The organism is Metapseudomonas resinovorans DSM 21078, from assembly GCF_000423545.1.
In the GTDB taxonomy this organism is placed as follows: Bacteria; Pseudomonadota; Gammaproteobacteria; order Pseudomonadales; family Pseudomonadaceae; genus Metapseudomonas; species Metapseudomonas resinovorans.
On the sequence record NZ_AUIE01000001.1, the window covers coordinates 512202 to 564385 of the forward strand.

48 protein-coding genes and 2 pseudogenes (1 of these 50 only partly in view) are annotated in these 52184 nt (G+C 64.0%); 30 read left to right on the top strand and 20 right to left on the bottom strand.

The annotated features are described in order from the left end of the window. Positions 1 to 1044, top strand: the 3' portion of a protein-coding gene (locus G559_RS0102320) for a spinster family MFS transporter (RefSeq protein ID WP_028626699.1). 282 nt of this gene lie to the left of the window's left edge; the window shows 1044 of its 1326 coding nt (coding positions 283–1326); its start codon lies off the left edge, out of view; it ends in the stop codon at positions 1042 to 1044. Positions 1045 to 1209: 165 nt separating this feature from the next. Here G559_RS0102320 and rapA read toward each other — a convergent pair whose 3' ends face one another. Next, on the bottom strand, positions 1210 to 4059 hold the full coding sequence (gene rapA / locus G559_RS0102325) for an RNA polymerase-associated protein RapA (protein WP_028626700.1): 2850 nt from the start codon (positions 4057 to 4059) through the stop codon (positions 1210 to 1212). Between the two features lie 155 nt (positions 4060 to 4214). Between rapA and G559_RS0102330 the strand changes: the two genes are divergently transcribed. From G559_RS0102330 to G559_RS0102350, 5 genes are all read left to right on the top strand, one after another. Beyond that, entirely contained in the window at positions 4215 to 4511 is a 297-nt protein-coding gene (locus G559_RS0102330) for a hypothetical protein (RefSeq protein ID WP_028626701.1), read from the top strand. Between the two features lie 41 nt (positions 4512 to 4552). Next, positions 4553 to 5149: an alpha-ketoglutarate-dependent dioxygenase AlkB family protein gene (locus G559_RS0102335; protein WP_028626702.1), complete on the top strand. Its 597-nt coding sequence runs from the start codon at positions 4553 to 4555 to the stop codon at positions 5147 to 5149. Continuing rightward, positions 5146 to 5310 (top strand): hypothetical protein, encoded by a 165-nt coding sequence (locus G559_RS30660; RefSeq protein ID WP_169338765.1) that lies wholly within the window; start codon positions 5146 to 5148, stop codon positions 5308 to 5310. The genes G559_RS0102335 and G559_RS30660 overlap by 4 nt, the downstream gene beginning before the upstream one ends. Positions 5311 to 5587: 277 nt before the next feature. Beyond that, complete coding sequence (gene ccoM, locus G559_RS31080; RefSeq protein WP_028626703.1) at positions 5588 to 5704, top strand: cytochrome c oxidase subunit CcoM; 117 nt, start codon at positions 5588 to 5590, stop codon at positions 5702 to 5704. A gap of 103 nt (positions 5705 to 5807) precedes the next feature. Next, positions 5808 to 6935, top strand: coding sequence for a GNAT family N-acetyltransferase (locus G559_RS0102350; RefSeq protein WP_028626704.1), 1128 nt, complete (start codon positions 5808 to 5810; stop codon positions 6933 to 6935). On the opposite strand, the gene G559_RS0102355 is transcribed toward G559_RS0102350, so the two are convergent. The 5 genes from G559_RS0102355 to G559_RS0102375 all read right to left on the bottom strand — a co-directional run bounded on the left by G559_RS0102355 (position 6936) and on the right by G559_RS0102375 (position 11743). Then, on the bottom strand, positions 6936 to 7220 hold the full coding sequence (locus G559_RS0102355) for a DUF2790 domain-containing protein (protein WP_028626705.1): 285 nt from the start codon (positions 7218 to 7220) through the stop codon (positions 6936 to 6938). Positions 7221 to 7555: 335 nt separating this feature from the next. Continuing rightward, entirely contained in the window at positions 7556 to 9388 is a 1833-nt protein-coding gene (locus tag G559_RS0102360; protein ID WP_028626706.1) for an ABC transporter ATP-binding protein, read from the bottom strand. Between the two features lie 57 nt (positions 9389 to 9445). Further along, entirely contained in the window at positions 9446 to 10000 is a 555-nt protein-coding gene (locus G559_RS0102365; protein ID WP_028626707.1) for a peptidylprolyl isomerase, read from the bottom strand. Further along, positions 9994 to 10803, bottom strand: coding sequence for an alpha/beta fold hydrolase (locus G559_RS0102370; protein WP_028626708.1), 810 nt, complete (start codon positions 10801 to 10803; stop codon positions 9994 to 9996). Before G559_RS0102370 ends, G559_RS0102365 begins: the two co-directional genes overlap by 7 nt. A 13-nt stretch (positions 10804 to 10816) precedes the next feature. Beyond that, positions 10817 to 11743 (bottom strand): LysR family transcriptional regulator, encoded by a 927-nt coding sequence (locus G559_RS0102375; RefSeq protein ID WP_028626709.1) that lies wholly within the window; start codon positions 11741 to 11743, stop codon positions 10817 to 10819. Between the two features lie 109 nt (positions 11744 to 11852). On the opposite strand from G559_RS0102375, the gene G559_RS0102380 reads away from it, so the two are divergent. The 3 genes from G559_RS0102380 to rarD all read left to right on the top strand — a co-directional run bounded on the left by G559_RS0102380 (position 11853) and on the right by rarD (position 14236). Next, positions 11853 to 12167 carry a hypothetical protein gene (locus G559_RS0102380; protein WP_028626710.1) on the top strand — a complete coding sequence of 105 codons (315 nt, stop codon included), beginning with the start codon at positions 11853 to 11855 and terminating at the stop codon, positions 12165 to 12167. Between the two features lie 161 nt (positions 12168 to 12328). Next, positions 12329 to 12928: an FMN-dependent NADH-azoreductase gene (locus G559_RS0102385; RefSeq protein WP_028626711.1), complete on the top strand. Its 600-nt coding sequence runs from the start codon at positions 12329 to 12331 to the stop codon at positions 12926 to 12928. A gap of 411 nt (positions 12929 to 13339) precedes the next feature. Beyond that, on the top strand, positions 13340 to 14236 hold the full coding sequence (rarD, locus tag G559_RS0102390; RefSeq protein WP_028626712.1) for an EamA family transporter RarD: 897 nt from the start codon (positions 13340 to 13342) through the stop codon (positions 14234 to 14236). Here rarD and G559_RS0102395 read toward each other — a convergent pair. Continuing rightward, a complete protein-coding gene (locus G559_RS0102395) occupies positions 14204 to 14608 on the bottom strand; it encodes an NUDIX hydrolase (protein ID WP_036996744.1) in 405 nt (134 codons plus the stop codon). The two genes, rarD and G559_RS0102395, sit on opposite strands and share 33 nt — an antisense overlap. After that, positions 14605 to 15150 (bottom strand): dihydrofolate reductase family protein, encoded by a 546-nt coding sequence (locus G559_RS0102400; RefSeq protein WP_028626714.1) that lies wholly within the window; start codon positions 15148 to 15150, stop codon positions 14605 to 14607. The genes G559_RS0102395 and G559_RS0102400 overlap by 4 nt, the downstream gene beginning before the upstream one ends. A gap of 137 nt (positions 15151 to 15287) precedes the next feature. On the opposite strand from G559_RS0102400, the gene G559_RS0102405 reads away from it, so the two are divergent. Further along, positions 15288 to 16619, top strand: coding sequence for a DEAD/DEAH box helicase (locus tag G559_RS0102405; RefSeq protein WP_028626715.1), 1332 nt, complete (start codon positions 15288 to 15290; stop codon positions 16617 to 16619). A gap of 3 nt (positions 16620 to 16622) precedes the next feature. Then, the gene (locus G559_RS0102410; RefSeq protein WP_028626716.1) at positions 16623 to 16910 is read left to right on the top strand and encodes a DUF1294 domain-containing protein; all 288 of its coding nucleotides are present in this window, start codon (positions 16623 to 16625) and stop codon (positions 16908 to 16910) included. A 283-nt stretch (positions 16911 to 17193) separates the two neighbouring features. On the opposite strand, the gene G559_RS0102415 is transcribed toward G559_RS0102410, so the two are convergent. After that, positions 17194 to 18171, bottom strand: a complete 978-nt coding sequence (locus tag G559_RS0102415) for a zinc-dependent alcohol dehydrogenase family protein (protein ID WP_028626717.1) — start codon at positions 18169 to 18171, stop codon at positions 17194 to 17196. Between the two features lie 216 nt (positions 18172 to 18387). On the opposite strand from G559_RS0102415, the gene G559_RS0102420 reads away from it, so the two are divergent. Continuing rightward, complete coding sequence (locus G559_RS0102420) at positions 18388 to 19446, top strand: HAD family hydrolase (RefSeq protein WP_028626718.1); 1059 nt, start codon at positions 18388 to 18390, stop codon at positions 19444 to 19446. A 183-nt stretch (positions 19447 to 19629) separates the two neighbouring features. After that, a complete protein-coding gene (locus G559_RS0102425) occupies positions 19630 to 20922 on the top strand; it encodes a phospholipase (RefSeq protein WP_028626719.1) in 1293 nt (430 codons plus the stop codon). A 189-nt stretch (positions 20923 to 21111) separates the two neighbouring features. Here the strand turns inward: G559_RS0102425 and G559_RS0102435 are convergent, their stop codons facing one another. After that, the gene (locus G559_RS0102435; protein ID WP_028626720.1) at positions 21112 to 21345 is read right to left on the bottom strand and encodes a DUF2855 family protein; all 234 of its coding nucleotides are present in this window, start codon (positions 21343 to 21345) and stop codon (positions 21112 to 21114) included. An 82-nt stretch (positions 21346 to 21427) separates the two neighbouring features. On the opposite strand from G559_RS0102435, the gene G559_RS28390 reads away from it, so the two are divergent. Continuing rightward, positions 21428 to 22108 (top strand): TetR/AcrR family transcriptional regulator, encoded by a 681-nt coding sequence (locus tag G559_RS28390; RefSeq protein ID WP_051246342.1) that lies wholly within the window; start codon positions 21428 to 21430, stop codon positions 22106 to 22108. 87 nt (positions 22109 to 22195) lie between these two features. Here the strand turns inward: G559_RS28390 and G559_RS0102445 are convergent, their stop codons facing one another. Beyond that, entirely contained in the window at positions 22196 to 24526 is a 2331-nt protein-coding gene (locus tag G559_RS0102445) for an LTA synthase family protein (RefSeq protein ID WP_028626721.1), read from the bottom strand. Positions 24527 to 24799: 273 nt separating this feature from the next. Between G559_RS0102445 and G559_RS0102450 the strand changes: the two genes are divergently transcribed. Beyond that, positions 24800 to 25636: a CvfB family protein gene (locus G559_RS0102450; protein WP_028626722.1), complete on the top strand. Its 837-nt coding sequence runs from the start codon at positions 24800 to 24802 to the stop codon at positions 25634 to 25636. A 265-nt stretch (positions 25637 to 25901) separates the two neighbouring features. Then, the gene (locus G559_RS0102455) at positions 25902 to 26162 is read left to right on the top strand and encodes a DUF3509 domain-containing protein (RefSeq protein ID WP_028626723.1); all 261 of its coding nucleotides are present in this window, start codon (positions 25902 to 25904) and stop codon (positions 26160 to 26162) included. 46 nt (positions 26163 to 26208) lie between these two features. Here G559_RS0102455 and G559_RS0102460 read toward each other — a convergent pair whose 3' ends face one another. Next, positions 26209 to 26535 (bottom strand): hypothetical protein, encoded by a 327-nt coding sequence (locus tag G559_RS0102460; protein ID WP_028626724.1) that lies wholly within the window; start codon positions 26533 to 26535, stop codon positions 26209 to 26211. A 285-nt stretch (positions 26536 to 26820) separates the two neighbouring features. Between G559_RS0102460 and G559_RS0102465 the strand changes: the two genes are divergently transcribed. Continuing rightward, positions 26821 to 27735 carry a c-type cytochrome domain-containing protein gene (locus G559_RS0102465; protein WP_036996747.1) on the top strand — a complete coding sequence of 305 codons (915 nt, stop codon included), beginning with the start codon at positions 26821 to 26823 and terminating at the stop codon, positions 27733 to 27735. A gap of 203 nt (positions 27736 to 27938) precedes the next feature. Here G559_RS0102465 and G559_RS0102470 read toward each other — a convergent pair whose 3' ends face one another. Continuing rightward, positions 27939 to 28874 carry a DMT family transporter gene (locus G559_RS0102470; RefSeq protein ID WP_028626726.1) on the bottom strand — a complete coding sequence of 312 codons (936 nt, stop codon included), beginning with the start codon at positions 28872 to 28874 and terminating at the stop codon, positions 27939 to 27941. A gap of 128 nt (positions 28875 to 29002) precedes the next feature. On the opposite strand from G559_RS0102470, the gene G559_RS0102475 reads away from it, so the two are divergent. Continuing rightward, the gene (locus G559_RS0102475) at positions 29003 to 29941 is read left to right on the top strand and encodes a LysR substrate-binding domain-containing protein (RefSeq protein WP_028626727.1); all 939 of its coding nucleotides are present in this window, start codon (positions 29003 to 29005) and stop codon (positions 29939 to 29941) included. 46 nt (positions 29942 to 29987) lie between these two features. Here G559_RS0102475 and G559_RS0102480 read toward each other — a convergent pair whose 3' ends face one another. The 4 genes from G559_RS0102480 to G559_RS0102495 all read right to left on the bottom strand — a co-directional run bounded on the left by G559_RS0102480 (position 29988) and on the right by G559_RS0102495 (position 31998). Continuing rightward, the gene (locus G559_RS0102480; RefSeq protein WP_028626728.1) at positions 29988 to 30542 is read right to left on the bottom strand and encodes a hypothetical protein; all 555 of its coding nucleotides are present in this window, start codon (positions 30540 to 30542) and stop codon (positions 29988 to 29990) included. Between the two features lie 189 nt (positions 30543 to 30731). Continuing rightward, positions 30732 to 30911 carry a hypothetical protein gene (locus tag G559_RS0102485; protein WP_028626729.1) on the bottom strand — a complete coding sequence of 60 codons (180 nt, stop codon included), beginning with the start codon at positions 30909 to 30911 and terminating at the stop codon, positions 30732 to 30734. A 93-nt stretch (positions 30912 to 31004) separates the two neighbouring features. Then, positions 31005 to 31214, bottom strand: a complete 210-nt coding sequence (locus tag G559_RS0102490) for a cold-shock protein (RefSeq protein WP_028626730.1) — start codon at positions 31212 to 31214, stop codon at positions 31005 to 31007. Positions 31215 to 31491: 277 nt separating this feature from the next. After that, positions 31492 to 31998, bottom strand: a complete 507-nt coding sequence (locus tag G559_RS0102495) for a hypothetical protein (RefSeq protein WP_051246361.1) — start codon at positions 31996 to 31998, stop codon at positions 31492 to 31494. Between the two features lie 204 nt (positions 31999 to 32202). Here G559_RS0102495 and wecB point away from each other — a divergent pair, with 204 nt between their 5' ends. From wecB to G559_RS0102520, 5 genes are all read left to right on the top strand, one after another. Continuing rightward, the gene (wecB, locus tag G559_RS0102500) at positions 32203 to 33357 is read left to right on the top strand and encodes a non-hydrolyzing UDP-N-acetylglucosamine 2-epimerase (RefSeq protein WP_028626732.1); all 1155 of its coding nucleotides are present in this window, start codon (positions 32203 to 32205) and stop codon (positions 33355 to 33357) included. After that, entirely contained in the window at positions 33354 to 35528 is a 2175-nt protein-coding gene (nfrB, locus tag G559_RS0102505) for a cyclic di-3',5'-guanylate-activated glycosyltransferase NfrB (RefSeq protein ID WP_028626733.1), read from the top strand. Before wecB ends, nfrB begins: the two co-directional genes overlap by 4 nt. Next, positions 35525 to 38689 carry an NfrA family protein gene (locus tag G559_RS0102510; protein WP_028626734.1) on the top strand — a complete coding sequence of 1055 codons (3165 nt, stop codon included), beginning with the start codon at positions 35525 to 35527 and terminating at the stop codon, positions 38687 to 38689. The genes nfrB and G559_RS0102510 overlap by 4 nt, the downstream gene beginning before the upstream one ends. Next, a complete protein-coding gene (locus G559_RS0102515) occupies positions 38689 to 39519 on the top strand; it encodes a DUF4434 family protein (RefSeq protein ID WP_028626735.1) in 831 nt (276 codons plus the stop codon). The genes G559_RS0102510 and G559_RS0102515 overlap by 1 nt, the downstream gene beginning before the upstream one ends. A 104-nt stretch (positions 39520 to 39623) precedes the next feature. Then, a complete protein-coding gene (locus G559_RS0102520; protein WP_028626736.1) occupies positions 39624 to 40697 on the top strand; it encodes a GGDEF domain-containing protein in 1074 nt (357 codons plus the stop codon). A 9-nt stretch (positions 40698 to 40706) separates the two neighbouring features. Here the strand turns inward: G559_RS0102520 and G559_RS0102525 are convergent, their stop codons facing one another. Beyond that, entirely contained in the window at positions 40707 to 41837 is a 1131-nt protein-coding gene (locus tag G559_RS0102525) for a PilT/PilU family type 4a pilus ATPase (protein WP_028626737.1), read from the bottom strand. Between the two features lie 185 nt (positions 41838 to 42022). After that, a pseudogene (locus G559_RS29695) lies at positions 42023 to 42133 on the bottom strand (helix-turn-helix domain-containing protein); the annotation flags it as partial. Positions 42134 to 42261: 128 nt separating this feature from the next. Here G559_RS29695 and G559_RS0102535 point away from each other — a divergent pair. Beyond that, positions 42262 to 43020, top strand: coding sequence for an SDR family NAD(P)-dependent oxidoreductase (locus tag G559_RS0102535; RefSeq protein WP_028626739.1), 759 nt, complete (start codon positions 42262 to 42264; stop codon positions 43018 to 43020). A gap of 167 nt (positions 43021 to 43187) precedes the next feature. Here the strand turns inward: G559_RS0102535 and speB are convergent, their stop codons facing one another. After that, positions 43188 to 44162 carry an agmatinase gene (speB, locus tag G559_RS0102540; RefSeq protein ID WP_028626740.1) on the bottom strand — a complete coding sequence of 325 codons (975 nt, stop codon included), beginning with the start codon at positions 44160 to 44162 and terminating at the stop codon, positions 43188 to 43190. Between the two features lie 158 nt (positions 44163 to 44320). Here speB and G559_RS0102545 point away from each other — a divergent pair, with 158 nt between their 5' ends. From G559_RS0102545 to gcvT, 6 genes and pseudogenes are all read left to right on the top strand, one after another. Then, a complete protein-coding gene (locus tag G559_RS0102545; protein ID WP_028626741.1) occupies positions 44321 to 45256 on the top strand; it encodes a LysR family transcriptional regulator in 936 nt (311 codons plus the stop codon). Then, positions 45256 to 46782, top strand: a complete 1527-nt coding sequence (locus G559_RS0102550; protein ID WP_028626742.1) for a sigma-54-dependent transcriptional regulator — start codon at positions 45256 to 45258, stop codon at positions 46780 to 46782. Before G559_RS0102545 ends, G559_RS0102550 begins: the two co-directional genes overlap by 1 nt. A 316-nt stretch (positions 46783 to 47098) precedes the next feature. Next, positions 47099 to 47476, top strand: a complete 378-nt coding sequence (gene gcvH / locus G559_RS0102555; protein WP_028626743.1) for a glycine cleavage system protein GcvH — start codon at positions 47099 to 47101, stop codon at positions 47474 to 47476. Positions 47477 to 47488: 12 nt separating this feature from the next. Continuing rightward, a complete protein-coding gene (gene gcvP, locus G559_RS0102560; protein ID WP_028626744.1) occupies positions 47489 to 50353 on the top strand; it encodes an aminomethyl-transferring glycine dehydrogenase in 2865 nt (954 codons plus the stop codon). Between the two features lie 185 nt (positions 50354 to 50538). After that, positions 50539 to 51915 (top strand): L-serine ammonia-lyase, encoded by a 1377-nt coding sequence (locus tag G559_RS0102565; RefSeq protein WP_028626745.1) that lies wholly within the window; start codon positions 50539 to 50541, stop codon positions 51913 to 51915. Positions 51916 to 51996: 81 nt separating this feature from the next. After that, positions 51997 to 52184 (top strand): annotated as a pseudogene (gene gcvT, locus G559_RS0102570) (glycine cleavage system aminomethyltransferase GcvT); the annotation flags it as partial.

Consider the following 52184-nt stretch of genomic DNA (forward strand, 5'->3'; position numbering starts at 1 on the left):
GGCCTGGCCTGGAACTTCTGGAGCTTCCTGCTGGTGCGCATGGGGGTCGGCATTGGTGAAGCCAGCTACGCGCCAGCGGCCAACTCGCTGATTGGCGATCTTTTCCCCGCCCACAAGCGCGCCCGCGCCATGGGCATCTTCATGCTCGGTCTGCCACTCGGCCTGGTGCTGGCCTTCTTCACTATCGGCGCCATGGTCAAGGCCTTCGACAGCTGGCGTGCACCCTTCTTCATCGCCGCCGTGCCGGGGCTGATCCTGGCGCTGTTCATGTTCTTCATCAAGGAGCCTGCCCGCGGCGCCGCCGAAGCCGTGAAGGTGTCCTCGGCAACGCCGGTAGACAAACCGCTGCGCCGAGTGCTGGCGATCCGCACCTTCTGGTGGCTGACCCTCGCAGGTCTCACTTACAACTTCGCCACCTATGCCACCAACTCCTTCATGGTGCCGATGCTGCAACGCTACTTCCTGATGCCGCTGGAGCAGGCGGCCATTGCCACGGGCATTATCACTGGCCTCACCGGCCTGGTGGGGCTGACGCTAGGTGGCTGGGTGGCGGACAAGGTGCACCAGAAGTCCGAGCGCGGCCGCCTTCTGCTGGCGGCTTTCAGCATGCTCGTAGCGGCGGTCTGCACCGGCTATGCGCTGCTGGCCGGGCGTATCGAGATCGGCCTGTTCGTTGCCATCTTCAGTCTGGGTTGGCTGTTCGCCTACAACTTCTACACCTGCGTCTACACCGCCATCCAGGATGTGGTGGAGCCGCGTCTGCGGGCGACCGCCATGGCGCTGTTCTTCGCCGGTCTCTACCTGCTGGGCGGGGGTCTTGGCCCGGTGGTCGTGGGGCTTCTGTCGGACCACTACTCCCAGGCGGCGATGCTGGCGGCTGGCGCGAGCGAGATGAACGAGACGTTCAAGGCCGTGGGCCTGCACAACGCCATGTTCCTGGTGCCGGTAGCGCTGACCCTGACCATGCTGGCTTTGTTCCAGGCGGCGCGTTGCTTCGTGCGCGATGCGGCGAACATGCGTGAAGGGCTGGCGGCTGCAGCCTGATCGACGCCCGAATGCAAAACGGCCCGCAATTGCGGGCCGTTTTTTTGAGGTGCGTTAATCGCCAGGGTGCCCGGCAGGACGGGTTGAGCGATACCCATCAATTCCTGCTGATGGGTATCCCTTCGTTCAAGCGGAGCGCCGCCCGCCACATCCTGCGAACCACCCTTAGCCTGCGACGAGGATTCGGATCGATTCCAGGCGCAGGGCCGCCTTGTCCAGCAGTTGAAGCCCCTCGTCACGCTGGTGGCGAACGGCTTCCAGTTCGCTGTCGCGTACGCTCGGGTTCACTGCCTGGAGCGCGGTGAGGCGCGCGAGCTCCTCGTCCAGTTCGGCCTTCAGGCGGCGCTGGGCTTCGGCTACGCGTTCGGCATGGCGCGGGGCGATCTTGGCTTCGCCGGCGTTTATCTGTGCCGCGAGCACGTCGCGCTGGGCCTGGACGAACTTGTTGGCACTGCCGCGCGGCACGCTTTCCAGTTGGTCGTTAAGGGTGTCGAAAGACACTTTGGCGGCCAGGTCGTTGCCATTGGCGTCCAGCAGGCAACGCAGGGCCTTGGGCGGCAGGAAGCGGCTGAGCTGCAGGGCGCGCGGGGCCACCGCTTCGCTGACATAGATCAGCTCCAACAGCACGGTGCCGGGCTTGAGTGCCTTGTTCTTGATCAGCGCCACGGCGGTGTTGCCCATGGAGCCGGAGAGCACCAGGTCCATGCCGCCCTGCACCATCGGATGTTCCCAGGTGAGGAACTGCATGTCCTCGCGGGACAGGGCCTGGTTGCGATCATAGGTGACGGTCACGCCTTCGTCGTCGCCGAGGGGGAAGCCCGCGTCGAGCATCTTCTCGCCGGGCTTGAGTACCAGGGCGTTCTCGGAGTGGTCTTCGCTGTCGATACCGAAGGCTTCGAAGAGCGACTCCATATAGATAGGCAGGGCGAACTGGTCGTCCTGTTCGAGAATGTCCTCTACCAGTTGCTCACCCTCACCGGCACCGCCGGAGTTGAGTTCCAGCAGACGGTCGCGGCCGTTGTGCATTTCACCTTCGAGGCGCTTGCGCTCGGTTTCGGCTTCGTTCACCAGGGCGTTCCAGGCATCGTCGTCGCCGCCTTCGAGCATCGGTAGCAGGCGCGGGCCGAACTGATGCTGGATGGCATTGCCGGTGGGGCAGGTGGCGAGGAAGGCGTTCAATGCCTGGTGGTACCACTGGAACAGGCGTTCCTGCGGGCTGGTTTCCAGGTAGGGCACGTGAAGCTGGATGGTGTGCTTCTGGCCGATCCGGTCGAGACGGCCGATACGCTGTTCCAGCAGGTCCGGGTGGGCCGGCAGGTCGAACAGCACGAGGTGATGGGCGAACTGGAAGTTGCGGCCCTCGGAACCGATCTCCGAGCAGATAAGCACCTGGGCGCCGAATTCTTCGTCGGCGAAGTAGGCGGCGGCACGGTCGCGCTCGAGGATGCTCATGCCTTCGTGGAACACGGTGGCCGGGATGCCGGAGCGCACACGCAGGGCGTCTTCCAGGTCCAGGGCGGTTTCCGCGTGGGCGCAGATCACCAGCACCTTGAACTTCTTCAGCATCTTCAGGGTGTCGATCAGCCACTCGACGCGCGGGTCGAAGCGCCACCAACGTTCGGCGTCATCGCCGCTGTCCTGCTGGGACTGGAAGCTGACTTCCGGGTAGAGGTCCGGGTGGTCGCCGATCGGCAACTCCATGTACTCGACCGGGTTGGGCAGCGGATAGGGGTGCAGGTTGCGCTCGGGAAAGCCCTGGACGGCGGCGCGGGTGTTGCGGAACAGCACGCGGCCGGTGCCGTGGCGGTCGAGCAGTTCGCGCACCAGGCGTGGAGCGGCTTCCTCGTCGCCAGCGGCCAGGGCTTTGAGCAGGCCTTCGCCTTCTTCGCCGAGGAAGCCCTTGATGGTCGCTTCGGCCTTGGCGCTCAGGCGGCCCTGGTCCAGCAGTTCCTGGACGGCTTCTGCCACTGGGCGGTAGTTGGCGCTTTCGGCGCGGAAGGCTTCCAGGTCGTGGAAGCGGTTCGGGTCCAGCAGGCGCAGACGTGCGAAGTGGCTTTCCTGGCCCAGCTGTTCCGGGGTGGCAGTGAGCAACAGCACGCCAGGGATGGTTTCGGCCAGTTGCTCCACCAGGCGGTATTCGGGGCTGGCCTGTTCCGGGTGCCAGACCAGGTGGTGGGCTTCGTCGACCACCAGCAGGTCCCAGCCGGCAGCGAAGGCGGCATCCTGGGCGCGCTCGCTGCTTTTCAGCCACTCCAGGGAAACCAGGGCCAACTGGCTGTCCTCGAAGGGGTTGCTGGCGTCGCTTTCGGCGAAGCGTTCGGCGTCGAACAGGGCGACCTGCAGGTTGAAGCGACGGCGCATTTCCACCAGCCACTGGTGCTGGAGGTTCTCCGGTACCAGGATCAACACCCGGCTGGCGCGACCGGAGATGAGCTGGCGGTGGATGACCAGGCCGGCTTCGATGGTCTTGCCCAGGCCCACTTCGTCGGCCAGCAGGACGCGCGGTGCCACACGGTCGGCCACTTCACGGGCTATGTGCAGTTGGTGAGCGATGGGCTGGGCGCGGGTGCCGCCCAGGCCCCAGAGGGAGGATTGCAGCAGGCGCGAGCGGTGTTCCAGGGTGTGGTAGCGCAGGGCGAACCACTTGTGCGGGTCGATCTGGCCGGCGAACAGGCGGTCATTGGCCAGGCGGAACTGGATGAAGTTGTTCAGCTGGGTTTCCGGCAGGATGCGGGGCTCGTTCTGAGCGGTGATGCCGTGGTAGATCAGCAGGCCGTCGATATCCTCGACTTCCTGGACGTTGAGCTTCCAGCCGTCGAAGTGGGTGATTTCGTCGCCCGGAGCGAAGCGCACGCGGGTCAGCGGCGCATTGCGCAGCGCGTACTGGCGGGTCTCGCCAGTGGCCGGGTAGAGCACGGTGAGCAGGCGGCCATCCGATGTCAGGATGGTCCCGAGCCCAAGCTCTGCTTCGCTGTCACTGATCCAGCGTTGCCCCGGTTGATACTGCTGCGCCATGCGTGTCTCCCTGAGATGAAAAAAGCCGCGTATGTTAACGGAACCGAGGGCGCAGGGCGACGCCGGATGCGGCCCGTATATCCGCAAAAGTGTAGCGAGCGCCGGTAAAGAAGCGCCAAAGACGGCCGACAGACTGACCAAAGGAGGGCTTCAACATGTTGCCACCCATTCCGCAAGGCCTGGTCCCTGTTACCGCCCAGCAGGATGTAGTCAAGCCGCGCCCCGACATTCCGCCGGTCACGCCCGTGCAGGAGAGCGCGCAAGAGAGTGCCGTCAGCCTGGACAAGCGCCATCCCCAGGAGGCCGAGGAACTGCTGCGCGAGGAGCAGCGGCGGCGCCAACGGCGAGGGTACACGCCCCAGGAACTGGCCACGGGGGAAGTGGCTGAAGCAGACCAGGCCGTGCTGGACGAGTTGCCGCGTCAGGGGTTGTGGGTGGATGTGGAGGTTTGAGCCGAGCACAATGGGCCTGATTCTTCCTTGAGCCGACACCGGTGGACCTGTTCGACGATATCCCTCTCCAGTTGCCCGACGCCGAATTGCGCTTTGAGCCGCACTTCCTTCCTTCGGCGCAGGCGAACGATTGGCTGGCCCGGCTGGTGGCTGAAACGCCCTGGGAACAGCCCGAAGTTCGTCTCCATGGCCGCGACTATCCCGTGCCACGGCTAGTCGCGTGGTACGGCGACCCCGAGGCCAGCTACCGCTATTCCGGCCTGACCCACCAGCCGTTGCCCTGGACGCCACTGCTGGCGGAGATCCGCACACGGGTTGCAGAGGCAGTGGGGCAGCCTCTCAATGGCGTTCTGCTCAACTATTACCGGGACGGCCAGGACTCCATGGGCTGGCACAGCGACGACGAACCCGAGCTCGGGCGCAATCCGCTGGTTGCCTCGCTCAATCTGGGTGGCACCCGCCGATTCGACCTGCGCCGCAAGGGCGCGAGCCGCATCGAGCATTCCCTGGAGCTGGGCCATGGCGCGCTACTGGTCATGAGCGGGCCAACGCAGCATCATTGGCAGCATCAAGTGGCGAAGACCCGTATCCCTTGCGCCCCCCGGCTCAATCTCACCTTCCGTTGGATCCGCTTATGAGCAACGACGAAAATCTGATCGACTTCGGCGCCGAGCGCGACAAGCGCATCCATGACGTCCACGAAAAACGCCTGAACGATATGCGCAAGGCATTCGAGCAGGCCATGCCCCTGTCTCAGCCCAAGGGCAAGAAGGGCGGCAAGAAGCCGAAGAAGCGCTGAGATCTCCCGGCCTTCCCCACACTCCGATCGGCGATCCACCGAGATTCTGTTCACTGCTTTGCGGGAGCGAATTCATTTGCGAATGAATTGGCTCCCGTAAAGCGGCTGTTCCAACCCTTCCCGCTGTCTCACACCCTCCGAAAATTGACCTGGATCAGTATCCCGACCGCCTTTCCGCGGGCCCTTGGAAGCTATTGATCCAAATCAATTTTCGCGTCCTGCTGCGCGGGTACCTTGAACCCATCGAAGCAACAACGCCACACGCAGGAGGCAGATCATGTTCGTCGATACAGTGGTTCTCGCCGGTATAGGCACCGTCGGTCTCATGGTCGCTTTCTTCGCCGGGGTTGGTTACTTCATCTGGAAGGACTCGCAAAAACGCAAACCGCGTTGAGTCACTCCGGGTTTACAGGCACGCAAGGCACCTCGGGCGACTTCGGTCGCCCATTTTTTTGTTCCCGCTTTTCTTCCATCGCGGCCCGCGCCAGACTGGCGCCATGCCGATCCAGACCCTTTCCCGCCTTTCTGAAATCGATCCGCAGCACTGGAATGCCTTGCTGCCGGACGACCAGCCATTCCTGCAGCATGCCTTTCTCTGCGCCCTGGAAGAAAGCGGCAGCGTGGGCGGCCGCAGCGGCTGGCACCCGGCCCATTATCTTTTACGCGGGGCGAACGGCGAGCTGAAGGCTGCTCTGCCGGCCTATCTCAAGAGCCATTCCTACGGCGAGTACGTCTTCGACTGGGCCTGGGCCGATGCCTGCCAGCGCGCTGGTATCCCGTACTATCCCAAGTTGCTGGCGGCGGTACCCTTCACTCCGGTAGGTGGTGCGCGGTTGCTGGCGGTGGATGACGCGGCGGCCGGCGAACTGCTCGATGCAGTGGTGGCCGATGTCGCCGCTGACGATCTATCGGGGCTGCACATCAACTTCACCGATGCCTTTGCCGACCATCACCTGCGTGGCCGTGAAGGCTGGCTGGAACGCCTGGGCTGCCAGTTCCACTGGCGCAACCACGGCTATCGGGACTTCCAGGATTTTCTCGACGCCCTGAGTTCGCGCAAGCGCAAGCAGATCCGCAAGGAGCGTGAGCAGGTGGCGGGGCAGGGGATCGAGTTCCAGTGGCGCCGCAGCCAGGAACTGGAGGAATCGGACTGGGATTTCATCTACGCCTGTTATGCCAACACCTATCGGGTGCGGGGCCAGGCGCCCTACCTGACGCGTGCCTTCTTCAGCCTGCTGGCCGAACGGATGCCGGAGGCCATTCGCGTGGTGCTGGCGCTGCAATCGCACCGACCGGTTGCCATGGCGTTTTCGCTACAGGGGGGCGACACCCTTTACGGGCGCTACTGGGGGTGTCTGGCAGAGTTCGACAGGCTGCATTTCGAAACCTGCTTCTACCAGGGAATCGACCAGGCCATTGCCACAGGGCTCCAGCGCTTTGATGCCGGGGCCCAGGGTGAGCACAAGTTGATTCGAGGATTCGAGCCGGTGATCACCCGCTCCTGGCACTGGCTGGCCCATCCTGGCTTGCGTGCCGCGGTGGACGATTTCCTGGTGCAGGAGCGGGGTGGGGTGCTGGCCTACGCGGAAGAGGCGCGTGGCCTGCTGCCCTATCGGCGAGACTGATCAGCCGATCTGGGGGGTGTCGGGGGTGATGGTGCTGCCGCCCCACTCGAGGAAGCGGATCTTGCGGACTTCACCTTCGCTGTCTTCGTAGACGAGGGTGACCGGCACGACGCCGATTTTCTGGGAGGTATCGGTGCGGTGCAGCACTTTCTGGACGTCGATCTCCATCCCGTAGTGGTAGTCCACTGGCGCCACTCCGGCACCTTGATTCTGAAGGCCATCCTGGGCGAATACGCTGGGCGCGAGGCTGGAGAGCAGGGCGCTGACAACTGAGGCCATTTTCATAAGGCTTGTATTCCTCTGTTGGGTTTCGCTTACAAGGGACTTTATCTGACCCATCGAGAACGGTTAGTTCAGTGACCCCCTTCGATGATCCTGCTTTGAGCGTTTTTTGATCACCCGGAATTGCCCGAACTAGAGGCGCTGCGACCGTTTGTCGCACTTCTGGAAATTTTCCCTTTCCTGGTCTAGCGGAGCGTTCACGGTCCCGATCAATTCATTTGAAATTGGGAAGCCACGTCCTTAGGGCGTGGTCATGAATCATCGGCTGTGCCAGTGACGATCGAAATGCCTGATTTACAGGATGAAGTCGGATTGTCAGTAGTGCGGCGCGGCGGGGCTCATTCCACGCCGACGAAGCCGCCGGTCTGGTGCTGCCAGAGGCGTGCGTACAGGCCCCCGTGCTCCAGCAGTTCCGTGTGGCTGCCGCTCTCGACCACGCGACCCTTGTCCAGCACCACCAGGCGATCCATGCGGGCGATGGTGGAAAGGCGGTGGGCGATGGCGATCACCGTCTTGCCGCGCATCAGGGTTTCCAGGCTTTCCTGAATGGCGGCCTCCACTTCTGAGTCGAGTGCCGAGGTGGCCTCGTCGAGGATCAGGATGGGCGCGTCCTTGAGCAATACGCGCGCGATGGCGATGCGCTGGCGCTGGCCGCCGGACAGCTTCACGCCACGCTCGCCGACATGGGCGTCGAAGCCGCAGCGCCCACTGACATCCGAGAGCAGCGGCACGAATTCATCGGCTCGGGCTTTGCGAATGGCATCCTGCAGTTCGGCGTCGCTGGCTCCTGGGCGGCCGTAGAGCAAGTTGTCGCGGATGGAGCGGTGCAGCAGCGAGGTGTCCTGGGTGACCATGCCGATCTGCGCCCGCAGGCTTTCCTGGGTAACCAGGGCGATGTCCTGATCGTCGATGAGGATGCGCCCGCCCTCCAGGTCGTAGAGCCTCAGCAGCAGGTTGACCAGGGTCGATTTGCCGGCGCCCGAGGGCCCGACCAGGCCGATCTTCTCGCCGGGGCGCACTCGCAGATCGAGGTTCTCGATCACACCGCTGCCTTTGCCGTAGTGGAAAGCGACATCCTCGAAGCGCACTTCGCCACGCCTGACTTCGAGCGGTTTGGCGCTCCTGCTGTCGGTCACCTGGCGCGGCACCGCGATGGTCTGCATACCGTCCTGGACCTGGCCGATGTTGTCGAAGATGCCGGTGACGACCCACATGATCCAGCCGGACATGCTGTTGATACGCATCACCAGACCGGCCGCCAGGGCGATGGCGCCGACGCTGATCAGTCCCTGGTTCCACAGCCACAGGGCCAGGCCGCAGGTGGTGACGATGAGTGCGCCGCCCATGCCGGTGATGGTGGCGTCCATGGCCGTAATCACCCGTGCGGTCATCTGCGTCTTGCGAGTCTGTTCGTCGATGGCCTCGCGGGCGTAGTCCTCTTCCTTGCGGGTGTGGGCGAAGAGCTTGAGGGTGGTGATGTTGGTGTAGCCGTCGACAATACGCCCCATCAGTTTGGAACGTGCGTCAGAGGACTCCACCGAGCGCTGTTTGACCTTGGGGACGAAGTAGGCGATGGCGGCGATGTAGCCGGCGATCCAGATCGCCAGCGGCAGCATCAGGCGCCAGTCGGCCTCGGCAAACAACACCAGGGAACTGACGGCGTAGATGAGGACGTGCCAGAGAGCATCTACCGCCTGCACCGCCGAGTCGCGCAGGGCGTTGCCCGTCTGCATGATGCGTTGGGCGATACGTCCGGCGAAGTCGTTCTGGAAGAAGCCCAGGCTTTGCTTGAGCACGTAGCGGTGGTTCTGCCAGCGGATCAGGTTGGTCAGGCTGGGGGTGATCGCCTGGTGGACCAGCAGGTCGTGCAAGCTGTTGAACAGCGGGCGCAGCAGCAGGACCACCAGGGCCATCCAGGCCAGTTCATGGCCGTGCAGAGCGAAGAACTGCCCGCTGGGTGTGCTTTGTGCCAGGTCGACGACGCGACCCAGGAAGCTGAACAGCGCGACCTCGATCAGGGCAACGATCAGCCCGACCAGCAACAGGGCGCTGAAGATCGGCCAGACCTGGCGCAGGTAATGGACATAGAAGCGCAGCACACTGCGCGGGGGCATCTCGTCTGGCGCCTGGCGGAACGTGTCGATCAGGCGCTCGAAGCGTTGGAAGAGCATGGCGAGTCCATCCGAGGAAGAGCGGTTGGCCCGGGCGTCCTGCCCGGGCCAAGAGGATCAGAGCCGTTTGGCGGAGAGGATCACCACCGGTTGCATTGGGACGTTCTGGAACATGCCACGGTTTCCGGTGGGCACGTTGGCGATCTGGTCGACCACGTCCATGCCGCGCACCACTTTGCCGAACACGGCGTAACCGAAGTCGCGACTGCCATGGTCGAGGAAGGCGTTGTCGTTGTGGTTGATGAAGAACTGGCTGGTGGCGGAGTTCACTGCCTGGGTGCGGGCCATGGCCAGGGTGCCGCGCAGGTTGCGCAGGCCATTGTCCGCCTCGTTCTTGATCGGGTCGCGGGTGTCCTTCTGGCTCATGTCGGTGTCGAAACCACCACCCTGGATCATGAACCCGGGGATCACGCGGTGGAACACGGTGCCGTTGTAGAAGCCGGCGTCCACGTAGTCGAGGAAGTTCTTCACGCTGACCGGGGCCTTATCGGCCTCCAGTTCCACTTCGATTTCCCCAGCACTGGTGGTCAACAGCACATGGGGCTTGTCGGCGGCCATAACGGTGAGGGAGACGAGCAGGGCGCAGGCGCCCAGGACGAGTTTCTTCAGCATGGGTTTTGTTCCTTGTTGCGCTCCACTTCGGCCAGGAAGTCGAGCAGGGTGGTGTTGAAGCGGTCGGGTTGGTCCAGCGGCGTGGCGTGACGGGAGTTCTCGATGACCACCAGGCGAGCGTTGGGCATCTCCTTTACGTAGGCCTCTTTCTGCGAAACCGGGGTGTAGTCGCGGTCGGCGGTGATCACCAGGGTAGGACACTGGATGCGTCGCAGGCGATCCCGTACGCCCCAGCCGATGATGGCGTTCAAGGCCGAGAGGTAGGCGCGTTTGTCGTTCTGTGGCCAGCGTTCCTCGATCTTGCGGCGCAGGTCGGCCTGCTCGGGCAGTGGGAACAACAGGCTGCCCAGGGCCTTGGCAATGCGGTCGAGGCTGAGCAGGTGCGAGAAGATCCAGCGCTTGGCGATTTCCAGGTAGTCCTTCGGCGAGTGGGGCTTCACCTCGGGTCCGCTGTTGACGATGGTCAGGCTGCGCAGCAATTCGGGATGATCGACGCCGAGCTGGAAACCGATCATGCCGCCCATGCTGATGCCCACCAGATGGACGTCGATCAGCCCGAGGTGCTCGATCAGTGCCGTCACGTCATCGGAGAAAACAGCGATGCTGTAACGCTCGCGCGGCTTGTCGGAGCGGCCGTGGCCACGCACATCGAGGACGATCACCCGGTAGTGGGCGGCCAGGGCTGGGACCTGGTACTCCCAATCTCGGGTGCTCGAACCCAGCCCGTGGACCAGCACTACCGGCATGCCGTGGCCGTAATCCTCGTAGTGAAGCTGACAACCATCATTCTCGAAGTAGGACATGCATGACCTCCTGTCAGATGCTGGAAACCGGTGCCGCGAAGGCAACGTCGAGTGGCGCGGAGTCGAAGGTCTTGATCAGTTCGACCAGGATCTGCGAGGCCGGCCCAAGAGCCTTGTCCTTGTTGGCGTAGAGATAGAAGGAGGGATGGCGGCTGCCGCCTTGCTCCATGGGCAAGGGCCTGAGCTGGCCTTCCTGGAGTTCCCGTTCGATCAGGTGGCGTGGCAGCCAGGCGAAACCGAGGCCGCTGCTGACAAAGTTGGCGGCGGTTGACAGGCTGCCCACCGTCCAGCGTTGTTCGGCGCCCAGCCAGCCGACGTTGCGTGGCTGGGTGCGCCCGGTGTCGCGGATCACGACTTGCAGTTGGCTCTCCAGGTCCTGGAAGTTGATCTGGCGTTGCAGTCGGTGCAGGGGATGGTCGGGATGGGCGACCGCGATGAACTCCACCGAACCGAGGCCGGCACCCAGGTAGCCCTGGATGTCCAGGGTGGTGATTGCCAGGTCCGCGGAGCCCTCCAGCAGCACCTCCTCGACACCGGACAGCACTTCCTCACGCAGGCGCACTCGGCAACCGCGGCTCTGCGGCATGAAGGCGGACAGTGCCCGCACCAGGCGGGCGTTGGGGTAGGCCGCGTCGACGACCAGGCGTACTTCGGCCTCCCAGCCCTGCTCCATGTGGTGGGCGAGTTCTTCAAGTTGGCTGGCCTGCTTGACCAACTGCCGCGAACGACGCAACAGCACTTCGCCTGCTTCGGTCAGCACCGCCTTGCGCCCTTCGATGCGCAACAGGGGGACGCCCAGTTGTTCCTGCATGCGCGCGACCGTATAGCTGACCGAGGATTGCGAACGGTGCGTAGCCTCGGCAGCCTGGGCGAAGCCGCCATGGTCCACCACGGCCTGGAGGGTGCGCCACTGGTCCAGGGTAACGCGCGGGGCTTTCATGCTGTCCTGCTCCTCTAGCTACTTATGCCGGCAAATTGCGCGCGCCCATGGCGCTGATGTCGCTTGCGGCGCTCTGTTAAGCTCGCGTTCTCTGCACTGGAGATCGCCCATGAAAAAACTGTGTTGTGCCTTGTTCGCCCTGCTGCCAACCCTGGCCTTCGCCTACCCCATCGAGGTGGAGAAGCAGTACAACGGCGCGGAGATCGTCTACGACACCACCGACATCGACAACAACCTGGCCGCCATCAATATCCAGAACCTGGGCGGGACCACGGCCGAGTGCAAGGCAGTGTTCGTCAACGGCCCGGAGACTCCCAGGGTGCGCAAGGCGCTCATCGAGAGCGGCAAGAGCGCCTACCTGACCGCCAATTTCACTCGCGCGGTGATCAAGCTGCGGATCAAGCTGACTTGCAATCCGAGGTAGCCGGGACGCGGATTCGGGCACAGGAACCAGCCTAGTGCCCCTCCTGCTACAAATCAACTTTCTTGATATGTTGTAGCGGATATTTACGCTTTTTTATCGATTTGTGACGACATAATCTGCGCCCCATCGACGCAATCAACCCCGCGATGGAGGTAGCCCAAATGTCCCGTGTACTCGTCATCGAAAGCAGCGCCCGCCAGCAAGGTTCCGTTTCCCGCCAGCTCACCCAGGACTTCATCGCCAAGTGGCAAGCTGCTCACCCAGCCGATGAAATCACCGTTCGCGACCTCGCGGTGGACCAGGTACCGCACCTGGACGCCGACCTGCTGGGTGGCTGGATGAAACCCGCCGACCAGCAGAGCGAAAGCGAGAAGGCTGCCCTGCAGCGCTCCAACCTGCTGACCGAAGAGCTGCTGGCTGCCGACGTACTGGTGATGGCGGCCCCCATGTACAACTTCGCCATCCCCAGCACCCTGAAATCCTGGCTGGACCATGTGCTGCGTGCCGGCGTCACCTTCAAGTACACCGAAACCGGCCCGAAAGGCCTGCTCACCGGCAAGCGCGCGATCGTCCTGACCGCTCGCGGCGGCATCTACTCCGGTAGCCCGATGGACCACCAGGAACCCTACCTGCGCCAGGCCATGAGCTTCATCGGTATCCATGACGTGACCTTTATCCACGCCGAAGGCCTGAACTTGGGCGGTGAGTTCCAGGAAAAAGGCCTGGCTTTGGCCAGGGCTCAGTTGGCCCAGGTGGCTTGATCCGTTAGCTCCCCAGCTCCGCCAGGTGCTCCACCGCTCCGTGGACGCCTGCTGACTGCCCGGCCTGATTCAGGTCGGGCTTTTTTATTTGAGGAATGGAGAGATTAAGGCCGGCGACCTGCTTTCGCGAATGAGCGGGTTCACACCAGCATGCCTGCCTGGCTTGGCGGTAAGTCATGGCACGCCGAGCCTATTCTCGCTGGGAGCGGTTTGGGGAGGAGGGGGCCTGTGCCCGGTTTGGATTCCCACGCCATGCCGTTTTCAACAATGCCGACGACGGGTCTGCCCGGTTGGTCAACTTTGCCCCTTGTTAAGCTTCCGCTCGCGGCAAGGAAGGCGTATGTTCGCCGGCTGCTTTGTGAGGCCCCAGATGAGTTCGCTTCATTCCCTTTCCTACGTGTCGAGGCGGTCATGAGGCTGTCGGGCCGTGGTGTCGCGCTGTCGCTGACGGCGTCGGTCCTGTTTGCCCTGATGCCGGGTTACGTGGGTGAGCTCGCGCCCCTGGATGGCGTGCAGATTTTCGCCCAACGGGTGCTCTGGTCGATTCCGGCGGTGCTCTTTCTATTGATGCTGACCCGACAGTGGTCGACGTTCATCTCGGTACTTGGTCGGCTGCGGCGCGAACCCTTGTTGCTGGCAGCCCTGCCGTTGGCGGCGGCGCTGATTGGCCTGCAATGGGGGCTGTTCCTTTGGGCGCCGTTGCAGGGGCGAATGCTGGAAGTGTCACTTGGCTATTTCCTGCTGCCCCTGGCAATGGTGGTGGCTGGCCGGGTGTTCTACGCCGAGCATCTGCGACCACTGCAACTGCTGGCGGTGCTCTGTGCGCTGGCAGGTGTGCTCCATGAGCTCTGGCTGACCCGTGCCTTTTCCTGGCTTACCCTGGCTACCGCCCTGGGGTACCCGCCTTACTTCATGCTGCGTCGTTGGATGAGACTGGATGCGCTGTCCGGTTTCATCCTGGAGATGGCGGTGCTGGCGCCCCTGGCCATCTGGCTGATCGCGAGCTATTCGCCACCTGGGGCGTTCAGCCAGGCGCCGCAGCTTTGGTGGCTGATTCCTGGGCTGGGGCTGCTGGGCACTCTCGCTTTCGCCGCCATGATGGCGTCCAGCCGGCTATTGCCCCTGGGGCTTTTCGGGATTCTCAGCTATGTGGAACCGGTGCTGCTGTTCGCGGTGGCGGTAGCTTTCCTGGGCGAGCCTTTCAACCCTGCCCAGCTCTGGACCTACCTGCCAATCTGGCTGGCCGTGCTGCTGATCGGCTGGGACAGCGCCCACCTACTTCGCAAGCAGGCCCGGAAGGGCCTGTAGCACGTGGTCCCGCAGCAGCGGGGCCAAATTCTCCGGATGGGGTTCCCCGGGCTCCAGCCAGGCCAGTTCCTCCAACTCGGCTGCAGCCTCCACGGCGTGGGGCAGGCGGGCGACGAAGATTTCGGCATCCACCCAGGTATCCGTCTCGTTGGCGGCAGGCGCGCGAAAGCGGCCCAGGGGTTTCAGGGCCGATGCGTCCAGGCGCAGCTGGAGTTCTTCCCAGAGTTCACGTTGCAGGGCTTGGAGCGGGCTTTCGTCCGCCTCGCGTTTGCCGCCGGGCAGCATCAGTGCGTGGGTGCCACGCTTGCGTACCAGCAGTAAGCGGTCGTGCGGGTCCAGCAGGCAGGCAGCGGCGATATTCAGGGTGGTCATGGTAATTCGGCTTCGGGCAGGAGTTGGTAGTGCAGCTGCACCACGCCGGTGGGGAAGCTGCGCTGCTCGCGGAGCTGGAGTCGGCGTTCCAGGCCGGTGGCGAACATCGGGATACCGGCGCCCAGCAGGTGGGGGATGAAACTGACCACGAGTTCATCGAGCAGGCCGGCAGAGTAGCAGGTCCCCGCCAGCGATCCACCTCCCACCAGCCAGATGCGTTTGCAGCCGGCGGCAGTCATTTGCTCGATGGCCTGGGTCGGCGTGTCATGGCAGATCCGAACATCTGAAGCGGCTTGCGGCAGGTCGCCGCGGGTCAGTACGGTGCAGGGCTTGCCGGGATAGGGCCAGTCACCGCCGAAGGCCAGGACGGTCTCGTAGGTCACCCGTCCCATCAACAGACCGTCGATGCTGTCGTAGAAAGCCTGGTAGCCGTGGTCGTCGCCTGCTTCTTCAATGGGCTTCAGCCAGTCGACGCGACCATCGGGGCGGGCAATGTAGCCATCGAGGCTGGCGGCGACGTAGTAGATCAGGGCTGCGCGCATGGTCGGGCTCCGGGATCGGGTGGAGTGAGCGTATACCGGCGAGGTATTTCCGTCGCTGCGTCGCTCGGAATTCGGGCGTTTGCTCGCGACTCCGGGTAACCTATGCAGCTATTTACGCTTTCGATCGAGGTAGCCCTGTGTTTTCCCAATTCGCCCTGCACGAACGTCTGCTCAAGGCCGTTGCCGAACTCAAATTCGTCGAGCCGACCCCGGTGCAGGCGGCGGCCATTCCGCCGGCCCTGGAAGGGCGCGACCTGCGGGTGACCGCCCAGACCGGCAGTGGCAAGACCGCCGCCTTCGTCCTGCCGCTGCTCAACCGCCTGATCGGCGAGGCCAAGCCGCGCGAGCGCATCCGTTCGCTGATCCTGTTGCCGACCCGTGAGCTGGCGCAGCAGACCCTGAAGGAAGTGGAGCGCTTCTCCCAGTTCACCTTCATCAAGTCCGGCATCGTTACCGGCGGTGAGGACTTCAAGGTGCAAGCGGCAATGCTGCGCAAGTTGCCGGACGTCCTGGTGGGAACCCCGGGGCGCCTTATCGAGCACCTCAATGCCGGTACTCTCGACCTCAAGGAGGTGGAAGTGCTGGTGCTGGACGAAGCCGACCGCATGCTCGACATGGGTTTCGCCGAGGACATGCAACGCCTGACCAACGAGTGCGCCAGCCGCCAGCAAACCCTGCTGTTCTCCGCCACCACCGGTGGCGCCGCGTTGCGCGATGTGTCTGCCAGCGTGCTGCGCGACCCCCTGCACCTGCGCCTGAACAGCGTCGACCAGCTCAACGAAAGCACCCGCCAGCAGATCATCACGGCCGATCATCCTGAACATAAGGAACAGCTGGCGCGCTGGCTGCTGGCCAATGAGACCTACCAGAAGGCGATCATCTTCACCAACACCCGCGTCCAAGCCGATCGTCTCTATGGGCACCTGGTGGCGGGTGGCTACAAGGCGTTCGTACTCCACGGCGACAAGGACCAGAAGGACCGCAGGCTGGCCATCGAACGGGTGAAGCAGGGCGGCACCAAAGTGCTGGTGGCTACTGACATCGCCGCCCGTGGCCTGGATATCGAAGGCCTGGACCTGGTGATCAACTTCGACATGCCGCGCTCCGGCGACGAGTATGTGCACCGTGTCGGCCGGACCGGTCGTGCCGGTGGCGAGGGCCTGGCCATCTCGCTGATCTGCCACAACGACTGGAACCTGATGTCCAGCATCGAACGCTACCTCAAGCAGACGTTCGAGCGCCGGGTCATCAAGGAGCTGAAGGGCACTTACACCGGCCCGAAGAAGGTCAAGGCATCTGGCAAGGCCGCTGGCACCAAGAAGAAAAAGACCGACAAGAAAGGCGACAAGAAAGCCCCCGCCAAGTCTGCTGCGCCCAAGCGCAAGCCAAGCAAGCCGCGAGAGGAATCCCGCGTGGTGAGCGGTGACGGCCTGGCGCCGCTCAAGCGCAAGAAGCCGGCAGCGGAGTAACGCGTGCCAATCGAGCTCGCCTGGCCCGCCCAGGCGTTGCTGTTCATCTACCCGGCAATGAGCCTGGTCTGCTTCGTTGCCTATTGGCGCGACAAGCGCTTCGCCGTGGCCGGAGCACAACGTACTCCCGAGTCCCGCCTCCACCTGTACGAACTACTGGGCGGCTGGCCGGGCGGCCTGCTGGCACAGAGGCTGATCCGCCACAAGAACCGCAAGGTCGCCTACCAGGTGAAATTCTGGCTGATAGTGGCCATGCACCTGGGCTTGCTGGGGTTCTGGGTATTGCATTGAGGCGAGCGCGGCTGACCTGCGGCCCGCTTGGCGAATGAATTGGCTGTGTCTGCATTACGTGTTGCAAGCACCTGCATCGCCCGTAGGAGCTGGCTTGCCAGCGAATCGCGGCGTTTCGCTGGCAAGCCAGCTCCTACAAGGCTCTTGGCCCGATGGTCAATCTCTCGCAATAGCTAACGCAGACAGAGCGAATAAATTCGCCCCTTCTGGAAAGCGTCGAAGTTCGGATAGGCCACGCGCTGCGCCCTCTCCCGCTTGCGGGAGAGGGCTGGGGTGAGGGCGCTTATGGCACCAGGACGATCTTCCCCTCGCGCTCGCCACTGGCTGCGGCGGCGACGGCTTCCTTGATCTGGCTGATGTCATAGGTGGCGGCGATGCGTGCCTTGAGCTTGCCGCTGGCGATCAGCTGGATCAGCTCACCGAACAGCTGCATCTGCTGCTGCGGGGTGGCCTGGCGGAACCAGCGGGCCAACCAGAAACCCTTCAGGGTCACGTCGCGGAACACGAAGGAACCGGGGTTGACCTGGCAGGGCTCGCCGCTCATGCGGCCGTAGTTCACCAGCACACCTCCTTCTGCGAGGCTGGCTGCCAGGTGGTCGGTGGAGGCGCCGCCCACGGCGTCGATGCCCAGCTTCACCGGCGAGCCACCGGTGACCTCGCGCACACGCTTGGGCAGGTCTGGGCCGTCTACCAGCACCACGTCACCGCCTTCGGCCTGTACGCTGGCCACCGCCGAGTCGCGGCGCACCACGTTGATGGTCTTCAGTCCGCGAATCTTCGCCAGCTGTATGAGGTAGCTGCCGACCCCCGAGTTGGCGGCGTTCTGAATCACCCAATCACCTGCTTGCAGCTCGACGAAGTCGCGCAGCATCAGGTAGGCGGTGGGCGGGTTGACGGTGAGCATCGCCAGTTGCTTCGGGTCGGCGCTGGGCAGCGGGATCAGCTGCTTGGCGTCAGCGATCAGGTGGGTGCGCCAGGTGCCGCAGCCCACCGGCAGCAGCACGGTCTGGCCGGGCTTGAGGTTGGTCACATCGGCGGCCACTTCCACGACTTCTCCCACGCCTTCGTTACCGCCAATGGCGGGCAGCGGCGGCAGCATGCCGTACTCGCCGGTGAGCGTGAGTACATCTGAAGGATTGATCGGCGCCGCCAGCACTTTCACCAGCGCTTGGCCAGCACCCACCGGCGGCAGCTCGAACTCCACGGCTTCGATCACGTCCTGGGGCACTGGGCCACGGGTCTGGTATTCGGCTTTGAGCATGACGCTTCTCCTGGCGGCTCTGAGGGGCCTTGAGTCTAGCCGCTGGCGGGCGAGAGGCGCTGAATCCCCCGGCATTTGCATCAGTGATGCGGTGGCGCGATGAGGACGGCGGAGGTCGCTCTGGAACTGGAGTCGGGCGGGGCCTTTGCTAGGTTCGGCGGCGAAGCCGGAGTAGGGCTTCCGTACGCTCACGCAACCCATCAAAGGGATAAGAAGATGAAGATCGCCAAGACATTGATGTCCGCCGTGCTGTGCCTCGGACTGGCCGGCGCCGCCCAGGCCGCCACCGAGCTGAAGCACTGGCCGGAGCCCGCCGCCAAGCAGTTGGATGCGCTAATCGCCAAGCACGCCAATCAGGGCAACTTCGCTGTGTTCGACATGGATAACACCAGTTACCGCTACGACCTGGAGGAGTCCCTGCTGCCGTTCCTGGAGATGAAGGGCGTACTCACCCGCGAAAAGCTGGACCCTTCGCTCAAGCTGATTCCTTTCAAGGACGTGAAAGGCCACAAGGAAAGCCTGAACAGCTACTACTACCGCCTTTGCGAAGCGGACGACCTGATTTGCTACCCCTGGGTCGCCCAGGTGTTTTCCGGTTTTACCCTGCGTGAGCTGAAGGGCTACGTCGACGAGCTGATGGCCTATGGCAAGCCGATTCCCGCCACCTATTACGACGGGGACGAGGTGAAGACCATCGAGATCAACCCACCGAAGATCTTCACCGGCCAGAAGGAACTGATGAACAAGCTCAGCGAGAACGGTATCGAGGTGTACATCATTACCGCCGCCCTGGAAGAGTTGGTGCGCATGGTCGCGTCCGACCCGCGGTACGGCTACAACGTGAAACCTGAGAACGTCATCGGCGTTACCACGTTGTTGAAGGACCGCAAGACGGGGGCCGTGACCACCAGCCGCAAGCAGATCACCGATGGCAAGTACGACGAAAAGGCTAACCTCGACCTGGAGCTGACCCCGTACCTCTGGACTCCGGCCACCTGGATGTCCGGTAAGTACGCGGCAATCCTGACCTACATCGACGAGTGGAAGAAGCCGATCCTGGCCGCCGGCGACACGCCCATCAGTGACGGCTACATGATGTTCCACGGCACCGATGTCGCTAAAGGCGGTATCAACCTGTGGGTCAACCGCAAGGCCAAGTACATGGATCAGATCACTGCCATGCAGAAGCGCAATGCCGAAGCCCAGGCCAGGCAGGGGCTGCCGGTGACGGCCGACAAGAACTGGGTGGTGGTGATCCCCGAAGATATTCAGTGAAATCCTGAACTGGCTCTACGGAAGCGGCCGCCCTTGGGCGGCCGCTTCGCTTGCGCGCTTTGCACTGAAGTCGTTCCTGTCGGCTTGATCGGTGAGTCTGGCTGTCCTGGCTGGACAGTGAAGCTGCCCGCCGTGGCTGGTACCCTGCCGGGCCTTGCTCGAACCCCTGTCATGGAGTGATCGATGAAGCACCTGGCGCTCGCCCTCAGCCTGAGCCTTGCCGGCCTGCCATCCGCAGCGCTGGCCTGGTCCAACCATGCCCTGGGGACCACCCTGGCGCTGGCCGGCCTGCCGCAGATCAAGGACGCGCCGCCGGTGCAGGTGGAAAGCCTGGAGTCCTTCCTGGAAGAGGAGGGCGTGGCTCTGGAGCAGTTGCTGGACGAGCAAGAAGAATTCTTCCGCGACAACCTGTCGGGTTACCCAGCCCGGCCCGACGACCTGCGCTGGATCCCTCTCCACGGTGGTGACCGTCGCAAGGCGTTCCTGATGGCGCTGCGAGTGAATCCGGAGATCAAGCTGGCCTACTTCGTCCAGGCCCTGCCAGGCATGGATTGGAGCGGGCGGGCGCCGCTGGATGCCTCCGACGTGCTGGTCTTCCGCAAGCTCAGCCTGTGGCGCGAATGGCGCTTCTACCAGGTGCATCCCGGCGAGATGCTGCCGGCCTTGGCAGTGGTGGCCAGCGCCGCCGATGAGCCGGATTACGGTCACGACATCAACCTGTTCAGCGACAATCCGGGTGAAGTGGGTGCCCGCTACAACTTCGGCAAGCAGCCTTTCGGTGATGCCCGCTTCGAATACTCGTCCCAGGCGCCGTTCCATATCGGCTACTACCACGAGGACGAGATCATTTACCACGCTGCACCCTACCTGGCGCGAACCTATCCCGAGGTGCGGGTCTACCAGTATCTGGGCCTGGCGCGCTTCGCCTTCGAGAGTGGCCACCCTTACTGGGGCTATCGCTTCCTCGGCTGGGGCCTGCATTACATCCAGGACCTGACCCAGCCCTACCACGCCAAGGCCCTGCCGGGGCACGGCACGCCGCGGCTGATCTGGGTCGCGCTGAAGGCCGCCGTGAGTCTGGACAGCGACAAGCTGGCGGCTATCGAACAGGTGGCTAACCGGCACACCGAGGTGGAGCAGTACCAGGCCGACTGGCTGCGCAAGCTGCTGCGGGAAGGCAGCAACGACAGCCCGCTGTTGCGCGCCTACGCCGACAACCGCACGGACGGTGACTATCCACCCTTTGATGGCGAGTCCCTGCTAAGGGTGGTGTCACAGGAGTCCTACGATGCCGCGGACGACTTCGACGCTCGCATCGGCCACTGGCTGGCTGGGGGGCAGGCGCAAAGTGGCTTCAGCCAGGGCAACCAGCTCGCACCGTTGCCCGAGGACGTCCAGCTCAACCAGGCGCTGGTGCGGCTGATCCGCCATTTTGGCGCTCACAGCCGCAACGCCACGCGGGCCACTTTGCCCTGAACCTCTCAGAGACGGATCACATGACCTTCGTCTGCGGCCACCCGGCCGTGGAAAAGGTCGGCGATCAGGGCCTGCGCCGCTTCGTAACCCTGGCCTTCCACCACGCTTAGCCAGGGGCGGTCGGCTGACTTGCTGGTAGAAATCCAGCAGCCCTTCGCTAATGTGCCGGCTGACCTGTTCCGGGCCCCACTACACCGGAATGTGGCCCCAGCCTTCCTCGCCGGTGGGGAAGAATTGCCAGTACTGCATGGAGTCGCCGAAGACGGCGTAGGTGATGTTGTTGGTGGTCAGGGAGAAGAGGTCCAGGCGCAGGACAATCTTGCCCTCGGCGGCTTCAAGGCTCGTTTCCTGGCACACCAGACGGGTCTGATGGAGGGCGTCCTTACGGGTGAAAAGACGTGATACTGTGCTGCGGTTTGGCATTTCCGGCTCCGGCTGTGGAAGAGGTCGGAACAGGCTAACAAGGGCTCCCGCACCGCGGGTTCGGAAACCGGCAGAGGTCCCCATGCAACCTGCAAAGCCCCGCAACAAACCGCTCAAGCGCCCCACCCAGGCACGTGCCCGTTTCACGGTGGAAGCCATCTTCGACGCCTTTGTTCGGATTCTCCGCCAGCGCGGCTGGAGTGGCGTGACCACCCGTGCAGTGGCCCTGGAAACGGGCGTCGCGGTGGGTACCCTCTATGACTACTTTCCCAGCAAGGAAGCCTTGCTCTCCGGCTACATTCGCCATCAGGTCGAGCTCTTGATGCAGCGTCTGGAGCGCGAGGTGGTTCTGGCCACCGGACTCGACTGGCAAACCCGAGTACGACGTCTGGTGCGATTGTCCTGCGGGCAGCTGGATGAACAGGCGCGGCCTTTCTTCGATGCCGAACTCCTGGAACTGGAGCGTGCCATCGCCGAGCCCTGGCACCACCAGCGGGTGTATCAGGAACTGGCCGGCAAGTGGCGCGAGGCGGTGGCCGCGTGCGCCGACCTGCCGCGCCAGCCGCGTCCGGAGAGCATCGATGCGCTTTTTATCGCCGTCTGGGGCGGACGCCGCTACGGACTGACCGCCCAGTTATCCGGCCAACAGGTCGAGGCCTGGTTGCTGGAGATGGAGGAACTATGCTGCGCACGCATCCTCATGGAGCTTGCACGCGCAGCGGACGCCCTGAAGTCACCGCCCTCCTTGAACCTTAAGGGTTAGACCCCCGCTCAATCGCCGGTCCGCAGGAGCGATGGGGCGGCGTGGCCGCCCATCGCGATCGATTTCGTTCCTGGGAATCAGCAGGGCTCAGTGATACTGCTGCAGCTTCAACTCGGTGTTTTCCGGCAGCACAGCACGCTCTTCGCCCGGATTCTCCAGGTCGCCCTCCACGGCGTCCTGTTGGCGGGCCAGCAGGCCAAAGAGGGTGGTGATGGGGTGCAGCGGGCGCTTCTGCGCCACCTGACCGCTGTCGGCGGCCACGGCAGGGGGCGGTAGCGGTTCAGTGGTGACTCGGAAATCGCTGATTTCGATCACACCACGGCCTTCGGCGAGCAGGTGGAAGGAGAAGGCCTTGCGCGCTTCGGGGTTGTCAAAGGCGAAGTTGACCTTCAGCGGCTTGCCTTGTTTCAGCAGTGGCATCTCCGGAATCGGCAGGGCCACGTCGCGCTCGAACTCCTTGGCCTTCAGCCGCAGCTGGGCACCTTGCTTGTCCATGCGCAGCACCTTGATGGTCATCTGCACACTGGTGCGGCTGTGCTTCGGCAGTTCCATGTACTGTGCGCCGATCAGATTGTCAGCCCAGTCATCCTTGGCTTTTTCCTTCAGGCGGATGCGTTCACGCGTGGCGAACTGGTACTCCTGACCCAGGGTGCCGCCCTGCAGTGACTGGTCCAGGAGCATGGCGCGCTGGGCAACCAGTCGGGCCTTCTTGCCGCTGTCGCTGCCCAGGTAGCGCGCTTCGTCGGCAATGAAACCTTCGCTTTGGTAACGCCGGCAGACCTGGCGGAAGTCGCATTCGGTGAACGTGTCCTTGCCGTCGTGGTAGCGCAGCTTGCCGTTGGTATAGGACATCATCTCGCGGCCGCTGGCGTAGTCGCGGAACAGCGAGCGGCCAGACAGGTTCTGCGGTACCCGGTAGCCGAAGTAGTCGAGGATCGAGGTGGTCAGGTCGACGTGGCCATAGACGCCGCTCTTGATGGGTGGCAGCGAGGCCTGCTCGGGGGCCAGCACCAGGTTGAAGCCCCAGGCTGAGGCGAGGCGGACATTCTCGATGCCGTGGGATTCATCAGAAGTGACGATCACCAGGGTGTTTTTCAGTACGCCCTGTTTTTCAAGGCCGATGAGGAAGGTATCTACTGCGTCATCCAGGTAGGCGATGGCAGCCTTCTTGGCGTCCGGATAGCGCATCAGGTACTCGGTCGGAGCGGAGTAGGGCTGGTGGGTGCCGACTGTGAGCAAGGTGAGCATCCAGGGCTTCTTCTGCTGGCGCAGCTGCTTCACGTAGGTCTGCGCACCTTCGAAGAAGGCCTTGTCGTCCATGCCCCAGGGAAATTCCAGGTAGGCCTTGTTGGGGAACCAGTCACGCCCGCGGGTCTTGTCGAATCCCATCTGCGGCATGATTTTGTCTTTCGCCATGAAGCGCAGTCCGGCGCCCTGAAGGAAATGGGTGCTGAAGCCTTGCTGATGCATCTGCGAGGGCAGGCAGGCCTTGGAGCGGGCCGGGTTGTGCAGCAGTTCCAGTCCCTTGGGCGTGCCCGAGTCCAGCTTGCTGTAGTCGCCGCAGAGCATGGCGTACAGGCCACGGATGGTCTGGTGGCTGTGCAGCACGTAATCGGGCGTGGTCATGGCGCGTTCGGCCCAGGCACTGAGCTTGGGCATCAGCGAGTCCTGGTAGCTGCTGTTGATTGCCGCCCGGTTGGCGGCGATGTAGGCGCCGGGGATGCCTTCCAGGGCAATCACCAGCACATTGCGTGCGCGGCCGGGGCCTTGGAGCAGGGGCATGCCGTCGAGGTCCAGGCGTGCCAGGCCGGCGATGTCCGGTGGCGTATCGGGCTGGTCGCCATCGAGCCAGTCTTCGACCGCCAGTTGGCCGCTGTTCACGGCGCTGGCCATCAGCTTGTGGGGCAGGTTGAACTGTTGCCATTGGTCGGCGTCGCTGGGCTGCACGGACTGCAGGGTGACGTGCCCCATCAACAGGGCGGCCGGCGCGGCGAACCATTTCCAGTTCAGCGGGCGATGCCGGCGGCGCCACCACAGCAGGCAGGCCAGCACGCTGGCGCCAAGGGCGATGCCCAGGTAGGGGTGGGCAATGCCGCCGCCCTGGGTGGAGTGACTGACGAACTGCGGGTCGAGCAGGTACTTGAGATCACCCGGTTCCGGCATCCGGCCAACTGCGCCGACCAGTTCGGCATTGCCCAGGATCATCACGCACCAGAGCAGCATCAGTGGCAGCGCCAGCCAGAGCGAACGGCCATAGAGCAATGCGAGCAGGAAACTGCCAAAAGCGAGGTCGGACAGGTAGCCGAAGGGATTTGACCAACCCAGCCAGTAGCGGCTGGCGAGGGGAATCACCAGGAAGAGCACGCCAAGCGTTGCGAGCGATAGGGACTGCGACAGCCATTGGCTGAATGGGCGCACAGGAACTCCTGAGATGTGACAGTGAGAATCCGTCGAGTGATGCCGGAATACATGGAGGTCGCACTTGCGACGACACGATTCTGAAACATCGTTGTGCTAGCGGCCAGTAGACAGTTTTGCAGAATGAAAATTCAGGCGCCTTTTTGTGCCTCAATCGCCGATGAAAGGTGCGTTTGCCTGGCTTCACGGAGCGCCGCCGCAATCTACGGATGCTCGTGGTTCGCCAACCGGCCAGCAGGTAGAATGCCGCCTCGACATACAGAGGTAGCGAAGATGGCACTTATCGGGCGGTTCAATTCACTTCAGGTGGTCAAGCACACCGACTTCGGCCTGTACCTGGACGGCGGTCCGGATGGTGAGATCCTGCTGCCCAATCGATATGTGCCAAAGGATGAGCCCAGCGAAGTCGGGGACTGGCTGAACGTCTTCCTTTATCTGGACAGCGAAGATCGTCCGCTGGCTACCACCCTCAAACCCAAGGTGCAGGTCGGCGGCTTTGCCAGCCTCAAAGTGGTGGAAATCAACCGCGTTGGCCTGTTCCTCGACTGGGGCCTGCCCAAGGACCTGTTGCTGCCGCACTCGGAAGAGAAGCGCCCGCTGCAGGTAGGCGACTACTGCGTGGTGCATGTCTACCTCGACAAGCGCACCCGGCGCATCACCGCCACCGCTCGCCTGGACCGCTACCTGGACACCACTCCACCGCGATACAAGACGGGCCAGGAGGTGGACCTGCTGGTGGTGGAGAAGACCGACCTGGGCTTCAAGGCCATCATCAACGGCCAGCACTGGGGCCTGATTCACAAGAACGAAGTCTTCAAGTTCCTGCGTAATGGCATGCGCGAGAAGGGCTACATCAAGGAAATTCGTCCCGACGGCAAGATCAGCCTGAGCCTGCAACCGCAGGGCGCAGAGGCAGTGAGTGGCGTGGGGGAGCAGATCCTTGCCGCGCTGCGTGCGGAAGGCGGCGTACTCAACCTGTCCGACAAGAGTCCGCCGGAGGTCATCAGCCAGCGTTTCGGGGTCAGCAAGGGCAACTTCAAGAAGGCCATTGGCGGCCTTTTCAAGCAGGGATTGATCCGCATCGAAGACGACCGCATCGAGCTCGTCTGAGCCGCCACTGAAATCCCCTCAGGCCACGTCCCGCGCGGCCTTGAATACAAAGCCCCCGATTCTGGAGTTGCTCCAGACGGGGGCTTTGCATTGTGTTGGCCTTGCAAATTGCACGCTGGCGAATGGCCGAATCGTGCGCAATGCATGGAAAAACTTGTTAAAAAAAATGTAACAGACTGATTTATTTGGGATTTCAGTTGTCTTAGGTCCGGCATGCACGCTGCAAGTGGGGTGCAGGAGCAATCATTTTTCTAGGAGAGAAGACATGGATCTGGATTTCGACAAGCTGATCAGCGCCTTTCCGGAATACGAACTCAGTACCAAACCTCGGCCCGATGGTGGTTTCGTCTTGACGCTGGAACGCGAGGGAAAACTCTTTCAGCGCGTGGTGGCGGCGACGGTACAGCTGGATTGGCTGGTCAGTACGCTCAAGCGCGACCTGGCGCTGGAGCAGGGTGAAGTGCCGCCGGTGGAGTCGCTGAAGGTGTTGCATCGGAAGCCTTTGCCGCGCTATCTGCGCGCCTGAGGCGGGTTGGCCGCGACTGGGACGTCGCGGCCGGAGACTTGAACGATCAGGTTTCGATTCCGGAAGGTGGCAGCATGGCGTCCCCTTCCTTTTCCCCTTCCTTGTTCGATGGCGTACGCGGTGGCTCATCGCGCGCCTCGTCTTTCTGCTGTTGTTCTCCCAGCAGTTCCTTGGCCGAAGCCTGGGCTTCGTCCACTTTCTTGTTCAGCTCGTTGACCGCTTCGCCGATGGCTTCCCGGGCGATCTCCTGGGCGGCTGACTCGGCTTTCTCCGCCAGCTTGTTGGCCGACTCCTCGGCCAGGTCGCAGCCCGCGAGGCTGGCCAACAGGCCGGCACTAAGCAGCAGGGCGGTGAGGCGGGGGACAGGTTTCATGCAGTGATTCTCCAGTTGCGACACGCGGCGGCCATCATTGCTTACAGCAGGCGCCGAGGAAACACGCCCGCGCGGCGATTCTGTGTGCGGACGTTTCTGACGTTGCGCGCATAAGAAAGCCCCGGGGCCCACAGCGGCGACTGTAAGGAACCCGGGGCCTGGGGTCGGCATCCGCCGGCCTCGAATAGACTGACCGGCGGATTGCAGAGGGGTTCCGCAAGACTACGCAGATTGAGTTGTTTCACTAGGCTTAGCGAGGCAACCCACACTGGAGGCAGAGTCGAAATGGGCAAAGTCCTGGCGCGGGTCAAACTGTGCTCGCTGCTCCTGGTACCAGCGCTGGGCATGGCGCAGGACGTGAGCTTCGACGATATCCGGCCGATCCTTCAGGCACGCTGCGTGATGTGCCACGCCGGCGAAGCGGCACCGCTTGGCTTGCGCTTGACCAGTCTCGATGAACTGCTCAAAGGCAGTATCCGCCGCCAGGTGGTAGCGCGCGGCGACCCGTCGGGCAGCGAGTTGATCCGGCGCCTCAAAGGGCAGAGTCAGCCGCGTATGCCCATGACCGGGCCGCCCTTTCTCAGTGACGCCGAGATCGCGCTGTTCGAGCGCTGGATCGCGGGTGGCCTGCAGGCCGGTAGCCAGCCTGCCGACGCCACCCTCTCGGCGTTGCCGCTGCAACGCCCGCCAGCGGGACAGCCGGTGACCTATGAACATGTTGCGCCGATCTTTGCCAGTCGCTGCGTGAAGTGCCATTCCCCTTACGGTCTGATGGGCTCGGCTCCAGAGGGCCTGTTGCTGAACGCGTATTCCGCCATCCTCGACCGCGACGAACGTGTGCGGGTGGTACCGGGTGCCGCGGGTGCCAGTGAGCTGGTGCGCCGCATCCGTGGCCAGTCGCGGCCGCAGATGCCTTACGACGGTCCGCCCTTTCTCAGCGAAGAGGAAATCCAGCTGATCGTGGACTGGATCGATCAGGGAGCTCGCGACGCCAACGGTCAGCCGTCGCCCAGCCCGGTTGGCGCGCGGGTGCGGTTGCAGGGGGTGTTGGGAGAGGGCTGGACCCTTGACTCGTTGCAGCTGGTGGTCGGTCCCGGCACGCGCATCGACAAGTCGCCCGATGTGGGGGACTACGTGGAAGTGCGTGGGCGCTGGGGGGCGGACGGCAGGGTGCTGGTGGAACGAATCCGCCGGCGTTGATCGGGGGGGAGCCGCTTTCCCATTGTTAAGCGTTACGGCAACCGCTCTTCCTGCGACGGCCTTAGGGCTGAGGAGCTGGTCGTACCATCCAGGCGACAGACCTGTGCCGTCGCCGTCAATGGCAGCAGGCGCAATCCCGGGAATAGCGCTCTCAACGTGCTTCCCTCACTTAGCGGGAGAAGCGCGAGGCTAGAAGAGCCCGATCAGGCCTCGGAAGGGGCGAGCACCTTGCGTTGCTGGCGGCCACGCAGCAGCTCGGCGCCGCTGACCAGGACGATGCCTCCCAGCACCAGGGTGGCGCCGATGGCGAAGGACGTGTCGATTGTCTCCCCCAGCACCAGCACACCGAAGGTGACACCGAACAACGGGGTCATGAAGGACAGCACCGACAGGCGCGTAGCCAGGTAGCGACGCAGCAGCCAGAACCAGGCGAGGTAGCTCACCAGGGCGATCACCACCACCTGGAAGGCGAGGCTGATCACGGCCCTTTGAGTCAGCTGCATGTCGGTCTTGCCGGTGCTGAAGGCCACCACCGTCAGCAGCAGGACTGCGCCGAACAGCTGATAGAACAGGGTCTTCACCGGGTTGGCCTCGGAGAGCGATGAGCCGCGGATCACCAGCGTAGTGGCACCCCAGGCCAGGGCGCCGCACAGGGCATAGGCGTCGCCCAGCAGCACATTGCCGGGTGCGCCGGCGGGTTGGCCGAGGAAGGCGGTGGCGATACCACCGAACGCCACCAGCACCCCCAGCCACTGGACGGGCGAGAGACGTTCCTCGGGCAACATAAGGTGCAGTCCGAGGGCGGCGAACATGGGCGCGGTGTAGAGGAACACCGACAGGTGCGAGGCGCTGGTGTGGTTCAGGCCTTCACCGATGAACAGGAATTCCAGGGCGAACAACGTGCCGACGGCGATGCCCGGCAGCAGGGTGCCGTCGGTGAAAGCGCCGCGGCCCTCTTTCCACAGCACCAGGGCGCCCAGCACCAGGGCCGCACCGCCGGAGCGGATGGCCAGCTGCAGGATGGACGGCACGTCATCCAGGGTCAGCTTGATCGCCACCTGCTGGAAACCCCAGCAGATGCAGAGGACGAACATCAGTCCACAGGCGAACCAGTCCAGGGGAAGGCGGGAGGGTTTCATCGTTCGACTCGCAAGGCAGCGGGGCGCGGCAGAGGCCGCTAATGGGTGGCAGGATCGGTCCTCGACCGCCTTGCATTCAAACGATGATTTGTCATCATGCTTTGACTTGAACTCAAAGCGAACCTGCCATGCGTCTCCCGTCACTCGTCGCCCTGCGCACCTTCGAGGTCGCCGCCCGCAGCCGTAACTTCACCGAAGCCGCCCAGGAACTATCCGTGACCCCGGGAGCCGTGAGCCGACAGATCCGCCTGCTGGAAGGCGAGCTGGGCGTGAGTCTGTTCGACCGCACGCGCAACACCGTCACGCTCAATGACAATGGTCGTCGCCTGGCGGCCACCGTCACCCAGGCCTTCGAGTTGCTCACCCGTGGCGCCGACGAACTGCGTGGCCAGGACGAAGGCCCCATCCACATCACCTGCGCACCTTCCATTGCCAGCCACTGGCTGATGCGTCGGCTCAATCAGTTCGCCGCAATCAACCCGGACATCACCCTCAGCCTGGAAGCCACCGAGCAACTGGTGGACCTGGAGCGCGGCGAGGCGACACTGGCCATTCGCTTCACCGCCACCGATGCGCCCATGCCGGCCAGCGAGCTGCTGTTTCTCGAGGAGTTCTTCCCGGTGTGCAGCCCGAGTTATCTGGAACAGTTCGGCGCGGTACGCGAACCACGGGACATGCTGGGCGCGCGACTGATCCACACCCACTGGAAGAACAGCGCCAACCTCCACCTGCCGAGCTGGGAGGACTGGTTCGCCACCTACGTGGGCGAGCCGGGACCGACGAAAGGCGGGATGCGTTTCGGCCTGATCGGCCACGCCATCCAGGGCGCAGTCAGCGGCCAGGGCTTCGCCCTCGGATCAACCGCACTGGCCTGTGACGACATCGCCAACGGTCGGCTGGTGCTGCCTTTCGGCGAACGCTGCCGCCTGTCGACCCCCTGGGCCTATCGTCTTGCGTGGAGCCGCAGGTCGCCTCCGGCGGAGAAGGTGCGCCGTCTCATCGACTGGCTGATGGCCGAAGCCCGCGCCAGCACTGTGCCGGGGCAGGGCAGTGTGGGGAGGAGTTGAAGCGGCGGATGACGCCAGGCGTTGCATCCGCCGCCGCCAGGCGGGGTTACATCATCTTGCGCCACTGATGCAGCCGGTGTTGCAGGCCCTCGGCCCAATCCGGTGTGGCCTGGCCGGTGCCTGCGGTCCGGAGCATCGGGTGATGACTGACGACGCGGGCGAGGATGGGCTCCTGCGTCGGCTTCACGTCGACGAAGAACACATGCTTGCCTTCGTCCAGCGTGGGCTTGAAGCGTTTCACCACGGCGTTCGGCGTCTGTATGCCGAACAGGCTGCCTTCCCAGACGCTGAAGCCGAACAATGCGATGGCCAGGAAGATGAAGGGAATCCAGCCCGCTGCCGTGCCGGTCCAGCCGCTGAGCCAGGCTACCAGCATCACAAGGGCTGCCAGGGCCAGGCCGATGCCGACACCGATCAGCCCGGAATGCACCATGTCGCGCTTCATCACGGAGGAAACATCATGAAGATGGTAATGCTCGACGTCGGCGTCGCGTTCGCTGAGCACATGGATCTGCTCGTGGTCGATGCCCAGGGCCTCGAGCTCGTCTTCGACCCTTTCCAGGTCTTTCAGGTTGTCGCTGATGTAGTAGTGCCGCTGCATGGGACACCTCCCATCTGGCTGGCGCCGGGCCCCCTCCGGCTATTACCCCCAGTTCCGGCCGCTGTCGGCCTGCGTGGGAGTTTAGTCCGGTGAGTCTTTCAGCACGTGGCATCCGCCCATTGGCAGGACGGAGCGATGGCGCCGGGCGGCAGGTCTTGCACCTGTCCGCCCAGGGGCGCCAGGAGGGTCTTACTTGTTACCGATGCGGATATGGCGGCTCGGTGCAACCTGGGCGCTCACGCCTTTGGCGATTTCCTGGATCTCGCCACCCTTGTTCAGGAAGGCAGCAATCTGAGCTTCCAGGGCTTCGCTGCTAGTGGTGGCTGCCGGCGGCTTGGGGGTGCTGCTGTGGGAGGTCTTGATGCGCATTTCACTTTCTCTGTACGTAGTGGCCCGGAAGAGGCCATCTGAAACCACTGAAAAAAAAACCGGCCCGAAGGCCGGTTCTTTTTCGGCTCGTGCTTACAGCACTTGCACTTCGTCGGCTTGCATGCCTTTTTGGCCCTGCACAGCTACGAAGGAGACCTTCTGGCCTTCCTTCAGGCTTTTGAAGCCGGCGCTTTGGATAGAACGGTAGTGAACGAACAGATCGGGACCGTTATCGGTGGTAATGAAGCCGTAGCCCTTTTCATCGTTGAACCACTTGACGGTGCCGGTTTGGCGCTCGGACATTGGAATGTCTCCTAGAAACTGAGTTATTGCTGGGCTGGATCGTTCCAGCCTGTCACTGAGTGCAGAGAGTCGGCAACCGATGAAGAGGGGACCGCTAAAGTACAGACCGTTTCCCGGTGACACATGCATCACAGCGCTCGACACAATACCTGTGCTTTCGAGGAATGCCTAACCTTTTATTCGCCGGCCGTCCGATCAGGTCGCCGAAGGTCAAGCGCGAGCCACGGCACGGTGGCTCGCCGACGAACGGATTCGCACTGGCACAGGATGCGCTTCGTCACTTCACGCCTGGAAATACCGCATAGGGCATCTGCGGCGTCTTGTCCGGTGGCAGGTAGGCTGGTGCCATTTCACCCGCTGCGCCGAGGTGGCGGACATAGCGATAGATGGCGATGAGGTCGTCATCTTCCATCTTGCGCAGGTTGAACCAGGGCATCGGCGGCCGCCATTCCCGGCGGGCGTGCTCCAGCCATTGCGGCTCTGTCAGGTTGTGCGCCACCAGCCGCAGGTTCGAGGCATAGGTGGTACCCCAGGGGCCTCGCCAGCCCAACGGGCTGCCCGTCAACCAGCGATCCTCCGGCACCTGGCCGGCCGACTCCATCCATCCTGCCGTATGGCAGTCGTTGCAGCCGGAAATCTGAATCAGATAACGCCCGCGCGCCACATCGTCGCTCTCGGCCAGGGCGGGAGTGGCCAGCAGCAAAAGCAGGGCGGGGAGGAGGGTGAAACAACGCGCATCCAATGCGCCTGGAGCGTCCTGTGGGGTGGCGGATTTCGGGGTCATGGTGGCATCCACAGGGAAGATGGCGACCAGGAAAACCATAGTCCATAAGACGGCCGGTCGAGCCATGGGCCAGCGGATTGATGCGCGTCAACGCGTCGGCTACCTCGGCTGGACAGCCCCGAGTTAACGGACTTTTCTAGAAGGGCGAGCCACTCAAGGACAGCTTCAATCGGTCAGCGGGACGACCTGCTCAAGGAGAGCGCCATGCCTTTCAACGTCACCATGGTATTCGGCACCCGTCCCGAAGCCATCAAGATGGCACCCCTCGCCCGGGTGCTTCGCCAACGAGACGACATTGAGCTACACATTTGCTCCACTGGCCAGCATCACGAAATGCTCCGGCAAGTACTGGCATCCTTCGAACTCCAGGTGGACGAAGACCTCGATGTCATGACCCAGGGCCAGACCCTCAACGGCCTGGCCGAGCAGTTGCTGAACAAGCTCGATCAGAGCTACGAACGCAAACGACCGGACATCGTCCTGGTCCACGGTGACACCACCACCAGCTTCATCGCCGCCCTGGCCGCCTTCAACCGGCAGATTCCCATTGCCCATGTCGAAGCCGGCCTGCGCACCGGTGACCTCAAGGCTCCCTGGCCGGAAGAGGCCAACCGCAGCCTGACCGCAGTCATCGCCGACCTGCACTTCCCACCGACGAAAAAGTCCCGCGACAACCTGCTGCGCGAGAACATCTCCATCGACAAGATCGAAGTCACCGGCAACACCGTGATCGATGCCCTGTTGTGGATGCGCAAGCACCTGCATGAAGCCAACTGGCGTCCCGCAGCCGATTCGCCGCTGGCGGCCCTGGATTCCGACAAACGCCTGGTGCTGATCACCGGTCATCGTCGGGAGAATTTCGGCAAGGGCTTCGAACGCATCTGCTTGGCACTGGCGGAGTTGGCGGAGCGCTATCCCGAGGTGCAGTTCGTCTACCCGGTGCATCTCAACCCGCAGGTACAGAACGCTGTCTACGGCGTGCTCGCCGGCCGCACCAATATCCACCTCATCGCACCCCAGGATTACCAGCACTTCGTCTGGCTGATGGATCGCGCCTACCTGATCCTCACGGACTCCGGCGGCATCCAGGAAGAGGCCCCGGCCCTCGGCAAGCCGCTGCTGGTGCTGCGCAAGGTCACCGAACGGCCCTCCGTGCTGGAAGGCGGGACCGTGTTGCTGGTAGGCACCGTGCAGCAGCGCATCGTTGACGAGACCAGCCGGCTGCTGGATGACCCCGAGGCCTACCAGTCCATGAGCAAGGTTTTTAGCCCGTATGGCGATGGCCACGCCAGCGAGCGTATCGCCGAACGCCTCGTGCGGTGGCTCGTCGAGCACCAGCAGGGTGGCGTCGCTGAATGAGTCTGGAACTGATCGATCTTCTTGCTTACGTCCTCTTCGGCCTCAAGTACCTGGCGATCATCCTGGCCGCGCTGATGCTCGTGCTTGGCCTGGATGACCTGTTCATCGACCTGGTCTACTGGTCGCGCAAGCTGATTCGCCGCTTCCGTGTCTATGGCAGCCACGAGCGTGCCGATGAGCAACTGCTCTACTCGGTGCCCGAGAAGCCCCTGGCGATCATGGTGCCGGCCTGGCAAGAGGTTGGCGTGGTGGGTGAGATGGCGCGCCTGGCGGCCTCGACGCTGGATTACGAGAACTACCAGATATTCGTTGGTACCTACCCCAACGACCCGGACACCCAGTCCGACGTCGACGCCGTTTGTCGCCACTTCCCCAACGTGCACAAGGTGGTTTGCGCACGCCCCGGCCCTACCAGCAAGGCCGACTGCCTGAACAACGTGATCGACGCCATCCTGCGCTTCGAGGCCGACGCCAAGATCGAGTTCTCCGGCTTCATCCTCCACGATGCCGAAGACGTCATCTCGCCTCTGGAACTGCGCCTGTTCAACTATCTGCTGCCGAACAAGGATCTGATCCAGATCCCCGTCTACCCCTATGCGCCTGAGTGGTGGGGCTTCACCGCAGGTCACTATGTCGACGAGTTCTCCGAGAACCATGGCAAGGACGTGGTGGTGCGCGAGGCCTTGAGCGGGCAGGTGCCCAGCGCTGGCGTCGGCACCTGCTTCAGCCGTCGCGCCATTGCCTCCCTGCTGGAAGATGGCGACGGCATCGCCTTTGACGTGCAGAGCCTCACCGAGGACTACGACATCGGCTTCCGCCTCAAGCAGAAGGGCATGAAGTGTATCTTCGCGCGCTACCCGGTGAGCGACCCGGAACTGGCCCTGGCCAAGGACTGGATAGTCGGCATGAACCGCCACTTCACCCAGGTCATCTGCGTGCGCGAACACTTCCCGCGAACCTGGCAGCACGCCATCCGGCAGAAGTCGCGGTGGATCACCGGTATCGTCTTCCAGGGCACCACCAACCTGGGCTGGAGCCCACGCGCCGTCATGAACTACTTCCTCTGGCGTGACCGCCGGGGCCTTTTTGCGTACCTGCTGAGCTTTCTGGTCAACCTGCTGTTCCTGGTGCTGTTGACCATGTGGCTGATCACCCTGGTCAACCCGGAGGCCTGGCGCTTCCAGTCCATCCTCGCCGATAGCCGACTGCTCAGCGCGCTGCTCTGGATCAACGGCCTGATGCTGCTCAATCGCCTGTTCCAGCGCGCCTGGTTCGTCACCCGCTTCTACGGCATCTTCCAGGGCGTGTTGTCGGCGCCGCGAATGATGTGGAGCAACTTCGTCAACTTCTTCGCCAACCTGCGGGCGCTGCGCCAGGTCCTGGAAATGGGAGACTCGCGCCGCGTCGCCTGGGACAAGACCACCCATGAGTTCCCGGCGCTCGGGCAGCCCCAGGGCAAACCTCTGGGGCAGCGCCTGGTGGAGCGTGGCGTGCTCAGCGAAGCGGATTTGCAGGCCGCCCTCACCAGCCCGATCCGCCGCAGCCTCGGCCGTGAACTGCTGCTTCGGGGCCTCGTCGACAGCACCCAACTGGTCAAGGTATTGGCCGAGCAGCAGGACATGGACTGGGCGCCGCTCAACCCCTTCCACATCGATCCGCCGCTGATCGAAGCATTGCCCAAGCGCATCGCCCTACGCTATGCGGTGCTGCCGGTGGCGGAGGAGGACGGCACCCTGGTATTGGCTAGCGAGCGCGCTGTCAGCCAGGTGTCGCTTGGCGCCATCAGCCGTCAGCTGGGGCAGCCGGTGCGTTGCTGCCTGGCCCCTCAAGGCCGGGTCACCCTTGGCTTGCGCCATTGGTATGTCGGCCGCCAGCGCAACCCCGAAACGCGGCGGATGATGGAGAAGCTCGCCCGCCACGCCGACGACGAAGCGCTGCTGGAACGGGTCTGTCAGCACCAGGTGCTGTTCGGACGGCTATTGCAGGTGCGCGGCATGGTGCCGCCGTCGCTGTTCAATCAGGCCCTGATCGACTTCGATCCCGAGCGCGAGTCCCTCGGTGAGCACCTGATGGCGCGCGGCATCATCACAAAGGACGTTCTTGATCATGCCCTGGAGGAGCAGGCCGACGAACAGCGCGAAGCCTATCGCCTGGTGGAGGAGGCCACATGAAGCCGACCCTGACCACCGGCCTGGCGGCCATGTTGCTGGCAGGTGCCCTCGTCGCACCTTTGCATGCCGCCGACACCATGACCGACTTCCAGCGTTTTCGCAGCTACCCCTTCATCGACCGGGCCTACCGCGAGGCCGGGCGGCAGAACTGGGGCGAAGTGGAGCGCCTGATGCGTCACCTGCTGGGTAGGGTTCCAAACAACGTTGAGGCCCGCCAGTTACTGGTGGAAGCCCTGGCCAAACAGCATCGCTATGCCGAGGCCGAGGTGGCTGCCGAGCCTTTGGGGAACTCGCAGGAAGGCCAGGACAGTAGGGAAGAACTGCGACTGGCCTGGATCGAACAGGACCCGCCCAAGGCCGAACAGGTGGAACGCTGGTTGACGCAGACCGATGGCGACCGGCGTGTGCGCCTGTGGCAGGCCTACAGCCTCAACCTTGCCAGGACACACGGCGCGCGAAGCGCACTCGACTGGCTCAACCAGATCCCGATTCGCGGTGATGGCACGGTGTTGCGACTGGCGCGTGCGAACTGGTCTGAACAGCTGCGCGATTGGTCCACTACTGTCGATCAGTTGCAGCCCCTGGCCGACAGCGGCCAATTGCCGGCGCAAGACTGGCGGCGCCTGTCGAACGCCCAGGTGCAGCTGCTCGATGAACCGGGCCTTGAGCGTCTGTTGCAGCAGGCTCCTTCCGCCGAAGCGGAACGCGAGGTTCGCCTGGCCATGCTTGATCGGGCTGTCGCATTGGGGCGACTGGACATGGCCAGGCGCTGGCTGCACTCCTTGCCCCAGCAGGACCAGAACGACCCTGCCCAGCGTGCCCGTCTTTGGGAGCTGGCCCGGCAGGAGAACGACAGCCCGCTGGTGCGTGAGCTGGGCAACCAGCTCGACCGGCCTTGCCTGGAAACCGCCGAGTGGTTGTCCCGCCACGACCCCGCAGCGGCGCGCGAGCAACTGATCGACTGCCGCGCCGAGGATGATCCGCAAACCTGGCTGGTCCTGGCCCAGCGCCTGGGCGCCAGCGACCTGATGGAGCGCCAGACCCTGCCCGAGCCCTGGGATCGAGTCCGTCGTGACAGCCTCCTCGCCCTGTGGCAGGAACAGGGTCAGACCGACCTCGCCCTGGCCTGGCTCGCCCGCCAGCCGCAAACGCCGGATGTGCTCCGCCAGCGCGCCACGTTAATCCAGGCGCGAGGCCAGGATGCTGCAGCTGAGCGGCTATGGCTGGACTACTACCGCCGTACCGGCGATCTCAAGGCCCTCGACCAGGCCAGCTACCTCAGTCTCAAGGCCGGCCGCGAGGCTGAAACCCGGCAGATGCTCGAACAGGCCTTCGACCGCCATCGAGGTCGCCTGCCTGCGCCGCTGTTGCAGCGGCTGGCCAGCCTCTACGCGAAAAGTGATAGCCCAGTGGACCTCGCACGCGTCGAGGTGCTGGCCGCGCAGGTCGACCCAGCCACGCGCGGCCAACTGCTCGGCCGTCTGGCTGAAGCCGGCCAATGCGATGTGGTGCGGCGCCTGGTGGGCGAGGCTCAGGATGCTGGCTCGCTGCGCGCCCTCGGGCGTTGCGCGATGTCCCAGCATCCCGGCGCGGCGGTGGTCTACTACCAGGCCGCACTCGACCTGGGTGACCGCTCCAGCCGCCAGCCACTGGCCTATGCGCTGGACGCTGCGGGCGACCCGGCCGGCGCCTGGCGCATCTGGCGGGATATCCCGCTGAACGAACTGGACAGCACGGCGCGCCTTACCGCCGCCCGCAGTGCCCTGGCCGCCGGGGATGTCGAGGCCGCCGAGCATTACTGGCAGCAGGCCAACGCGGCCAAGGCTGACGACTTCGCCCTGGGCGCCGCCATCGCCCAGGCCGCCGGCCAGCAGCGACTAGCCCTCGATCGTCAACGTCAGGCCCTGACCCACGAGCCGCGCGCCGAGCACTACTACGCCGCTGCTGGCACCGCCCAGGCGTCAGGGGAAAGGGAACAGAGCATTGCCTGGCTGGCCGATGCAGTACGTCTCGATCCGGATAATCCGCGTTTTGGTGCCGACTACGGCATGCGCCTCGCCGCGGCTGATACACCGGAAGTTCGGCGCCGGTCCATTCCCTACCTGGAGCGCGCCACCCGCGCCTATCCAGAAGCCTATCGCATCGGCGAAACCCTGGCCTGGCGCTACGACGAGATTGAGGACAGCGCCAGTGCCCGACGTGAACTGCGCCGGGTAATCGATCTGGAGCAGGACCCGGTTGCCGGTGACGACGAGTACGGCAGTCTGGAGGCTCGCCGCTATCGCCAGCGCCGCGCCCATGACGTCTTGTCGCGACGTGACAACCTTACCCTCGCCAGCACCTGGTCGCCGGCAGGCACGGCCACCAACGATAGTTTCCGCCAGGATGGCAGCGTCGACGAGCGTCGCCGTTCCCAATCGCAGAACGTGCAACTGGCCATGTGGGACCGCGCTCTGGGAGACGAGCCGATCCACGCCGGGAAGAGTCTGTCGGTCTATGGACGTGCGCTGATGGGCGGCGACGGTCGCAATCGCTACGGGCGCTCCCTGGGCGCTGGCCTTGGCCTGCGCTTCAAGCCCATCGGCTCCCAGAATCTCAACCTTTACAGCGAGATCTACACCCAAAGCGAGCTTCGTGAGGAGGACTTCAGCGGCTTCAGCCTCGGCCAGTGGCTGAACCCAGGCGAAGTCTCGGATGCCCTCGACGATCATGTGCGCGATGGCCGCACCACCACTGATTTGCTGCTGCGTGCTACGGCGTCGTTCTTCGACCAGAACGAGTACCGCAACGACTGGAGGGTGGACGAATCCTCGTGGAACGAGCGCTCTCTCTACCTGGATGCCGCCTGGTGGACCCGCGCCGGTGACCATCAGTGGCTGTCCCGCCTCCAGCAGGGCAAGGCCTACAAACTGCCGGTGGACAGCCCGCAAACCCTGATGCCCTATGGCTTCCTCGAGTTCTCTGCGCAGGACCCGAGCAACGACTGGCGGCAAGACTGGCGCACCGGCGTCGGCCTGCGTTGGCAGTACTGGTACGGCGATGATCGCTACAACGCCTACCGCGCCCATGTCACGGTGCGCACCGAGTACCAGTGGGCGCTGGGTGGCAATCTGTACGAGCAAGCTAACGGTGTACTGGTAGGCGTGGAGGTGAACTTCTGATGCGTGGCCTGCTGCTTGCTCTTTGCCTCCTCCTCGGTGCCCAGCTCCAGGCCGAGGAGCGGCTGTTCTACCAGCCGCTCAACGCCGACAGCCGCATTGCGCTGGACACCTGGCGTGACCTTTGGCGGGCCAGCGCCCGCAACGGCGTGAAAACCCTCATCGTGCAGTGGACGGCCTACGGTGATTCCGACTTCGGCGGCGCCAACGGCTGGCTCGCCCAGGCCTTGCGTGCCGCCCATGAGCAAGGGCTGCACCTGGTGCTCGGCTTGTACATGGACCCGGCCTATTACCAGCGCCAGCGCGAACTGGATAACCCCGGCCTGGCCGCCTACTGGCAGTATCAATTGGGCCGCTCCCTGGCCCAGCAGCGCGCGCTGCGCGAACAGTGGCTACTGCCGGCGTCCGGCTGGTACCTGCCCCTGGAGCTGGAAGACCAGCAATTCCAGGCGCCTGAACGCCGTGAAGCGTTGCGGCGCCAGTTGCAGGACTTCCACACCCGCCTGGGTGGGCCGCTGCACCTCAGCGCCTTCAGTGCCGGCAAGCTGGCGCCCAGTACCTACGCTGGCTGGTTGGGTGAGTTGAATGGTCTGGGCATCCAGGTCTGGTGGCAGGACGGCGAAGGCACGGTCGCCCTCCCGAGTCGTGTGCGCCGCGCCTATGCCGTCGCCTTGCCCTGTTCCATCGGCATCGTGCGCGAAGCCTTTCGCCAGACCAGCAAGCCTGATCAACCCTTCCACGCCGTCAGCGCCGACCCGGCCCGTGTCAGCACCTGCCACCCAGACGCCGTCTTCTCCCTGCGCTACCGCCCCTGGGGTAAAGCCTTGCGGTAGGCGGCGCGGCAGATTGCGGCCGAGCCGCGCAAAGCCCGACGCCAGCTTTCTCGATACCCTCTCTCCGGTGGGCTAGGCTGCTTGAGTCGCCATCGGAGGGCCCCATGTTCCGTACTGTCGAATCCCAGCTTTCCCATCAGGCTGTCACCGCCGAACTCAAGGCAGAGTTCCTGCAGTACGACTTCGAGCAATTGCGCACCTTCTGTGTGCTGGTGCTTGGCGTCAGCATCGCGCTCTGGTTTCTCTTCGACCTGGTGGTGAGTTTCGAAGGCGGCCAGGGGTTCACCTTCAAGTCCATCTTCCTGCTGGCACTGCTCTGCGGGCTTGTTGCGTGCGTCCCGCTGATTCGCAAGGCCCAGCATTTCTATGTGCTCAACCTGATCTATGTATCGGTCTATTGCCTGAGCGCGCGGCTGGTGATTGACGGAGTTCCCGTGGACCTGCAGCCACTCTGGCTGACCCTCACCGCGTCCAGCGTCGTTTTCCTGGCCTCGGTGCTGCCGCACAACAACTACAGCTACTTTTCCGTGCAGGCGCTGACCTGGGGGCTGCTCAATCCTTTCGTTGGCGGCATTCCGGTGCTCGAACTAAAAGGCACCCTGATTCTGTTCTACGTGCTGTTCCTCGGCGCGATAACTGCCTACACCTTCGTGCGCTTGAGCGACGGCAAGCTGCACAACTACCTGATGGCCAAGCTTCTCATCGAACAGGCCTATGTCGATACGCTGACCCAGATCCCCAATCGACGCGCCTTCATGACCCGAACCACCGCACGGCTGGAGACGGCGGTCCCCGGACAGCGGCGCTACCTGGCCATGGTGGATATCGACTACTTCAAGAAGATCAACGACAGCTTCGGCCACGACATTGGCGACGTGGTGTTGCAACGGGTCGCTGCCAACATCGGCGCGGAGGTGAGCGAGTTCGAGTTCGCCCGGCTGGGCGGCGAGGAGTTCGGCATCTACCTCTGGGACATGACACCTGACGATGCACAGCAACGTATGGAGAAGCTGCTACGCACCGTACGTGAAACCCCCACGGACCATCCAGCCACCATCAGTATCGGCCTGGCCAGGCTGGACGACGGCGCTACGCTCAACCAGGCGCTGATCAAGGCCGACCAGGCGCTCTACGATTCCAAGCACGATGGCCGCAATCGCTGCACCTACGTCGAATGACGCATTCGTCTAGCTGTCACGCAGTACTTTCAGGTCGGAGTCCGCGGCGCTGAATCCGCGCTCGAGCTTGATGCGCAGCCCGAGGTCGGTACGCGAGTCGGCGAACTTGAGTGCGTCGGTCAGGGTGATGCGACCCGCCTCGAACAGGGCGAAGAGGTGCTGGTCGAACGTCTGCATGCCTTGTTCCAGGGCTCGCTCAGTAGCCGACTTCAGATCGTCCAGTTGATCCCGCAGGATCAGGTCCTTGATGTAAGGCGTACCCAGCATCAACTCCACGGCGGCTACGCGCTTCTGGGCAAGGCCCGGAACCAGGCGCTGGCCGATCATCGCCAGCAGGTTCTGCGACAGGTCGGCCAGCACTTGTCGCCGTGCCTCGTCGGGGAAGAAGCGGGAGATGCGTTCAATCGCATGACTGCTGCTCGTGCCGTGGAGGGTGGCCAGGCAGAGATGCCCGGTCTCGGCGTAATGCAGGGCATGCTGCATGGTTTCCAGGTCGCGTATTTCCCCGAGCATGATCACATCGGGCGCTTCTCGCAGCACATTGCGCAAGGCGTCGGAAAAGCTGTGAGTGTCCAGGCCGACTTCCCGCTGGTCGATGATCGAGCGCTGATGCGAATGAAGGAACTCGATCGGGTCTTCGATGCAGACGATGTGGCCATCGCGATGGCGATTTCGATAATCCAGCATCGCCGCCAAGGTGGTCGACTTGCCGGAGCCGGCGGCCCCGATAACCAGGATCAGGCCGCGATCCTGCACCACCAACTTCTCCAGAAGGGCGGGCAGGCCCAATGCTTCGATGCCGGGAATCTCGCTTTTGATCAACCGTACTACCATCGAAACCTCTCCGCGCTGGTAGTACACGTTGATGCGGAAGCGCCCGTTGTTCTGGATGCTGACCGCGAAGTTCATTTCAAGCTCGCGCTCGAACTCGGCAACTTGCTTCTGGGTCATCAGTTGATAGGCCATCATTTGCACTTCGCCAGATTTCAGCGGCTGGTCACCGACCGGCATGCTGCGTCCTTCCACCTTGAGATGAGGCATGGCACCCACGCTCAGGAACAGGTCGGAACCGCCCCGGTCGTGCAAAAGTTGGAGCAGGGGAAACACATCACGGTCAGGGTGGACGGTCGAGTTGTTCATCGTGGCTCCTCGTTGGCGATGGAAAGCCTAGCAGCGGCGGCCGGCGACTGACCTGATGCCCATCAATCGTTTTTGTGGTCGTGCCGCACCTCCAGGTCGATCAGTCCCTCCAGCCAATCCATGAAGGCGCGCACCCGTTGTGGCAGGCGGCGGTGGGCATAGAGCAGGGGGACCGCCAGGGGCAGCACCTGGTCGGATACGGTGGAGCGGGGCAGGCCGAGGCTGTCGGCGGCCTGGGTGAAACTTGACAGTTCGCTGACCCGTACGAAGGTTCTCAGTAGCTCCAGCTTGTTCATCCGTGCGGTGCCTCTTTCCGGATTGTTCGAATGTGCCGATCAGTGCTTCCGAGATCAGCCTCTTTATCGCACTTAATCCGGACAATAAGCGCCTCACCACTTCCCCACCTGTCACCAGGAGCACAGCTATGACCCGCAAGATCGCACTCATCACCGGCGCCAGCCGCGGCCTTGGCAAGAGCATGGCGCAGCACCTGGCTGCCCAGGGCATCGACATCATCGGCACCTATCACAGCAAGCTGGAGGACGCCGAATCCCTCAGCCGGGAAATCCTGGACCTCGGTGGCCACGCTGCGATGCTGCAGCTGGACGTGAGCAAGAGCGGCACTTTCGACGACTTCGTCACCAGTCTGGGCCGCTTGCTGAAGAACGAATTTGGCCGCGACAGCTTCGACTTCCTGGTGAACAACGCTGGTATCGGCATCCGCGCCAGCTTCGCCGAAACCACTGAAGAGCAGTTCGACCACCTGGTGAACGTCCAGCTCAAGGGCCCGTTCTTCCTCACCCAGAAGCTGTTGCCGCTGATTGCCGACGGCGGGCGCATCCTCAATATCTCTACCGGCCTCGCGCGCTTCGCCCTGCCGGGCTACGCCGCCTACGCGGCAATGAAGGGCGGAATGGAGGTGCTGACCCGCTACCAGGCCAAGGAGCTGGGCGCCCGTGGTATCTCAGTGAATGTGCTGGCCCCCGGCGCCATCGAGACCGATTTCGGCGGTGGCGTGGTGCGCGACAACTCCGAGGTGAATGCCTTCATTGCCAGCAACACCGCCCTGGGGCGCGTCGGCTTGCCGGAAGACATCGGTGCCGCGGTGGCCATGCTGCTCTCCGACGCCGGCCGCTGGATCAACGGCCAGCGGGTGGAGGCGTCGGGCGGCATGTTCCTGTAGCGGCTAACGCATTCCGTAGACGGCGATTGCATCTGTAGGGGCGATTTCAATCGCCAAGCAGGACGCAGTCCTGCCCACGGAAGTCCGTGAAGCGCAGTATCCCTCGCGCCCAGCCCCCTCCCGATGGGAGAGGAGGGGACTCGTGGCGCATTGCACCTTGTTCCGCTTCACCCCTTGGCTTGCTTCCGGGCATGGAAGACGAAGCCGATGCTGTTCATCAGCAGCTGCGCCGCCAGGATCGAGGTCATGCCGGTCGGATCGTAGGCGGGGGCTACTTCCACCAGGTCCATGCCGACAATGCGTCCCTGGCTGCGGTTGGCCAGGCCCTGGATGATTTCCAGCACCTCGTAGTACTGGAAGCCGCCATGGCTCGGCGTGCCGGTGCCCGGCGCGATGGAGGGGTCGAAGCCGTCGATGTCGATGGTGATGTAGTAGGACTCGCACTCGGGAATCAGGTCCAGCACGCCGTCGCGGCCGAGCTTGCGCACGTCGCGCACCGAGAGAATCTTCGAGCCGGCTTCGCGAGCGGCGTTGTAGTCGCTGCGGTTGGAGGAGGACACGTTGCGGATACCCATCTGGGTCATGCCGACGATGTGATCCATCTCCGACGCGCGGCGCAGCGGGTTGCCGTGGCCGAATCGTACGCCGTGGCGTTCGTCGACGAAGTCCAGGTGGGCGTCGAAGTGAATGATATGGATGGGGCCACGACCCTCGAAGGCCTTCATCACCGGCGCGTGCACCGAGTGGTCGCCGCCCAGCACCACCGGCATGGCGCCGGCTTCCAGCAGCTTGCGCACGGCAAACTCGATGTTGGCGTTGCTGGTATTCATATCGGTATGAACGATGTCGGCGTCACCCACGTCGACGATCCGCACATCCTCCTGCTGGAGGTACATCACGTCGTCCTCGAAGTCGTAGGCGCCGCTGTGGCCGAAGGAGAACAGGGTGGATGCCTCGCGAATGCCGCGCGGTCCGAAACGCGCGCCGGAGCGCCATTGGGTCCCCATGTCGTTGGGCGCGCCAAGCACGGCAACGTCCGCGTTCAGGGCGTCCCAGTCGGTGCAGACGGGCGACTTGGCGAAGGTGCAATGGCCGACGAAGGGCAGATTCAGGCGACCGTTTTCATAGCTGTTGCTGGACATGTTCAGGCGACTCCACGTTGTTCTTGTAGGGTGACCGGCAGGGTGCTCGCACCTCGACCATGGCCTTATCCTGGGCTTTACCTGCGCCTTGAAAAATGACGATGATGCGATGCGCAAATCGCCATAACCGATGTAATCCCTTGCCTGTGAGGTGCAGGATGATTCAATTGCACGATGTGGACCTGAAGCTGCTCAGGGTCTTCAACACCATCGTCAAGTGCGGGGGATTCTCGGCTGCCCAGGCCGCCCTCAACGTTGCCCAATCCACCATCAGTGAGCAGATGGCGCACCTGGAGACGCGGCTCGGGGTCAAGCTCTGCGAACGTGGGCGCAGCGGCTTCCGCCTGACCGAGCAGGGCCAGGCGATACACGAGGCCACCCTGCGCCTGCTGGGCGCGGTGGAGGACTTCTGCGTGGATGCCGATGTGCTCAAGCGTCAGGTCAGCGGCACCCTCAACCTCGGGGTGATCGACACCACCATCACCGACCCGGCCTGCCCACTGAAAGCGACCACCCAGCGTTTCGTCCAGCGCGGCCACGACGTTCACCTGCACGTTTACATCGGCACTCCGGCCGAGCTGGAAGAACGGGTGCTGGATGGTCGCTTGCACCTGGCGGTGGGGCATTTCCCGTTTCGCGTGCCGGGGTTGTCCTATTCGCCGCTGTACCAGGAAAGCCATGGCTTCTACTGCGGCCGCAACCACGCGCTGTTCGGCATCACTGCGCCCAAGGTGGATCTACTGGAGCGCATCGCCGCCAGCCGCGTGGTGGCGCGTGGTTACCTGCAGCAGCGCGACCTTCAGGCCTTGGGCGTGGAAAAGGCCGCTGCCACGGTCGACAACGTCGAGGCCCAGGCCATGCTGATTCTCTCGGGGGCCTATGCCGGCTTCCTGCCCGAGCACTACGCGCGGCAATGGGTGGAGGCGGGCGACCTGGAACACCTGGGGCCTGGCCGTCTGCAACTGCTCTCCGCCTTCGAGACGATCACCCGACGCGGGGTGGTGGCGCCCATGATCTTGCGCGCCTTCCTCGATGAACTGCTGAATGGCGCCCGCACCCTCGCGGCGCAGAACAAGATCGACCGGGGCCAGTAATGCGAATCCACGTCACCTTCATCGACCGCGTCGGCATTACCCAGGAAGTCCTGGCGTTGCTGGGCGCGCGCAACCTCAACCTGGACGCGGTGGAGATGATCCCGCCCAACGTCTACATCGACGCACCGGCCTTGTCACAGGCCGTGCTGGACGAACTCTACGACGCCCTGTTGCGAGTGGATGGCGTGCGGGCCGTGGAGCTTGTCGACATCCTCCCCGGCCAGCGCCGGCATTTGCAGCTGGATGCCTTGCTTGCCGCGGTGAGCGACCCGGTGCTGGCGGTGGACCCCGGCGGCCATGTGCTGCTGGCCAATCCGGCCCTGGTCGGGCTCTATGGTCGCGAGCCGGCCGGGGAACCGTTGTCCAGCCTGTTCGCCGAGGCGAACCTGGCGCAGACCCTGATCGACAAGGGCTTCCGCCTGCCCATGTGCGAGGTGAGCTTCCAGGGCCAGGCCCTGTTGCTGGATGCCACGCCCATCAGCGGCGGAACGGATGCCCTGGTGGGCGGCCTGCTGACCCTCTACCCGCCGAGCCGGATCGGCGAGCGCTTGGCGTCTCTGCACCACGACCATGCCGAGGGGCTGGACGCGCTGCTGGGCAAGTCGGCCGAGCTGAAAGCGCTCAAGGCGCGGCTGCGCAAGGTGGCCAGTCTGGACGCGCCGCTGCTTATCCAGGGCGAAACCGGCACCGGCAAGGAATTGGTGGCCCGCGCCTGTCACGCCATGAGCGCCCGCCGCGACGCCCCCTTCCTCGCGCTCAACTGCGCAGCACTGCCGGAAAGCCTGGCCGAGAGCGAGCTGTTCGGTTATTCGGCCGGCGCCTTCACCGGCGCCCAGCGCGGCGGCAAGCCGGGGTTGCTGGAACTGGCCGACAGCGGCACGGTGTTTCTCGATGAAGTGGGGGAGATGTCGCCTTACCTGCAGGCCAAGCTGTTGCGCTTTCTCAGCGACGGCTGCTTCCGCCGTGTCGGTGGCGACCGCGAGGTACAGGTGAACGTGCGCGTGCTCTGCGCCACTCACCGCAACCTGGAGCGCATGGTGGCGGAGGGCAGCTTCCGCGAAGACCTCTACTACCGCCTCAATGTGCTCAACCTGATGGTGCCGCCCCTGCGCGAGCGCGGGCAGGACATCCTCCTGCTGGCCGAGCACTTCCTGCGCCAGGCCTGCGCGCAGATCCAGCGCCCGCCTTGCCGCCTGGCCCCGGCCACCTACCCGGTGCTGCTGGGCAATCGCTGGTCGGGCAACGTGCGCCAGCTGCAGAACGTGATCTTCCGCGCCGCAGCCATCAGCGAAGGCGAGCTGATCGACTGCGACAGCCTGGAACTGGCCGGCACCGCCCTCAATCCCCAGCAGGGCGACCCGCTGGACGTGACCAGCCTGGAGGAGGCTGTCCAGGGCTTCGAGAAGAACCTGCTGCAGCGCCTTTATGCGGCCTATCCCTCCACGCGGCAGCTGGCTGTACGGCTGAATACCTCCCACACAGCCATCGGCCAACGGCTGCGCAAGTACGGTATCTCGCGTGGCTGAGTGGTTCTCTGTGAGGCGCGAATGACCTGGCGGCTCCGTGCCGGCAGGGGCCGCGGTTCGATTACGTTCCGCTGGAGCGATTTCGCTCCATTTGCTTCAAGGCCCTGATTCTCGGGGCTTTGCGCCATCCAGGCCGATCGATGCTCCATAAGAAAGTGGAGCGATATCGTTCCGATGTGGCGAAGGCATGCCATGAATAATAATTTAAGTATTTGATTTGTAAGTGTTTTTATAAACTGGCATCGCCCTTGCTCTTGTTCAGTCAGCCGAGCCCACACAGCGCTCGGGCCCCCACCTGATAACAAGAGGACGATCCATGAGCACGCTGCGTTTTACTCCCGAGCACGAATGGCTGCGCGTTGAAGCCTCCGGTGAACTGACCGTCGGCATTACCAGCTTCGCCCAGGAGGCCCTGGGGGATGTGGTGTTCGTGCAGCTGCCGGATGTCGGTCGCTACGACGAGGGGCAGGAAGTTGCAGTGCTGGAGTCGGTGAAGGCTGCCAGCAATATCACCATGCCGCTGACCGGCGAGGTGATCGAGGTGAACCAGGCCCTGGCCGACAACCCCGAGCTGGTCAACGAGGCGCCCATGGACGACGGCTGGTTCTTCCGCATCCGCCCGGACAATCCCGAAGCGTTCGCCGGGCTGATGGACCAGGCCGCCTATGACCGTTTTCTCGCCGACAACGCCTGAGCCGGGGCCGCCATGACCAGATCACATCTTTCCTTGGGCACCGACAACGAGTTCGTTGCCCGCCATATCGGTCCGCGTGACGCGGATATCACCACCATGCTGGCGCTGACCGGCCATGCCTCGCTGGACGCGCTGATCGCCAGCGTCATTCCTGACAGCATCAAGGGCACCAGCGTGCTCGACCTGCCGGCCGGGCAGGGCGAGGCCGAGGCGCTTGCGGCGATCAAGGCTATCGCCGCGAAGAACCAGATTTTCCGCAACCACATCGGCCAGGGTTACTACCCCTGCCACACGCCGACGCCGATCCTGCGCAACCTGCTGGAAAACCCGGCCTGGTACACCGCCTATACCCCGTACCAACCAGAAATTTCCCAGGGCCGCCTGGAAGCCCTGCTGAACTTCCAGACCCTGGTCAGCGACCTCACCGGCATGGAGATCGCCAACGCCTCCCTGCTGGATGAGGCCACCGCTGCCGCCGAGGCCATGACCTTCTGCAAGCGCCTGGCCAAGAACAAGGCACCGGCGTTCTTCGCCTCCAGCCATTGCCATCCGCAGACCCTCGACGTGCTGCGCACCCGCGCCGAGCCGCTGGGCATCGAGGTGGTCATTGGTGACGAGGCCGGGCTGGATGACCTGTCCGGCTACTTCGGCCTGCTGCTGCAATACCCCGCCAGCACAGGCCATGTGCCGGACCATCGTGCCCTGGTGCAACGCGCCCATGGCGCCGGTGCGCTGGTGGCCGTAGCCGCCGACCTGTTGGCCCTGACCCTGCTCACCCCGCCCGGCGAGTTCGGCGCCGACCTGGTGCTGGGCAGCGCCCAGCGCTTCGGCGTGCCGCTGGGCTTCGGCGGTCCGCACGCGGCCTACTTCGCCACCCGCGACACCTTCAAGCGCGACATGCCCGGCCGCCTGGTCGGCGTGTCCATCGACCGCCACGGCAAGCCGGCCCTGCGCCTGGCCATGCAGACCCGCGAGCAGCACATCCGCCGCGAGAAGGCCACCAGCAACATCTGCACCGCCCAGGTGCTGCTGGCCAACATCGCCAGCATGTACGCCGTCTACCACGGCCCGCAGGGCCTGGCCGGCATCGCCCGGCGTGTGCACCGTCTCACCGCCATCCTGGCCCAGGGCCTGGTGCAACTGGGCCAGAAGGTCGAGCAGCATCACTTTTTCGACACCCTCAGCGTCGTCACCGCCCGCCCGGTGGGCGAGGTGCAGGGGGCCGCCCAAGCCGCGCGGATCAACCTGCGGGTTGTGGATGAGCTTCGCGTGGGCATCTCCCTGGATGAAACCTGCGACCAGGCCAGCATTGAGGCGCTCTGGGGAGTATTCGCCAGCCAAGGCCAGGACCTGCCGGACTTCGCCGAACTGGCGGCCCGCACGGGCGACTGCCTGCCGCTGGATCTGCTGCGCGAATCGCCCTTCCTCGAACATGAGGTGTTCAACCGCTACCACTCCGAAACCGAGCTGATGCGCTACCTGCGCAAGTTGGCCGACAAGGACCTGGCCCTGGACCGGACCATGATCCCGCTGGGTTCCTGCACCATGAAACTGAACGCTGCCAGCGAGATGATTCCGGTGACCTGGGCCGAGTTCGGCGCCCTGCACCCCTTCGCGCCGGCCGAGCAGTCCCAGGGCTACCTGGAGCTGACCACCGAGCTCGAAGCCATGCTGTGCAAGGCCACCGGCTATGACGCCGTGTCCCTGCAGCCCAACGCCGGCTCCCAGGGCGAGTACGCCGGCCTGCTGGCCATCCGCGCCTACCACCCCAGCCGCGGCGACGACCAGCGCGACATCTGCCTGATCCCGCAATCGGCCCACGGCACCAACCCGGCGACCGCCAGCATGGTTGGCATGCGCGTGGTCGTGACCGCGTGCGACGCCCGCGGCAACGTGGACATCGCCGACCTCAAGGCCAAGGCCGAAGAGCACAAGGATCGCCTCGCCGCACTGATGATCACCTACCCGTCCACCCACGGCGTGTTCGAGGAAGGCATTCGCGAAATCTGCGCCATCATCCACGACAACGGCGGCCAGGTGTACATCGACGGCGCCAACATGAACGCCATGGTCGGCCTCTGCGCTCCGGGCCAGTTCGGTGGCGACGTGTCCCACCTCAACCTGCACAAGACCTTCTGCATCCCCCACGGCGGCGGCGGCCCGGGTGTCGGCCCGATCGGCGTGAAAGCCCACCTGGCGCCGTTCCTGCCCGGCCACGCACACATGGCCCGCAAGGAAGGTGCGGTCAGCGCGGCGCCGTTCGGCAGCGCCAGCATCCTGCCCATCACCTGGATGTACATCCGCATGATGGGCGGCGAAGGCCTGCGTCGCGCCACCCAGATGGCGATCCTGAACGCCAACTACATCGCCCGCCGCCTGGAAGAGCACTACCCGGTGCTCTACACCGGCAGCAACGGCCTGGTGGCCCACGAGTGCATCCTCGACCTGCGCCCACTCAAGGACAGCAGCGGCATCAGCGTCGATGACGTGGCCAAGCGCCTGATCGACTACGGCTTCCACGCCCCGACCATGTCCTTCCCGGTGCCGGGCACCCTGATGATCGAGCCCACCGAGAGCGAGTCCAAGGAAGAGCTGGACCGCTTCTGCGACGCCATGATCCGCATCCGCGAAGAAATCCGCGCCGTGGAGAACGGTGAACTGGACGCCAACGACAACCCGCTGAAGAACGCCCCGCACACCGCGGCGGAACTGGTCGGTGAGTGGACCCATCGCTACAGCCGCGAGCTGGCCGTGTACCCCACCGCCAGCCTGGTGGAGGGCAAGTACTGGCCGCCGGTGGGTCGCGTGGACAACGTCTACGGCGACCGCAACCTGGTCTGCGCCTGCCCGTCCATCGAGGCCTACCAGGACGCCTGACGGCGATCCTCTGTAGGAGCCAGCTTGCTGGCGAAGCGCTCTGCGGAGCCATTCGCGAGCAAGCTCGCTCCTACAGCGACCGGACACAAGACAAGGAGCACGGCGGTCGGTCCGCAAGGTCCGTTCCGCCGGGCTGACTACGCTGACTAATAAGAAAGAGCCGAGCACCCGCTCAGGAGCACGACATGTCTCTCAGTGTCTTCGACCTGTTCAAGATCGGCATCGGCCCCTCCAGCTCCCATACTGTTGGCCCGATGCGCGCCGCCGCGCGTTTCGTGGAAGGCCTGCGCCGCGAGAGCCTGCTGGCCGACACCCACAGCCTGAAAGTCGAGCTCTACGGCTCCCTCGGCGCCACTGGCAAAGGCCACGGCAGCGACAAGGCCGTACTGCTGGGCCTGGAAGGCGAGCAACCGGATACCGTGGATACCGAACGCGTGGATGAGCGCCTGGCGAGCATTCGCCAAAGTGGCGAACTGCGCCTGGGCGGCGAGAAGCCGATCCATTTCGTGGAAAAAGAGCACTTGGCGATGATCCGCAAGCCGCTCCCCTACCACCCCAACGGCATGATTTTCCGGGCCTTCGACGACGCCGGCATCCAGATTCGTTCGCGCGAGTACTACTCGGTGGGCGGTGGCTTCGTGGTGGACGAGGAAGCGGCCGGGCTGGACCGCATAGTCGAAGACAGCACACCGCTGCCCTATCCCTTCAAGACCGGCAAGGACATGCTCGCCTACTGCAGCGCCACCGGGCTCTCTATCAGCGGCCTGATGCGCGAGAACGAGAAAGCCTGGCGCACCCCTGAGGAAACCAGCACCGGCCTGATGAATATCTGGCAGGTGATGCAGGATTGCGTGACCACCGGCTGCCGCAAGGAAGGCATCATGCCCGGCGGGCTCAAGGTGAAGCGCCGTGCCGCCGCGCTCTACCGCCAGCTCAGCGAACACCCGGAAGCCAACCTGCGCGACAGCCTCAGCGTGCTGGATTGGGTCAACCTCTACGCCCTGGCGGTGAACGAGGAAAACGCCAGCGGCGGCCGTGTGGTCACCGCCCCCACCAACGGTGCGGCCGGCATCGTGCCCGCCGTGCTGCACTACTACAGCCGCTTCGTGCCGGGCGCCAACACCGACGGCATCGAGCGTTTCCTGCTCACCGCTGCCGCCATCGGCATCCTCTATAAGGAAAACGCCTCCATCTCCGGCGCCGAAGTCGGCTGCCAGGGTGAGGTCGGTGTGGCCTGCTCGATGGCCGCCGGCGCGCTCTGCGAAGTCATGGGGGGCACCCCGCAGCAGGTGGAGAACGCCGCCGAAATCGGCATGGAACACAACCTCGGCCTGACCTGCGACCCCGTCGGCGGGCTGGTCCAGGTGCCCTGCATCGAGCGCAACGCCATGGGTTCGGTGAAGGCCATCAATGCCGCGCGCATGGCCCTGCGCGGCGACGGCCAGCACTTCATCTCCCTCGACAAGGTCATCCGCACCATGCGCCAGACCGGCGCCGACATGAAGAGCAAATACAAGGAAACCGCTCGCGGCGGCCTCGCCGTGAACATCATCGAATGCTGATTTCTCCCCTCTCCCCCTGGGAGAGGGGCCGGGGGTGAGGGAAGCCTCATCCCGTTCGGACTTTTATTCCTGGAGCAATACATGACCGATCTCGCCAAAACCCCGCTGCACGCCCTGCACCTCGAACTCGGCGCGCGCATGGTGCCCTTCGCTGGTTACGACATGCCGGTGCAATACCCGCTCGGCGTGCTCAAGGAGCACCTGCACACCCGCGAGCAGGCCGGCCTGTTCGACGTGTCCCACATGGGCCAGATCATCCTGCGCGGCGA

Coding starts and splice junctions, on each gene's coding strand:
- rapA (WP_028626700.1), bottom strand. CDS start 4,059: ATGGCGCAGCAGTATCAACCGGGGCAACGCTGGATCAGTGACAGCGAA.
- G559_RS0102330 (WP_028626701.1), top strand. CDS start 4,215: ATGTTGCCACCCATTCCGCAAGGCCTGGTCCCTGTTACCGCCCAGCAG.
- G559_RS30660 (WP_169338765.1), top strand. CDS start 5,146: ATGAGCAACGACGAAAATCTGATCGACTTCGGCGCCGAGCGCGACAAG.
- ccoM (WP_028626703.1), top strand. CDS start 5,588: ATGTTCGTCGATACAGTGGTTCTCGCCGGTATAGGCACCGTCGGTCTC.
- G559_RS0102350 (WP_028626704.1), top strand. CDS start 5,808: ATGCCGATCCAGACCCTTTCCCGCCTTTCTGAAATCGATCCGCAGCAC.
- G559_RS0102355 (WP_028626705.1), bottom strand. CDS start 7,220: ATGAAAATGGCCTCAGTTGTCAGCGCCCTGCTCTCCAGCCTCGCGCCC.
- G559_RS0102360 (WP_028626706.1), bottom strand. CDS start 9,388: ATGCTCTTCCAACGCTTCGAGCGCCTGATCGACACGTTCCGCCAGGCG.
- G559_RS0102365 (WP_028626707.1), bottom strand. CDS start 10,000: ATGCTGAAGAAACTCGTCCTGGGCGCCTGCGCCCTGCTCGTCTCCCTC.
- G559_RS0102370 (WP_028626708.1), bottom strand. CDS start 10,803: ATGTCCTACTTCGAGAATGATGGTTGTCAGCTTCACTACGAGGATTAC.
- G559_RS0102375 (WP_028626709.1), bottom strand. CDS start 11,743: ATGAAAGCCCCGCGCGTTACCCTGGACCAGTGGCGCACCCTCCAGGCC.
- G559_RS0102380 (WP_028626710.1), top strand. CDS start 11,853: ATGAAAAAACTGTGTTGTGCCTTGTTCGCCCTGCTGCCAACCCTGGCC.
- G559_RS0102385 (WP_028626711.1), top strand. CDS start 12,329: ATGTCCCGTGTACTCGTCATCGAAAGCAGCGCCCGCCAGCAAGGTTCC.
- rarD (WP_028626712.1), top strand. CDS start 13,340: ATGAGGCTGTCGGGCCGTGGTGTCGCGCTGTCGCTGACGGCGTCGGTC.
- G559_RS0102395 (WP_036996744.1), bottom strand. CDS start 14,608: ATGACCACCCTGAATATCGCCGCTGCCTGCCTGCTGGACCCGCACGAC.
- G559_RS0102400 (WP_028626714.1), bottom strand. CDS start 15,150: ATGCGCGCAGCCCTGATCTACTACGTCGCCGCCAGCCTCGATGGCTAC.
- G559_RS0102415 (WP_028626717.1), bottom strand. CDS start 18,171: ATGCTCAAAGCCGAATACCAGACCCGTGGCCCAGTGCCCCAGGACGTG.
- G559_RS0102420 (WP_028626718.1), top strand. CDS start 18,388: ATGAAGATCGCCAAGACATTGATGTCCGCCGTGCTGTGCCTCGGACTG.
- G559_RS0102425 (WP_028626719.1), top strand. CDS start 19,630: ATGAAGCACCTGGCGCTCGCCCTCAGCCTGAGCCTTGCCGGCCTGCCA.
- G559_RS0102435 (WP_028626720.1), bottom strand. CDS start 21,345: ATGCCAAACCGCAGCACAGTATCACGTCTTTTCACCCGTAAGGACGCC.
- G559_RS28390 (WP_051246342.1), top strand. CDS start 21,428: ATGCAACCTGCAAAGCCCCGCAACAAACCGCTCAAGCGCCCCACCCAG.
- G559_RS0102450 (WP_028626722.1), top strand. CDS start 24,800: ATGGCACTTATCGGGCGGTTCAATTCACTTCAGGTGGTCAAGCACACC.
- G559_RS0102455 (WP_028626723.1), top strand. CDS start 25,902: ATGGATCTGGATTTCGACAAGCTGATCAGCGCCTTTCCGGAATACGAA.
- G559_RS0102460 (WP_028626724.1), bottom strand. CDS start 26,535: ATGAAACCTGTCCCCCGCCTCACCGCCCTGCTGCTTAGTGCCGGCCTG.
- G559_RS0102465 (WP_036996747.1), top strand. CDS start 26,821: ATGGGCAAAGTCCTGGCGCGGGTCAAACTGTGCTCGCTGCTCCTGGTA.
- G559_RS0102470 (WP_028626726.1), bottom strand. CDS start 28,874: ATGAAACCCTCCCGCCTTCCCCTGGACTGGTTCGCCTGTGGACTGATG.
- G559_RS0102475 (WP_028626727.1), top strand. CDS start 29,003: ATGCGTCTCCCGTCACTCGTCGCCCTGCGCACCTTCGAGGTCGCCGCC.
- G559_RS0102480 (WP_028626728.1), bottom strand. CDS start 30,542: ATGCAGCGGCACTACTACATCAGCGACAACCTGAAAGACCTGGAAAGG.
- G559_RS0102485 (WP_028626729.1), bottom strand. CDS start 30,911: ATGCGCATCAAGACCTCCCACAGCAGCACCCCCAAGCCGCCGGCAGCC.
- G559_RS0102490 (WP_028626730.1), bottom strand. CDS start 31,214: ATGTCCGAGCGCCAAACCGGCACCGTCAAGTGGTTCAACGATGAAAAG.
- G559_RS0102495 (WP_051246361.1), bottom strand. CDS start 31,998: ATGACCCCGAAATCCGCCACCCCACAGGACGCTCCAGGCGCATTGGAT.
- wecB (WP_028626732.1), top strand. CDS start 32,203: ATGCCTTTCAACGTCACCATGGTATTCGGCACCCGTCCCGAAGCCATC.
- nfrB (WP_028626733.1), top strand. CDS start 33,354: ATGAGTCTGGAACTGATCGATCTTCTTGCTTACGTCCTCTTCGGCCTC.
- G559_RS0102510 (WP_028626734.1), top strand. CDS start 35,525: ATGAAGCCGACCCTGACCACCGGCCTGGCGGCCATGTTGCTGGCAGGT.
- G559_RS0102515 (WP_028626735.1), top strand. CDS start 38,689: ATGCGTGGCCTGCTGCTTGCTCTTTGCCTCCTCCTCGGTGCCCAGCTC.
- G559_RS0102520 (WP_028626736.1), top strand. CDS start 39,624: ATGTTCCGTACTGTCGAATCCCAGCTTTCCCATCAGGCTGTCACCGCC.
- G559_RS0102525 (WP_028626737.1), bottom strand. CDS start 41,837: ATGAACAACTCGACCGTCCACCCTGACCGTGATGTGTTTCCCCTGCTC.
- G559_RS0102535 (WP_028626739.1), top strand. CDS start 42,262: ATGACCCGCAAGATCGCACTCATCACCGGCGCCAGCCGCGGCCTTGGC.
- speB (WP_028626740.1), bottom strand. CDS start 44,162: ATGTCCAGCAACAGCTATGAAAACGGTCGCCTGAATCTGCCCTTCGTC.
- G559_RS0102545 (WP_028626741.1), top strand. CDS start 44,321: ATGATTCAATTGCACGATGTGGACCTGAAGCTGCTCAGGGTCTTCAAC.
- G559_RS0102550 (WP_028626742.1), top strand. CDS start 45,256: ATGCGAATCCACGTCACCTTCATCGACCGCGTCGGCATTACCCAGGAA.
- gcvH (WP_028626743.1), top strand. CDS start 47,099: ATGAGCACGCTGCGTTTTACTCCCGAGCACGAATGGCTGCGCGTTGAA.
- gcvP (WP_028626744.1), top strand. CDS start 47,489: ATGACCAGATCACATCTTTCCTTGGGCACCGACAACGAGTTCGTTGCC.
- G559_RS0102565 (WP_028626745.1), top strand. CDS start 50,539: ATGTCTCTCAGTGTCTTCGACCTGTTCAAGATCGGCATCGGCCCCTCC.